This window comes from Bradyrhizobium sp. 141 (assembly GCF_023074055.1).
GTDB lineage: Bacteria > Pseudomonadota > Alphaproteobacteria > Rhizobiales > Xanthobacteraceae > Bradyrhizobium.
Window position 1 is genome coordinate 56,412 of record NZ_JADPKR010000039.1, and the last position, 55,273, is coordinate 111,684.

Annotated in this window: 58 protein-coding genes (2 of these 58 only partly in view); 33 read left to right on the forward strand and 25 right to left on the reverse strand. The window is 64.7% G+C overall.

What is annotated here, in order from left to right:
- The 4 genes from mdh to IVA81_RS11735 form a co-directional block, all read right to left on the reverse strand.
- On the reverse strand, positions 1-261 hold the 5' end (the start) of the coding sequence (mdh, locus tag IVA81_RS11720; RefSeq protein WP_151646186.1) for a malate dehydrogenase. The gene continues 708 nt to the left of window position 1, outside the view; only the first 261 of its 969 coding nucleotides appear in the window; its start codon is at positions 259-261; its stop codon lies off the left edge, out of view.
- A 169-nt stretch (positions 262-430) separates the two neighbouring features.
- Positions 431-1,615: a cell division protein ZapE gene (gene zapE / locus IVA81_RS11725; protein WP_247316558.1), complete on the reverse strand. Its 1,185-nt coding sequence runs from the start codon at positions 1,613-1,615 to the stop codon at positions 431-433.
- 209 nt (positions 1,616-1,824) lie between these two features.
- The gene (thpR, locus tag IVA81_RS11730) at positions 1,825-2,361 is read right to left on the reverse strand and encodes an RNA 2',3'-cyclic phosphodiesterase (protein ID WP_247316559.1); all 537 of its coding nucleotides are present in this window, start codon (positions 2,359-2,361) and stop codon (positions 1,825-1,827) included.
- Positions 2,362-2,534: 173 nt separating this feature from the next.
- Entirely contained in the window at positions 2,535-3,179 is a 645-nt protein-coding gene (locus IVA81_RS11735) for an arylesterase (protein WP_247316560.1), read from the reverse strand.
- A gap of 55 nt (positions 3,180-3,234) precedes the next feature.
- Here IVA81_RS11735 and IVA81_RS11740 point away from each other — a divergent pair, with 55 nt between their 5' ends.
- From IVA81_RS11740 to IVA81_RS11755, 4 genes are all read left to right on the forward strand, one after another.
- On the forward strand, positions 3,235-3,954 hold the full coding sequence (locus tag IVA81_RS11740; protein ID WP_247316561.1) for an ABC transporter ATP-binding protein: 720 nt from the start codon (positions 3,235-3,237) through the stop codon (positions 3,952-3,954).
- A complete protein-coding gene (locus IVA81_RS11745; RefSeq protein WP_247316562.1) occupies positions 3,951-6,521 on the forward strand; it encodes an FtsX-like permease family protein in 2,571 nt (856 codons plus the stop codon). Before IVA81_RS11740 ends, IVA81_RS11745 begins: the two co-directional genes overlap by 4 nt.
- Positions 6,522-6,801: 280 nt before the next feature.
- A complete protein-coding gene (locus IVA81_RS11750; RefSeq protein ID WP_247316563.1) occupies positions 6,802-7,593 on the forward strand; it encodes a Bax inhibitor-1/YccA family protein in 792 nt (263 codons plus the stop codon).
- Between the two features lie 200 nt (positions 7,594-7,793).
- Positions 7,794-8,324 carry a GNAT family N-acetyltransferase gene (locus IVA81_RS11755; RefSeq protein WP_247316564.1) on the forward strand — a complete coding sequence of 177 codons (531 nt, stop codon included), beginning with the start codon at positions 7,794-7,796 and terminating at the stop codon, positions 8,322-8,324.
- Between the two features lie 217 nt (positions 8,325-8,541).
- Here IVA81_RS11755 and IVA81_RS11760 read toward each other — a convergent pair whose 3' ends face one another.
- The 3 genes from IVA81_RS11760 to acnA all read right to left on the reverse strand — a co-directional run bounded on the left by IVA81_RS11760 (position 8,542) and on the right by acnA (position 13,237).
- A complete protein-coding gene (locus IVA81_RS11760; RefSeq protein WP_247316565.1) occupies positions 8,542-8,910 on the reverse strand; it encodes a DUF2794 domain-containing protein in 369 nt (122 codons plus the stop codon).
- Between the two features lie 595 nt (positions 8,911-9,505).
- On the reverse strand, positions 9,506-10,282 hold the full coding sequence (locus tag IVA81_RS11765; RefSeq protein ID WP_247316566.1) for a DUF1223 domain-containing protein: 777 nt from the start codon (positions 10,280-10,282) through the stop codon (positions 9,506-9,508).
- Between the two features lie 234 nt (positions 10,283-10,516).
- Entirely contained in the window at positions 10,517-13,237 is a 2,721-nt protein-coding gene (gene acnA, locus IVA81_RS11770) for an aconitate hydratase AcnA (RefSeq protein WP_247316567.1), read from the reverse strand.
- Between the two features lie 240 nt (positions 13,238-13,477).
- Between acnA and ccmA the strand changes: the two genes are divergently transcribed.
- The 5 genes from ccmA (at position 13,478) to IVA81_RS11795 (ending at position 16,678) form a co-directional block, all read left to right on the forward strand.
- Positions 13,478-14,080: a heme ABC exporter ATP-binding protein CcmA gene (ccmA, locus tag IVA81_RS11775; RefSeq protein WP_247316568.1), complete on the forward strand. Its 603-nt coding sequence runs from the start codon at positions 13,478-13,480 to the stop codon at positions 14,078-14,080.
- Between the two features lie 259 nt (positions 14,081-14,339).
- Complete coding sequence (gene ccmB, locus IVA81_RS11780; RefSeq protein WP_247316569.1) at positions 14,340-15,008, forward strand: heme exporter protein CcmB; 669 nt, start codon at positions 14,340-14,342, stop codon at positions 15,006-15,008.
- 106 nt (positions 15,009-15,114) lie between these two features.
- Positions 15,115-15,909, forward strand: a complete 795-nt coding sequence (locus IVA81_RS11785; RefSeq protein WP_247316570.1) for a heme ABC transporter permease — start codon at positions 15,115-15,117, stop codon at positions 15,907-15,909.
- Positions 15,906-16,088, forward strand: coding sequence for a heme exporter protein CcmD (gene ccmD, locus IVA81_RS11790; protein ID WP_246930561.1), 183 nt, complete (start codon positions 15,906-15,908; stop codon positions 16,086-16,088). The genes IVA81_RS11785 and ccmD overlap by 4 nt, the downstream gene beginning before the upstream one ends.
- Positions 16,085-16,678 (forward strand): DsbE family thiol:disulfide interchange protein, encoded by a 594-nt coding sequence (locus IVA81_RS11795; RefSeq protein ID WP_247316571.1) that lies wholly within the window; start codon positions 16,085-16,087, stop codon positions 16,676-16,678. Before ccmD ends, IVA81_RS11795 begins: the two co-directional genes overlap by 4 nt.
- A gap of 134 nt (positions 16,679-16,812) precedes the next feature.
- On the opposite strand, the gene IVA81_RS11800 is transcribed toward IVA81_RS11795, so the two are convergent.
- Together IVA81_RS11800 and ftsY are read right to left on the reverse strand one after the other, a co-directional pair.
- Positions 16,813-17,415: a septation protein A gene (locus IVA81_RS11800; protein ID WP_247316572.1), complete on the reverse strand. Its 603-nt coding sequence runs from the start codon at positions 17,413-17,415 to the stop codon at positions 16,813-16,815.
- 3 nt (positions 17,416-17,418) lie between these two features.
- Entirely contained in the window at positions 17,419-18,366 is a 948-nt protein-coding gene (gene ftsY, locus IVA81_RS11805) for a signal recognition particle-docking protein FtsY (RefSeq protein WP_247316573.1), read from the reverse strand.
- Positions 18,367-18,426: 60 nt separating this feature from the next.
- On the opposite strand from ftsY, the gene IVA81_RS11810 reads away from it, so the two are divergent.
- Both IVA81_RS11810 and IVA81_RS11815 read left to right on the forward strand, forming a co-directional pair.
- The gene (locus IVA81_RS11810; RefSeq protein ID WP_247316574.1) at positions 18,427-19,128 is read left to right on the forward strand and encodes an RNA pseudouridine synthase; all 702 of its coding nucleotides are present in this window, start codon (positions 18,427-18,429) and stop codon (positions 19,126-19,128) included.
- Positions 19,129-19,398: 270 nt separating this feature from the next.
- Positions 19,399-20,508 (forward strand): DUF2336 domain-containing protein, encoded by a 1,110-nt coding sequence (locus IVA81_RS11815; protein WP_247316575.1) that lies wholly within the window; start codon positions 19,399-19,401, stop codon positions 20,506-20,508.
- 169 nt (positions 20,509-20,677) lie between these two features.
- Here IVA81_RS11815 and mtaB read toward each other — a convergent pair whose 3' ends face one another.
- Positions 20,678-21,931 carry a tRNA (N(6)-L-threonylcarbamoyladenosine(37)-C(2))-methylthiotransferase MtaB gene (mtaB, locus tag IVA81_RS11820; protein ID WP_247316576.1) on the reverse strand — a complete coding sequence of 418 codons (1,254 nt, stop codon included), beginning with the start codon at positions 21,929-21,931 and terminating at the stop codon, positions 20,678-20,680.
- Positions 21,931-22,806 carry a diaminopimelate epimerase gene (gene dapF, locus IVA81_RS11825; RefSeq protein ID WP_247316577.1) on the reverse strand — a complete coding sequence of 292 codons (876 nt, stop codon included), beginning with the start codon at positions 22,804-22,806 and terminating at the stop codon, positions 21,931-21,933. The genes mtaB and dapF overlap by 1 nt, the downstream gene beginning before the upstream one ends.
- A 213-nt stretch (positions 22,807-23,019) precedes the next feature.
- Here dapF and IVA81_RS11830 point away from each other — a divergent pair, with 213 nt between their 5' ends.
- Both IVA81_RS11830 and IVA81_RS11835 read left to right on the forward strand, forming a co-directional pair.
- On the forward strand, positions 23,020-23,799 hold the full coding sequence (locus IVA81_RS11830) for a GyrI-like domain-containing protein (protein ID WP_247316578.1): 780 nt from the start codon (positions 23,020-23,022) through the stop codon (positions 23,797-23,799).
- A gap of 5 nt (positions 23,800-23,804) precedes the next feature.
- Positions 23,805-24,518 carry an SIMPL domain-containing protein gene (locus IVA81_RS11835; protein ID WP_247316618.1) on the forward strand — a complete coding sequence of 238 codons (714 nt, stop codon included), beginning with the start codon at positions 23,805-23,807 and terminating at the stop codon, positions 24,516-24,518.
- Between the two features lie 188 nt (positions 24,519-24,706).
- Here IVA81_RS11835 and IVA81_RS11840 read toward each other — a convergent pair whose 3' ends face one another.
- The gene (locus IVA81_RS11840) at positions 24,707-25,771 is read right to left on the reverse strand and encodes an MBL fold metallo-hydrolase (protein ID WP_247316579.1); all 1,065 of its coding nucleotides are present in this window, start codon (positions 25,769-25,771) and stop codon (positions 24,707-24,709) included.
- A 437-nt stretch (positions 25,772-26,208) separates the two neighbouring features.
- On the opposite strand from IVA81_RS11840, the gene ffh reads away from it, so the two are divergent.
- The 7 genes from ffh to IVA81_RS11875 all read left to right on the forward strand — a co-directional run bounded on the left by ffh (position 26,209) and on the right by IVA81_RS11875 (position 32,132).
- Complete coding sequence (gene ffh, locus IVA81_RS11845) at positions 26,209-27,756, forward strand: signal recognition particle protein (protein ID WP_247316580.1); 1,548 nt, start codon at positions 26,209-26,211, stop codon at positions 27,754-27,756.
- Positions 27,757-27,842: 86 nt separating this feature from the next.
- The gene (gene rpsP, locus IVA81_RS11850; protein WP_212082134.1) at positions 27,843-28,175 is read left to right on the forward strand and encodes a 30S ribosomal protein S16; all 333 of its coding nucleotides are present in this window, start codon (positions 27,843-27,845) and stop codon (positions 28,173-28,175) included.
- Positions 28,176-28,184: 9 nt separating this feature from the next.
- Positions 28,185-28,736 (forward strand): ribosome maturation factor RimM, encoded by a 552-nt coding sequence (gene rimM / locus IVA81_RS11855; RefSeq protein WP_247316581.1) that lies wholly within the window; start codon positions 28,185-28,187, stop codon positions 28,734-28,736.
- A 116-nt stretch (positions 28,737-28,852) separates the two neighbouring features.
- Positions 28,853-29,608 (forward strand): tRNA (guanosine(37)-N1)-methyltransferase TrmD, encoded by a 756-nt coding sequence (gene trmD / locus IVA81_RS11860; RefSeq protein ID WP_247316582.1) that lies wholly within the window; start codon positions 28,853-28,855, stop codon positions 29,606-29,608.
- 110 nt (positions 29,609-29,718) lie between these two features.
- Positions 29,719-30,099 (forward strand): 50S ribosomal protein L19, encoded by a 381-nt coding sequence (gene rplS / locus IVA81_RS11865; protein WP_246931323.1) that lies wholly within the window; start codon positions 29,719-29,721, stop codon positions 30,097-30,099.
- A 324-nt stretch (positions 30,100-30,423) separates the two neighbouring features.
- Positions 30,424-31,830, forward strand: coding sequence for a 3-isopropylmalate dehydratase large subunit (gene leuC / locus IVA81_RS11870; RefSeq protein ID WP_247316583.1), 1,407 nt, complete (start codon positions 30,424-30,426; stop codon positions 31,828-31,830).
- Between the two features lie 92 nt (positions 31,831-31,922).
- Complete coding sequence (locus IVA81_RS11875) at positions 31,923-32,132, forward strand: hypothetical protein (RefSeq protein ID WP_247316584.1); 210 nt, start codon at positions 31,923-31,925, stop codon at positions 32,130-32,132.
- Positions 32,133-32,278: 146 nt separating this feature from the next.
- Here the strand turns inward: IVA81_RS11875 and IVA81_RS11880 are convergent, their stop codons facing one another.
- The 3 genes from IVA81_RS11880 to IVA81_RS11890 all read right to left on the reverse strand — a co-directional run bounded on the left by IVA81_RS11880 (position 32,279) and on the right by IVA81_RS11890 (position 33,562).
- Complete coding sequence (locus tag IVA81_RS11880; protein ID WP_247316585.1) at positions 32,279-32,821, reverse strand: hypothetical protein; 543 nt, start codon at positions 32,819-32,821, stop codon at positions 32,279-32,281.
- Positions 32,822-32,972: 151 nt separating this feature from the next.
- On the reverse strand, positions 32,973-33,233 hold the full coding sequence (locus IVA81_RS11885) for a hypothetical protein (RefSeq protein WP_247316586.1): 261 nt from the start codon (positions 33,231-33,233) through the stop codon (positions 32,973-32,975).
- A gap of 47 nt (positions 33,234-33,280) precedes the next feature.
- On the reverse strand, positions 33,281-33,562 hold the full coding sequence (locus IVA81_RS11890; protein ID WP_247316619.1) for a hypothetical protein: 282 nt from the start codon (positions 33,560-33,562) through the stop codon (positions 33,281-33,283).
- Between the two features lie 156 nt (positions 33,563-33,718).
- Here IVA81_RS11890 and IVA81_RS11895 point away from each other — a divergent pair, with 156 nt between their 5' ends.
- The 4 genes from IVA81_RS11895 (at position 33,719) to IVA81_RS11910 (ending at position 36,314) form a co-directional block, all read left to right on the forward strand.
- A complete protein-coding gene (locus IVA81_RS11895; RefSeq protein WP_247316587.1) occupies positions 33,719-34,117 on the forward strand; it encodes a metallopeptidase family protein in 399 nt (132 codons plus the stop codon).
- An 80-nt stretch (positions 34,118-34,197) separates the two neighbouring features.
- Positions 34,198-34,803 (forward strand): 3-isopropylmalate dehydratase small subunit, encoded by a 606-nt coding sequence (leuD, locus tag IVA81_RS11900; RefSeq protein WP_018318912.1) that lies wholly within the window; start codon positions 34,198-34,200, stop codon positions 34,801-34,803.
- Positions 34,804-34,884: 81 nt separating this feature from the next.
- Positions 34,885-35,670 (forward strand): hypothetical protein, encoded by a 786-nt coding sequence (locus tag IVA81_RS11905; protein ID WP_247316588.1) that lies wholly within the window; start codon positions 34,885-34,887, stop codon positions 35,668-35,670.
- Between the two features lie 224 nt (positions 35,671-35,894).
- Complete coding sequence (locus IVA81_RS11910) at positions 35,895-36,314, forward strand: hypothetical protein (protein WP_247316590.1); 420 nt, start codon at positions 35,895-35,897, stop codon at positions 36,312-36,314.
- A 32-nt stretch (positions 36,315-36,346) separates the two neighbouring features.
- On the opposite strand, the gene IVA81_RS11915 is transcribed toward IVA81_RS11910, so the two are convergent.
- Positions 36,347-38,047 (reverse strand): caspase family protein, encoded by a 1,701-nt coding sequence (locus IVA81_RS11915; protein WP_247316591.1) that lies wholly within the window; start codon positions 38,045-38,047, stop codon positions 36,347-36,349.
- Positions 38,048-38,206: 159 nt separating this feature from the next.
- A complete protein-coding gene (locus IVA81_RS11920; protein ID WP_247316594.1) occupies positions 38,207-39,088 on the reverse strand; it encodes a CoA ester lyase in 882 nt (293 codons plus the stop codon).
- Between the two features lie 111 nt (positions 39,089-39,199).
- Here IVA81_RS11920 and IVA81_RS11925 point away from each other — a divergent pair, with 111 nt between their 5' ends.
- Positions 39,200-39,844: a carbonic anhydrase gene (locus tag IVA81_RS11925; protein WP_247316595.1), complete on the forward strand. Its 645-nt coding sequence runs from the start codon at positions 39,200-39,202 to the stop codon at positions 39,842-39,844.
- Between the two features lie 126 nt (positions 39,845-39,970).
- Here the strand turns inward: IVA81_RS11925 and IVA81_RS11930 are convergent, their stop codons facing one another.
- Positions 39,971-41,005, reverse strand: coding sequence for an aspartate-semialdehyde dehydrogenase (locus tag IVA81_RS11930; protein ID WP_247316597.1), 1,035 nt, complete (start codon positions 41,003-41,005; stop codon positions 39,971-39,973).
- Between the two features lie 116 nt (positions 41,006-41,121).
- Between IVA81_RS11930 and IVA81_RS11935 the strand changes: the two genes are divergently transcribed.
- Together IVA81_RS11935 and IVA81_RS11940 are read left to right on the forward strand one after the other, a co-directional pair.
- Complete coding sequence (locus IVA81_RS11935) at positions 41,122-41,910, forward strand: hypothetical protein (protein WP_247316598.1); 789 nt, start codon at positions 41,122-41,124, stop codon at positions 41,908-41,910.
- 168 nt (positions 41,911-42,078) lie between these two features.
- A complete protein-coding gene (locus IVA81_RS11940) occupies positions 42,079-42,468 on the forward strand; it encodes a hypothetical protein (RefSeq protein ID WP_247316600.1) in 390 nt (129 codons plus the stop codon).
- A 182-nt stretch (positions 42,469-42,650) separates the two neighbouring features.
- On the opposite strand, the gene IVA81_RS11945 is transcribed toward IVA81_RS11940, so the two are convergent.
- Both IVA81_RS11945 and leuB read right to left on the reverse strand, forming a co-directional pair.
- Positions 42,651-43,289 carry a DapH/DapD/GlmU-related protein gene (locus IVA81_RS11945; RefSeq protein ID WP_247316601.1) on the reverse strand — a complete coding sequence of 213 codons (639 nt, stop codon included), beginning with the start codon at positions 43,287-43,289 and terminating at the stop codon, positions 42,651-42,653.
- Between the two features lie 133 nt (positions 43,290-43,422).
- Positions 43,423-44,535 (reverse strand): 3-isopropylmalate dehydrogenase, encoded by a 1,113-nt coding sequence (gene leuB, locus IVA81_RS11950; protein ID WP_247316602.1) that lies wholly within the window; start codon positions 44,533-44,535, stop codon positions 43,423-43,425.
- 229 nt (positions 44,536-44,764) lie between these two features.
- On the opposite strand from leuB, the gene IVA81_RS11955 reads away from it, so the two are divergent.
- On the forward strand, positions 44,765-45,967 hold the full coding sequence (locus IVA81_RS11955; RefSeq protein WP_247316603.1) for a YbfB/YjiJ family MFS transporter: 1,203 nt from the start codon (positions 44,765-44,767) through the stop codon (positions 45,965-45,967).
- A gap of 99 nt (positions 45,968-46,066) precedes the next feature.
- Here the strand turns inward: IVA81_RS11955 and IVA81_RS11960 are convergent, their stop codons facing one another.
- The 4 genes from IVA81_RS11960 to IVA81_RS11975 form a co-directional block, all read right to left on the reverse strand.
- The gene (locus IVA81_RS11960; RefSeq protein WP_247316604.1) at positions 46,067-46,849 is read right to left on the reverse strand and encodes a molybdopterin-binding protein; all 783 of its coding nucleotides are present in this window, start codon (positions 46,847-46,849) and stop codon (positions 46,067-46,069) included.
- Positions 46,850-46,859: 10 nt separating this feature from the next.
- Positions 46,860-47,489 (reverse strand): cytochrome b/b6 domain-containing protein, encoded by a 630-nt coding sequence (locus IVA81_RS11965; protein ID WP_247316605.1) that lies wholly within the window; start codon positions 47,487-47,489, stop codon positions 46,860-46,862.
- Between the two features lie 179 nt (positions 47,490-47,668).
- A complete protein-coding gene (locus IVA81_RS11970; RefSeq protein WP_247316606.1) occupies positions 47,669-48,223 on the reverse strand; it encodes a fasciclin domain-containing protein in 555 nt (184 codons plus the stop codon).
- A gap of 324 nt (positions 48,224-48,547) precedes the next feature.
- Complete coding sequence (locus IVA81_RS11975; RefSeq protein ID WP_247316607.1) at positions 48,548-49,309, reverse strand: SDR family NAD(P)-dependent oxidoreductase; 762 nt, start codon at positions 49,307-49,309, stop codon at positions 48,548-48,550.
- Positions 49,310-49,424: 115 nt separating this feature from the next.
- On the opposite strand from IVA81_RS11975, the gene IVA81_RS11980 reads away from it, so the two are divergent.
- On the forward strand, positions 49,425-50,954 hold the full coding sequence (locus IVA81_RS11980; RefSeq protein WP_247316608.1) for a malonyl-CoA synthase: 1,530 nt from the start codon (positions 49,425-49,427) through the stop codon (positions 50,952-50,954).
- Positions 50,955-51,072: 118 nt separating this feature from the next.
- Here IVA81_RS11980 and IVA81_RS11985 read toward each other — a convergent pair whose 3' ends face one another.
- Positions 51,073-51,933: a sulfite exporter TauE/SafE family protein gene (locus tag IVA81_RS11985; RefSeq protein ID WP_247316620.1), complete on the reverse strand. Its 861-nt coding sequence runs from the start codon at positions 51,931-51,933 to the stop codon at positions 51,073-51,075.
- 501 nt (positions 51,934-52,434) lie between these two features.
- Here IVA81_RS11985 and sdhC point away from each other — a divergent pair.
- The 4 genes in view from sdhC to IVA81_RS12005 are tightly spaced (at most 24 nt apart) and all read left to right on the forward strand, a layout consistent with a single transcriptional unit that may run on beyond the window.
- Positions 52,435-52,833 (forward strand): succinate dehydrogenase, cytochrome b556 subunit, encoded by a 399-nt coding sequence (sdhC, locus tag IVA81_RS11990; RefSeq protein WP_247006393.1) that lies wholly within the window; start codon positions 52,435-52,437, stop codon positions 52,831-52,833.
- Complete coding sequence (gene sdhD / locus IVA81_RS11995) at positions 52,830-53,234, forward strand: succinate dehydrogenase, hydrophobic membrane anchor protein (RefSeq protein WP_247316609.1); 405 nt, start codon at positions 52,830-52,832, stop codon at positions 53,232-53,234. The genes sdhC and sdhD overlap by 4 nt, the downstream gene beginning before the upstream one ends.
- A gap of 3 nt (positions 53,235-53,237) precedes the next feature.
- Positions 53,238-55,073, forward strand: coding sequence for a succinate dehydrogenase flavoprotein subunit (gene sdhA, locus IVA81_RS12000; protein WP_247316610.1), 1,836 nt, complete (start codon positions 53,238-53,240; stop codon positions 55,071-55,073).
- 24 nt (positions 55,074-55,097) lie between these two features.
- A protein-coding gene (locus tag IVA81_RS12005) for a succinate dehydrogenase iron-sulfur subunit (RefSeq protein ID WP_247316611.1) crosses the window boundary here: on the forward strand, positions 55,098-55,273 show its beginning. 607 nt of this gene lie beyond the right edge of the window; the window shows 176 of its 783 coding nt (coding positions 1-176); its start codon is at positions 55,098-55,100; its stop codon lies beyond the right edge, outside the window.

The following is a 55,273-nucleotide window of genomic DNA, read 5'->3' on the forward strand; positions in this document are numbered from 1 at the left end:
CATGCCGGGCTTGCGCGGCACGCCGGCGGTGACGATGCAGACCTTGGCGTTGTCGAGCGCCTCGTAGGAGTTGGCGCCGGTGTAATGCGCGTCAAATCCGTCGACCGGGGAGGACTGCGCGATGTCGAGCGCCTTGCCCTGCGGCACGCCCTCGGCGATGTCGAACATCACGACGTCGCCCAGTTCTTTCAGGCCGATGAGGTGAGCCAGCGTTCCGCCGATCTGACCGGAGCCAATCAAAGCAATCTTGTCGCGCGCCATGTGAGCCTGTCCTTTAGACACGTAAGGAGGGGAAAACTGAGAGGGTGGTTATCCCTTTCGCCTCCCCCGTTCAAGTCGCCGGATGCCCATTTGTCGGGCTTGCCGAGGCCTCGGGCACACAGCCCTGTCATTCCGGGGCGCGCGGAATGACAGCGCTGGCAAATAGGACTTAAGTCTCCACCAGACCTTTGGTGGAGCCGCTCGCGGTGGAATCCTTGCGGCCGTGGGGCAGCGCCAGATAGGATTCCGAGCTCATTTCGATCAGGCGCGAGGCGGTCCGCTTGAATTCGTTGGCCTCGTTGCCCTCATGGGCGAGGTAGAGCGAGATCGGGTTGGCGTCGGCCGACGCCATCAGCTTCACGGCATTGTCATAGAGCGCGTCGATCAGCGTGATGAAGCGCTTGGCGGCGTTGCGCTGGGAGAGATCCATCACTGGAATATGGTCGACCAGGATGGTGTGATAGTCATGCGCCAGCCTGAGGTAATCGGATGCGCCGAGCGGCCTCTCGCAGAGGTCGGCGAACGAAAACCGCGCCACGCCGTGAGCCGAGCACGGCACGTGCAGGATGCGACCCTTGATCGAAATGTCGCGCGACTTGCATTTGGCGCCGCCCGACATTTTCGACCAGGCGCGGTCGAGCGCTGCGTCCGCATCAGCGTCCGCCGGCGTTAGCCACATCGGCACGCCCTGCAGCTTCTCCAGCCGGAAATCGGTGCGCGCATCGAGCCGCGCGACGTCCATGTGGTCGGTGATCTGCTTGATGAAGGGCAGGAACAGCGAACGGTTGAGGCCGCCTTTGTAGAGATCGTCGGGGGCGACGTTGGAGGTCGCGACCACGACGGTGCCGAGTTCGAACAATTTGGCGAACAAGCGTCCCAGGATCATCGCGTCCGCGATGTCGGTGACGTGGAATTCGTCGAAGCAGAGCAGCCAGCTCTCCTCGAAGATCGCATTCGCGGTCAGCGCGATGACGTCGCCGTCGGCGATCTCGCCGCGCGCGATGCCCTGGCGATAGTCGTAGATGCGCTCGTGCACGTCGGCCATGAATTCGTGGAAATGCGCCCGCCGCTTGTGCTCGACCGAGGCGTGCTGGAAGAACAGATCCATCAGCATGGTCTTGCCGCGGCCGACCTCGCCATGGATGTAGAGCCCGCGCGGCGCCTCGTCCTTGTCGCTGCTGAACAGGCGGCTGAGCAAGCCCTGCTTGCGCGCGGGCTTGTAGCTTGCGAGCCGCTGGTCGAGCGCCGCATAGGCCTCGACGACTTCGGCCTGCGCGGCGTCCGGCTCGATCGCGCCGGAGGCGATCTCGGCCTGATAGGCTTCGCTGAATGGGGAACTGGGGGTCGAGAGCATGGCCCCTTACCGCCAGAGACGGGCGGAAATTGCAAGCCGTCAATTGGGGGACGGGGTATGCGCTTTCGTGTCCCGGACGCGCTGCAGCGCGCTTGCGCTGCTGCGCAGAGCCGGGACCCACTGTTTCGTGCACCGATCGTGGAGCGATGGGCCCCGGCTCTGCAGCGCACCGCTTCGCGCTGCGCCGCGTCCGGGGCACGAGAGCAGCGCTACTCACACAGCTCGTACGCATCCTCGACCACATACGGGCCGCCGCCCGTCGAGGCCCGCGATGAGAACAGCACAAAACGTTCGGCCATGAACGCCTTGCTCGGGAAGTAGCCGCGCAGCGAGAGATAATCGGCGACGTCGCGGTCGGAGGCATCGTGCAGCCGTGCCAGCGTGACATGCGGGATGAATTTGCGCCCCTCTGGGTTGAGACCGATCCGCTGCATCATGCGCTCGAGCTCGGCCTGCAATTCCATCAGCGGCTTGCTCGGCGCGATGGTCGCAACGACTGCTCTCGGTTTGCGGCCGCCAAAACTTGTCAGCCCCTGCACCTTCACCTCGAACGGCTTGCGGTCGACGCGAAACAGCAGCGAGGCGATCTCGTTGGCCGAGACGCCGTCGATGTCGCCGATGAAGCGCAAGGTGACGTGATAATTTTCGGGATCGATCCACCGGGCGCCAGGAAGGCCACCCCTCAAGTTGGAAAGCGAATGGCCGATCTCGGCCGGAATTTCCAGACCTGTGAACAAACGCGGCATCGTTTCGCACTCCCGATGCTTGGCTACAATCCCTGGGCAGGATCATATCCAAATTAGAGCCGGCGACGAATCACCGGTACCCTGATTCCTATCGCAGTTGTGTGACTCTGCGAAGCATCGCACGCCTTACCCCGGTAAAACCCTGGGTATGAAGGTTTGGCGCTGCCTGCATTTCAACTTCGTTGCCCAGCGATCGTGCCAATGAATGCCTCCACGGTGGGCATGATGTTGCCGACGATGATGTCGACGCCGGCCGCGGTCGGATGAATGCCGTCGGGCTGGTTGAGCTTGGCGTCGGCGGCGACGCCGTCGAGGAAGAACGGGTAGAGGGGCACGTCGAATTTTTTCGCAAGCTCCGGATAAATCGAATTGAAGCGCGCGGCATAATCGGCGCCGTAGTTCGGTGGCGCCAGCATGCCGCAGAGCATAACTGGAATCTTGCGCGCCTTGAGCCGCTGGATGATGTCGGTGAGCGCGGTGCGCGCCAAATCGGGATCGATGCCGCGCAGCGCGTCGTTGGCGCCGAGCTCGACGATGACGCCTTCGGTTCCGTCAGGCACCGACCAGTCGAGCCGGTCGCGGCCGCCGGAGGTGGTGTCGCCGGACACCCCGGCATTGGTCATGTCGACCGCTATGCCTTTGGCCTGCAAGGCTTTTTGAAGTTTTTGGGGAAACGCATCCTGGGCCGGGAGGCCGAGACCGGCACTTAAGGAATCGCCGAGAACCACCAGCTTGATCGGCTTGGCCGTTGGCTGTGCCTGTGCCGACGCGTTTGTCGCAATCGTCATCAAAGCGAGCATCAACACGGCTATGTGCATGAACAATCCGTAACGCCTCTCGACCGCGCTATCGGAGTTGCCATATGACCGGACCATGGACACTCGCATCGAAACCTCTTCGCTCGCCGCTGCCGCGGACACCATCGCCATCTCCAACGTCAATCTCTCATTGGGTTCGGGCGCGGCACGGGTTCACATCCTCAAGGATATCAGCTTGCGGGTCGCCTCGGGCGAGACGATCGGCCTGATCGGCCCGTCAGGCTCGGGCAAATCCACGCTGCTGATGGTGATGGCGGGGCTGGAGCATCCTGATAGCGGAGAGGTGGTGGTCTCAGGCACGCCTTTCAATGCTCTCGACGAGGACGCCCTGGCCCGCTTCCGCGGCCGCCAGGTCGGCATCGTCTTCCAGTCCTTCCATTTGATCCCGACCATGACGGCGCTGGAGAACGTTGCGGTGCCGCTCGAGCTCGCCGGCAATCCGGACGCCGCAAAGCGCGCGGCGCAGGAGCTGCAATCGGTCGGGCTCGGCGACCGCCTGCATCACTATCCGACGCAGCTCTCGGGCGGCGAGCAGCAGCGCGTGGCGCTGGCCCGCGCGCTGGCGCCCGATCCCACTATCCTCGTCGCGGACGAGCCGACCGGCAATCTGGATGAGGCGACGGGAAAGCAGATCGTCGACCTCCTGTTCAGCAAGCATGCCGAGCGTGGCATGACGCTGGTGCTGGTCACGCATGATTCCTCGCTCGCGCATCGCTGCGATCGCGTGATCCGGCTGCGCTCGGGCCGCATCGACACGCAGTCTGCGCCGGCATGAGCACGGCGGCCGAACCCTTCGCGAAACCCGGCGGCGTCGCGCTGTCGCTGCGTTATGCGCTGCGCGAATTGCGCGGGGGCCTGCGCGGCTTCTACGTCTTCATCGCCTGCATCGCGCTCGGCGTGATGGCAATCGCCGGCGTCGGCTCGGTGTCGGCGAGCCTCTCCGACGGCCTTGCCCGCGAGGGCCGCACGCTGCTCGGCGGCGACGTCTCCTTCGTGCTGTTCCAGCGCGAAGCGAAACCTGAAGAGGTCGCCTTCCTGCGCTCGCGCGGCACCGTGTCGACCGCTGCCACCTTGCGCGGCATGGCGCGCGCGCCCGATGGCCAGCTCGCTTTGGTCGAGATGAAAGCGGTCGACGACACCTATCCCATGCTGGGTCAGCTGACGCTGGCGCCGCAGCTGGCGATGCCCGATCTGCTTGCGGAACGCGACGGCGCGTTCGGCGCCGCCGCCGATCCGACGCTGCTGGCGCGGCTGTCGCTGAAGACCGGCGATCGCGTCACCATCGGCGCGGCGACCTTCCAGATCCGCGGCACCGTCGAGGCCGAGCCCGACAAGCTCGCCGGTGGCATCGGCTTCGGCCCGCGCTTCCTGATCAGCGAGGCGGGCCTGCGGGCCACCGGCCTGATCCAGCCCGGCAGCCTGGTGCGCTGGGTCTACCGGGTGAAGCTGCCCGATGCCGCGAACAACGAGCGCGCCACCGAAGCCTTCATCGCGGATGCGCGCAGCGCGGCGCCGCAGGCCGGCTGGGAAATCCGCAGCCGCTCCAACGCCTCGCCGCAGCTCGAGCGCAACATCAACCGATTCACCCAATTCCTGACCCTGGTCGGCCTCGCCGCGCTGCTGGTCGGCGGTGTCGGCGTGGCCAATGCCGTGAAGAGCCATATCGACCGCCGGCTCGAAGTGATCGCGGCCCTCAAGGCCGTCGGCGCCACGGGGCGCGACGTGTTCGGCATCTATCTCGCGCAGGTTCTCCTGCTGGCAGGCATCGGCTCGGTGATCGGGCTTGCGCTCGGCGCCGCCATGCCCTTCGCGATCGTCGGCCTGTTCGGCAAGCTGCTGCCGCTCCCGGTGGTGCCAGCCGTGCATGCCGACGAACTGGCGCTGTCCTTTGTCTATGGCCTCCTGACCGCGCTCGCCTTCGGCCTGTGGCCGCTCGGACGTGTCCACGACGTGCCGGTGGCCGCCCTATTCCGCGACACCATCAGCTCGGAATGGCACCGGCCGCGCGTGGGCTATCTCGTGTTCATGGGCGTCGTGATTGCGCTGCTCGTCGCGGTCGTGATCGGGCTCTCGTTCGACAAGCGCATCGCGGCGGTGTTCGTGGCGTCCTCCGTGGTCGTGTTCGCCCTGCTGCGCGGCATCGCCGTCCTGCTGATGGCGATCGCACGGCGGCTGCCGCGGACCCGGCTGCCGATGCTGCGGCTTGCGATCGCCAACATCCACCGGCCGGGCGCGCTGACGCCCTCGGTGGTGCTGTCGCTGGGGCTCGGGCTCGCGGTGCTCGTCACCATCACCCAGATCGACGGCAATCTGCGCCGGCAGTTCCTGGCAGCCCTCCCCGATCAGGCGCCGTCGTTCTTCTTCATCGACATCCCGAGCACGCAGGCCGAGCAGTTCGACCTCTATCTGCGCCAGATCGCGCCGGGTGCGAAGGTCGAGGACGTGCCGATGCTGCGCGGACGCATCGTCGCCGCGCGCGGGCTGCGCGCCGAGGAGCTCAAGCCGACCACCGATTCCGAGTGGGTGCTGCAGAGCGACCGCGGCCTGACCTATACCGGCGAGCTGCCGAAGGGTTCCAAGGTGGTCGATGGCGAATGGTGGAGCGCGGACTATTCCGGCCCGCCGCTGGTCTCGATGGAGAAGAAGATCGCCGACGGATTGGGCCTCAATCTCGGCGACGAGGTCGTGGTCAACGTGCTCGGCCGCGACATTCCGGCCAAGATCGGCAATCTGCGCACCATCGACTGGCAGGGACTCGGCATCAACTTCGTTCTCGTGTTCTCGCCGAACGCCTTCAAGGGCGCGCCGCACACCCACATCGCGACGCTGACGGAAACGGGCGGAAATGCGGCAGGCGACGGCAAGATCATCAAACAGGTCGCCGACGCCTATCCGATGGTGACGAGCGTGCGCGTGCGCGAGGTGATGGAGACGGTCGGCTCGGTGGTGACCAATCTGGCGCTGGCAATTCGCGGCGCCAGCGCCATCACCCTGATCTCGGCGATCCTGGTGCTCGGCGGGGCGCTCGCCGCCGGCCATCGCCACCGGGTCTATGATGCGGTGATCCTGAAGACGCTGGGCGCGACGCGGCTGCGGCTGCTGGGCGCCTATGCGCTCGAATATCTCCTGATCGGGCTCGCCACCGCATTGTTCGGCGTGATCGCCGGCAGCATCGCGGCCTGGATGATCGTGACGCGGCTGATGACGCTGAGCTTCGTCTGGCAGGCCGGTAGCGCGGCGGGCGTGGTGGTGGCCGCCCTGGTCGTCACGGTCGGGCTCGGGCTCGCCGGCACGCTGCTGGCGTTGAACAAAAAGCCCGCGACGGTGTTGCGGAATTTGTGACAAATGGTAGCGGAGGATCAAGCCGGGCGAAATCCCCCCGGTTTCCGCGATTAACCACGCCGCTCGTCAGGTTCGCGTCAGGATCGCCGCCAAGGGCGACATTCAGCCGCGCGTGGAAGGTTGCAGCGAATGTGTTAGTTTCCCACATATCGAATGGGTTCGGAGCCCCGATTGTTAGCCAAAATTTAGTCGGTTGGCGTCGGTATCCGAGATAGAATTTGACGAACCGGCGGCGTGGCGACCCTCATGCCGGACCGGACCAACCAACGGGAATTCGACCATGTCGGACCTAGACCGTAACTACGCTTCTCCTTTCGGCAGGGCCGCCGGGCGTGTTGACGCCGCGACGGTCGATGCCGGCCTGCGCGCCTATATGCTGCGCATCTACAACTACATGAGCGTTGGCCTGGCCATCACCGGCCTTGCCGCGCTCGGCGTCTACATGGCTGCCGTGACGGACGTGCCGACCGCGGACGCCGTCCGCGTCGGCAAGCTGTTCCTGACGCCGTTCGGCTACGCGATGTTCGTCAGCCCGCTGAAGTGGCTGTTCATGCTCGCGCCGCTCGCCATGGTGTTCGTGATCTCGGCGGGCATCAACCGTCTCGCGCCCTCGACCGCCCAGATCCTGTTCTGGGTATTCGCGGCGCTGATGGGCATCTCGCTGTCGTCGATCTTCCTGGTGTTCACGCACACCTCGATCGTTCGGGTGTTCTTCATCACCGCGGCGACCTTCGGCGCGCTCAGCCTCTACGGCTACACCACCAAGCGTGACCTGACCGGGATGGGCTCGTTCCTGTTCATGGGCCTGATCGGCATCATCATCGCGAGCCTGGTGAACCTGTTCCTGGCCAGCTCGATGCTGCAGTTCATCGTGTCGGTGGTCGGCGTGCTGGTGTTCGCGGGCCTCACCGCCTGGGACACCCAGCGGCTGAAGAACGACTACATCTACGGCTACGCCTCGGCCGGCGGTGACATCGCGGAGCGTGCGGCCATCACCGGCGCACTGTCGCTCTACCTGAACTTCATCAACCTGTTCACGCTGCTGCTGCAGCTCCTCGGCCAGCGCGACTAAGCGATCAACCGAGTGAACGACATGAACCCCGGCCGAAAGGCCGGGGTTTTTGTTTGCGCAACACTCCGTCATGCCCGGGCTTGTCCCGGGCATCCACGTGCTTCGTTCCGCGGAAAAGGCGTGGATGGCCGGGACAAGCCCGGCCATGACGCATGCGGAAACGGCGTTGCTCGTGGCGACACCCCTGCTATCTTCCCTCCATGTCCACACCTGAAATCAGGCCCACCACCGAGGCCGATCTTCCCGCCATCACCGCCATCTACCAGCAGGCCGTCCGCGAGGGCACCGCGACGTTCGAGCTGGAGCCGCCGGAACTCTCGGAGATGACGCGCCGCTATCGCGTGCTGGTCGACGGCGGCTATCCCTATTTCGTCGCCATCCTCGACGGCCGCGTCGCCGGCTATGCCTATGCCGGCGCCTACCGGCCGCGGCCGGCCTATCGCTTCACGGTCGAGAACTCGATCTATCTCGACCCGTCCTTCCACCGTCGCGGCGTCGGCTCGTTGCTGCTGGAGCGGCTGATCACCGAATGCGAGGCGCGCGGCTTCCGCCAGATGATTGCGGTGATCGGCGATTCCGCCAATGCAGGCTCGATCGGCGTGCACACCAAAGGCGGCTTCAAGATGATCGGCATCCATCCCAATGTCGGGCTGAAATTCGGCCGCTGGCTCGACACGGTGATGATGCAGCGCGACCTCGGCGAGGGCGCAAGCACGGTGCCGGGGAAGTAGGGTCAGCGCCTGTAGCCCGGGTGAGCGAAGCGATACCCGGGAACTGTGCAAGAAGAGTCCCGGATGTCGCTTCGCTCATCCGGGCTACGAAACGCCTCTCCACGTACACTGCCGTAGGGTAGGCAAAGCGGAGCGTGCCCACGATTTGCGGCGATCGAGAAAGGACGTGGGCACGGCGTTGCGCGCCTTTGCCCACCCTACGGCACCGGCCGTGCGGCTACACCACCGCCAGTTTCCGATCGATCACCAGCAGCACGCGCTCCAGCTCGTGGCCGCGGCGCAGGATCAAGCCCGTCGCCGAGATCACGCTGTACATGCCCTGCTTGCGCGCGAGCCGCGGATCCTTCTCGATGCGATAGATCGGCACTTCCGAGGCACGGCGATAGACCGAGAACACGGCGCGATCCCTGAGGAAGTCGATGGCATAGTCGCGCCACTCGCCATCGGCGACCATGCGGCCGTAGAGATTGAGAATACGGTGCAGCTCGAGGCGGTTGAACGTCACCCGGCTCGGTTGCGCATTCGCAGCGGCGGGGCGCGCCGCCGCGCGCTGCTCGCCCGGATCGGCATCCTCCGACAGACTCATGGAGCGCTTCCTCATCGCACGGCATGACCACGCGTCCGCGAAGACCGTCCCCGGAACCGCAGATCATGACAGTGATATGATTGCGCCAACCGTTCCCCGCCGCAAGGCCTCTTGATGGAACTCGCCCGCTCAACTTATCGGAAGCAGGGCACACGCAGGGGTGGAACTTCCTCGCGGCAAACCGTCACGGGATCGTTAGCAGGAATCATACTCTCGCCGCTTTTCCGCCCAGCGACTGCCGCCCTGCATTGCGAAAAGACTCACGTGCGTTGACCCGGTCCTTTCGGTTCCGGATTCCTCAGCCCCCAGCCCCCCGGGGTCGAACAGGATCGGGTCTGTACGCGCAGCAAGGAGGACCAACGCAAGTTGGTCCTTTTTTGTTTGTGTCGGAATGTTTCCGGCCGCGACCGACCTTCCCTCCAAACATCCGCGCGAAGACTCTCTCTCCTCATCCTGCGGAGCGCGCTCTTGCGCGCGTCTCGAAGGATGAAAGGCGACGCTGCATCAGCGCGGGCCTTTCATGGTTCGAGACGGCGCCAACGCGCCTCCTCACCATGAGGAGTTAGAACGGCGTAGCGCTAGAGAGAAATTCGAATCAGTGCAGCGACGTGTACGCCGCACCCAGCATCGGGCCGGGCTTCTCACGGCTGCCGTCCTGGACATAGACCACCGCGCCGTCGACGCCGTCGCGCGTGAGGTTCTCGATCGGCACCGTCCAGCTTTCCGAACGCCCGGTCCAGTCACCGACCTTGAGCACGTTGCGCACCACATTGTGATAGGTGACCTGCTGCCCGCGATTCTCGCCGCGGGTGATCGCGATCGGCACCGACTTGGCGATCGAGCAGATCCAGACCTCGCCATGCGAGACTGCCGGCTCGTTGCTCGCGGCCACCGACACGTTGATCTGCTTGCCCGCGAGCGACATCGTCACCGGCACGCTCATCACGCCGATGCCCTTGTCGGTCTTGCCGATGGCATTCTCGATGCCGGTACGGTCGCTGCCGATGACGTGAGTCGAGCCGTTGACCACGACCTGCGGCGTGTAGACCTCGCGGTCGCCGCGCATGCGCGAATAGGCACGCTGGCGTGCAGAGAAGCGCGAATCCGCAAGCGTGTCCTTCCAACCAAGATAGTCCCAATAATCGATCGGCATGCTCAGCGCGATGATCGACGGGTCTTTGGAAAGATCGCCGATGATCTGGTCGGCGGGCGGACAGGATGAGCAGCCCTGCGAGGTAAACAATTCGACAACGGCGCGGGGATCAGCCTCCGCAGGACGGATGACAGCGACGATCGCACAGATGCCGAGTGCTCCCGACCAGAGGGCACCGGACCAACGTGAAACCAGATGAGAAGCCGTCATTGTTGTCATGTCGAACGCCGCACACCATTGCTCGTGAAAGGGAGATCTTATCGCCGGATGGTCACCGTAGTCTTACGGGGCGCGGCACACTCAACCGTCCAGGCAAACCGTCCAAAGGGAGGTTTTCCGCCGGGCGGGCCCATCTAGAACATGCCGCAAACGCACGAAGGCGGCCTTGTGATAGGCCGCCTTCGTTTAACCTTCTACTCACTTCGCAGTGAGCCACCGTTCACAAATCCGCGCTTAGGCCGCGAGCTTGCGCAGCACGTAGTGCAGAATACCGCCGTTGCGGTAGTAGTCGAGCTCGTCCAGCGTATCGATGCGGCAGAGCAGCGAAACGCGCTGCAACGAACCGTCTCCGGAGACGATCTCCGCGGTCAGCTTCTGGCGCGGCTTGAGGTCGCCGACGAGGCCGCGCAGAGTGACCTTCTCGTCGCCCTTGAGACCGAGCGACGACCAGGAGGTGCCTTCCTCGAAGGTCAGCGGCAGCACGCCCATGCCGACCAGGTTGGAGCGATGGATGCGCTCGAAGCTCTGGCAGATCACGGCGCGCACGCCGAGCAGACGCGTGCCCTTGGCAGCCCAGTCGCGCGAGGAGCCGTTGCCGTATTCGGCGCCGGCGAACACCACCAGCGGCACCTGCTCCTGCTGGTACTTCATCGCGGCGTCGTAGATCGACATCTGCTCGCCGTCGGGCCAGTGCTTGGTGAGACCACCTTCCGGAATGTTGCCGTCCGCGCCCTTGAGCATGAAGTTCTTGATGCGGATGTTGGCGAAGGTGCCACGCATCATCACTTCATGGTTGCCGCGGCGCGTGCCGTACTGGTTGAAGTCGGCGGGACGCACCTGGTGCTCGCTGAGATATTTGCCCGCGGGCGAGGTGAGCTTGATCGAGCCGGCCGGCGAGATGTGGTCGGTGGTGATCTTGTCGCCGAACATGGCGAGGATGCGCGCCTCGACGATATCGGTGACGGGCTCCGGCTCCTTCTTCATGCCGTCGAAATAGGGCGGGTTCTGCACGTAGGTCGAAGACATGTTCCAGCGATAGGTCTCGCTCTCGACGGTCTTGATCTTGCGCCAGTTGGTATCGCCCTTGAACACGTCGGCATACTTCTTCTTGAAGATCGACGCGGTCACGAACTTCTTCATGAAGGCGTTGATCTCCTTCGTCGTCGGCCAGATGTCCTTCAGGTACACCGGTTTGCCATCCTTGCCCTCGCCGAGCGGCTCGACGGCGAGGTTCTTGGTGACGCTGCCCGCGAGCGCGTGGGCGACGACCAGCGGCGGCGAGGCCAGATAGTTCGCCTGCACGTCCGGCGAGACACGGCCTTCGAAGTTGCGGTTGCCTGAGAGCACGGCAGCCGCGACGATGCCGTTGTCGTTGATCGACTTCGAGATCTCCTCAGGCAGCGGACCGGAATTGCCGATGCAGGTGGTGCAGCCGAAGCCGACCAGGTTGAATCCGACCTTGTCGAGATCGGCCTGGAGACCGGAATCGGACAGATATCCCGCAACCACCTGGCTGCCCGGGGCGAGCGAGGTCTTCACCCACGGCTTGGCCTTGAGGCCCTTCGCCGCGGCGTTGCGCGCCAAGAGGCCGGCGCCGATCAGCACGCTCGGGTTCGAGGTGTTGGTGCAGGACGTGATGGCGGCGATCACGACGTCGCCGTGGCCGATGTCGAATTTCTTGCCTTCGACGGGGAAGCGCTTCGCCGGCTCCTCGGCCTTCTTGTACTCGGTGCCGAGCGCGAGGGAGAAGCCTTCGGCGACCGACGGCAGCGCGATGCGGCCTTCGGGGCGCTTCGGACCGGCCATCGAGGGAACGACGTCGGCGAGATCGAGCGTCAACGTCTCCGTGAACACCGGATCGGCGGACTTGGCGGTGCGGAACAGCCCTTGTGCCTTGGCATAGGCCTGCACCAGCGCGACGCGCGCCGGGGCGCGGCCGGAGGTCTTGAGATAATCGATCGCGGCGGCGTCAACCGGGAAGAAGCCGCAGGTCGCGCCGTATTCGGGCGCCATGTTGGCGATCGTCGCCTTGTCGGCGACGGAGAGATTGTCGAGGCCGGGGCCGAAGAACTCGACGAACTTGCCGACCACGCCGAGCTTGCGCAGCATCTGCGTCACGGTGAGCACGAGGTCCGTTGCGGTGACGCCTTCCTTCATCGCGCCCTTCAGCTTGAAGCCGACGACGTTGGGCAGCAGCATCGACAGCGGCTGGCCGAGCATGCAGGCTTCCGCCTCGATGCCGCCGACGCCCCAGCCGAGCACGGCGAGACCGTTGACCATGGTGGTGTGGGAGTCGGTGCCGACCAGCGAGTCAGGGTATGCGACCTCGAAGGTGCCGGTCTTCTTGCCGACCGTCATCTTCTCCTTCTTGGTCCAGACCGTCTGGGAGAGATATTCGAGATTGACCTGGTGGCAGATGCCGGTGCCGGGCGGCACGACGGAGAAGTTCGTGAACGCCTTCTGGCCCCACTTCAGGAACTCGTAGCGTTCCTGGTTCTGCTTGTATTCCTCGGCGACGTTCTTGCCGAAGGCCTTGTTGTCGCCGAAGAAGTTCACGATCACGGAGTGGTCGATGACGAGATCGACCGGCACCAGCGGATTGATCTTCTCGGCATCGCCGCCGAGCTTCTGCATCGCGTTGCGCATCGCGGCAAGGTCCACCACCGCGGGCACGCCGGTGAAGTCCTGCATCAGCACGCGCGCCGGGCGGAAGGCGATCTCATGCTCCAGCGATTTCTTGCGCAGCCATTTCGAGACGGCGACGATGTCCTCTTTCTTGACCGAACGTCCGTCCTCGTTGCGCAGCAGATTCTCGAGCAGGACCTTCATCGAATAGGGAAGTTTGGAAATTCCCTTCAGACCATTCTTCTCGGCCGTGGGCAGGCTGTAATAGACATAGGTCTTGGCGCCGACCTTGAGGGTCTTTTTGCATTTGAAGCTGTCGAGCGAGGTCATGTAGGAAATCCCAATGGTTCGTTATACCCGGCAGGGTATCTTAACACCGTCAGCGTATCAGGCTGGGCCGCTTGCAGGGGCAGGTTGAGTTGCTGCATCAAGTAGTTCCGGGCTTATAGAAGCTTTCTAACCGCGCCGCCACAGCCACAATCGTGCCGCAGCAATCGCGAGCCAAAAATTCCCATGCGCTACCCCAAGTTTTCCTGAGGCCCGGCTTTGAGTGACTTGAAACGAGGCGAGATGCAGCTCTCCGGACGCGGAGTCGCCTGCGTGCGCGGCGGCCGCGAGGTGTTTGCCGGGCTCGATTTCGCGGCTGTCGCGGGCGAAGCCGTGGCCGTCGTCGGCCGCAACGGCTCGGGCAAGACCTCACTGCTGCGGCTGATCGCGGGCCTGCTCGTGCCGGCGGGAGGCAGGATCGCGCTGGAGGGCGGCGATGGCGAGCTGACGCTGCCCGAGCAGTGCCACTATCTCGGCCATCGCGATACCCTGAAGCCGGCCCTCAGCGTGGCGGAAAATCTGACATTCTGGGCCGACTTTCTCGGCGGCGAGCGCCTTGGCGCGGCCGAAAGTCTCGCCACCGTCGGGCTCGACCATGCCACCCATCTGCCCGCCGGCTTCCTGTCCGCCGGCCAGCGCCGCCGGCTGTCGCTGGCCCGCCTGTTGACCGTCCGCCGCCCGGTCTGGCTGCTGGACGAGCCGACCAACGCGCTCGACACCGCCGGCCAGGACATGTTCGGCGGCCTGATGCGCCAGCATTTGGCGCGCGGCGGCCTGATTATCGCGGCGACCCACGCCCCGCTGGGGATCGACTCGCGGGAGCTGCGGATCGGGGGAGCGGCATGACGCGGCCCGACCCTCAGCTTTCCAAGCGGCCGGGCACAGCTCTCTCCGCTCTCTCGCCTCTCCCGCTTGCGGGAGAGGTCGGCATAGGCGGCCGTCGGCCGCCGTTCCTAGAGAACGCCGATGCTTTGCATCGGCTATGGCGCCGGGTGAGGGCTCTCTCCACTTGGGGAGTCTTCTTTGTCGAGACACCCTCTCCCCACCCCTCCCCCGCAAGCGGGGGAGGGAGCGCACCGCCCTGGGGGCACGATGGGAGCACCCCATGACCGCCCTCTCCGCCCTCGTTCGCCGGGACATCCGGATCGCGCTCCGCGTTGGCGGCGGGGCACTGATCGGCGTGCTGTTCTTCCTGACCGTGGTGGTGCTGATGCCGTTCGCGGTCGGGCCGGACCTGGCGCTGCTGTCGCGGCTGGGGCCGGCCATTCTCTGGCTCGGCGCGCTGCTGGCGAGCCTGCTCACCCTCGACCGGCTGTTCATGGCCGACCACGAGGACGGCTCGCTCGACCTGATCACGATGAGCCGGACGCCGCTGGAACTCGCCTGCGCCGCCAAGGCGTTGGCGCATTGGCTGGCCGCCGGCCTGCCGCTGATTGTCGCAACCCCCGTGCTCGGCCTCTTGCTCAATCTCGACATGGTCGCGACCGGCGCGGTGGCGCTGACGCTGCTGGCGGGCACGCCGGCGCTGACGTTTACCGGCATGATCGGGGCGGCGTTGGCGGTGACACTGCACCGCGGCGGGCTGCTGATGGCGGTGCTGGTGCTGCCGCTATCGATTCCCGTCCTGATTTTCGGCGTGGCAGCCTCACAGGCCGTGATCGTCGGTCCCATGACGTTCGGCGCGCCGTTCTCGATCCTGTGCGCGCTGTCCCTGGTCAGCTTCGTGGTCGGCCCCTTCGCAGCCGCAGCGAGCCTGCGGCATGGACTTGACTAAGATGGGCTTGATTGAGATGGGCTCGACTGACCTTGACCCCGATCAACTTTCGTCCCTCGCTTTCGTGCTGATTGCCTGAGCGGCCACCGATGATTATCACGGTACCATGTCACTGATCGACCTCGCCAACCCGACCCGGTTCCTCGCGCTGACAGCGCGGGTCTTGCCGTGGCTCGCGGCCGCGACAATCATCCTGCTCGCGATCGGCCTGTACCAATCCGCCTACGCGCCGGACGACTATCAGCAGGGCGCGACCGTCAAAATCATGTTCATCCACGTGCCCAATGCCTGGCTGTCGATGTTCGTCTGGGGCGTGATGAGCATCGCCTCGCTGGGCACGCTGGTGTGGCGGCATCCGCTCGCCGACGTCGCCGCCAAGGCCGCAGCGCCGATCGGCGCCGCCTTCACCTTCCTCGCGCTGCTCACGGGCTCGCTATGGGGCCGGCCGATGTGGGGCACCTATTGGGAATGGGATGCGCGGCTCACCTCGGTGCTGATCCTGTTCCTGATGTATCTCGGCCTGATGGCGCTGTGGCGCGCGGTCGACGATCCCTCGCGCGCGGCGCGCGCCGCAGCGGTGCTGACCCTGGTCGGGGCAATCAACCTGCCGATCATCAAGTTCTCGGTCGACTGGTGGAACACGCTGCACCAGCCGGCCTCGGTGATGCGCATGGGCGGATCGGCCCTCGACAAATCGTTCCTGATTCCGCTGCTGGTGATGGCGATCGCATTCACGCTGCTGTTCGTCACGCTGCACCTGGCGGCGATGCGCAACGAGATCCTGCGCCGCCGGGTCCGCTCCCTGCAAATGATGCAGGCGAGCCGCGTGGCGTTCTCAAGCGAAGCGGGCGCCGGTTCGCGCGGACAGAACGCGTCGAAAGAAGTTGGGGCCGCAGGATGATGTCGCTCGGTCCTTATGCATCCTTCATCGTGACGTCCTATGCCGCAGCGGCCGTCGTGGTCGCAATCCTAATCGGCTGGATCGTGCTCGACCATCGCAACCAGACGCAGCGCCTGCGCGAGCTCGACCGCAGCGGCATCACCCGCCGCTCCGGCCGCAGCGCCATGGACGCGTCATGAGTGATCAATCGACCTCCGCATCGCCGCAGCGCCGCACCTTCCTGATGGTGCTGCCGCTGATCGCCTTCATTGGCCTTGCGCTGCTGTTCTGGTTCCGGCTCGGCAGCGGCGATCCCTCGCGGATTCCTTCCGCTCTAATCGGCCGCCCCGCGCCGCAGACCGTGCTGCCGCCGCTCGAGGGATTGCAGGCTGACAATGCGCCGGTGCCGGGGCTCGATCCCGCCGCCTTCAAGGGCAAGGTCAGTCTCGTCAATGTCTGGGCATCCTGGTGCGTGCCTTGTCATGACGAAGCACCACTCCTGACCGAACTGGCAAAAGACAAGCGCTTCCAGCTGGTCGGCATCAATTACAAGGACGCCGCCGACAATGCGCGCCGCTTCCTTGGCCGCTACGGCAACCCGTTCGGCCGCGTTGGCGTGGACGCCAACGGCCGTGCCTCGATCGAATGGGGCGTCTACGGCGTGCCCGAAACCTTCGTCGTCGGGCGCGAAGGCACCATCGTCTACAAGCTGGTCGGCCCGGTCACGCCGGACAATCTGCAGAAGGTGTTGTTGCCGCAGATGGAGAAGGCGTTGAAGGCGGGGTCTTAGAACGGTCTCCTGTCCCGGACGTAGCGCAGCACGAAGTGATGCGCTGCAGAGCCGGGGCCCATGTCACCAAGACGGCACTTTCGGACAGAGCCTGTGTCCCGGCTCGCGCTTCGCGCGTCCGGGACACGAGACCGCTACCCCTTCCTGACATCGCCCGCTTCGGCCTCGCTCGCCTCCAGCGACACCGGCTCGAGATGGTAGCGCTTGGTCAGCGGCATCTGGGCGATGGCGAAGATCATCGTGATCGGCGTCACGCCGAACACCTTGAAGTTGACCCAGAAGTCCGTGCTTTGCGTGCGCCAGACGATCTCGTTCAGCACCGCCATGCCGGCGAAGAACAGCGCCCAGCGCAGCGTGAGGATGCGCCAGCCCTGCGGCGTCAAATTGAACATCTGGTCGAACATCACGGCGATGAAGGAGCGGCCGAACAAAAGGCCGCCGCCGAGGATCGCGGCGAACAGGCCGTAGATGATGGTCGGCTTGACCTTGATGAAGGTCTCATCGTGCAGCACCAGCGTCAGCGTGCCGAACACTAGCACGATCACGCCTGTGACGATCGCCATGATCGGAATGTGGCGCGTCACCACATAGGACGCGACCATCGCCGCGACGATCGCGACCATGAAGGCGCCGGTCGCGGCGAACAGATTGAACTTCGCGTTGACGAAGAAGAACACGAGCAGCGGACCGAGCTCGGTCGCCAGCTTGAACAGCGGATGCGGCTGGGTCTTGTCCATTCTTCAGCTTTCGATTCCGGCAATGGCACGGGCGAAATCGCGCGCGGTGAACGGCGCGAGATCGTCGACGCCTTCGCCGACGCCGATGAAATGCACCGGCAGTTTGAATTTTTCCGCGAGCGCCACCAGAATGCCGCCGCGCGCAGTGCCGTCGAGCTTGGTCATCACGAGGCCGGTGACCCCGGCGGTGCGATGGAAGGCCTCGACCTGCGACAGCGCATTCTGGCCGACGGTGGCGTCGAGCACCAGCAGCACGGCATGCGGCGCAGTGTCATCCACCTTGCGGATCACGCGCACGACCTTTTCGAGCTCGTTCATGAGCTCGGCCTTGTTCTGCAAGCGGCCGGCGGTGTCGATCAGGAGCACGTCGACGTTTTGCTCCTTCGCCGCCGTCAGCGCGTTGAAGGCAAGGCTCGCTGAGTCCGAACCTTGGGCGCCTGATATCACCGGCGTCTTCGTACGTTCGCCCCAGATCTTGAGCTGCTCGATCGCGGCCGCGCGAAACGTGTCGCCGGCGGCCAGCATCACCTTGCGGCCTTCGGACGCGAATTTTTGCGAGAGCTTGCCGATCGTGGTGGTCTTGCCGGAGCCGTTGACCCCGACCACCAGAATCACGAACGGCTTCCTCGCCGTATCGATCTCGAGCGGCTTCGCCACCGGCGCCAGCACCTTCTCGACCTCGGTCGCGACGACGTCTTTCACCTCGTCCGCCGAGATCGCCTTGTCGTAGCGGCCGGTGCCGACCGCATCTGCGATCCGGACCGCGACCTGGGTGCCGAGATCGGCGCGCAGCAGCACGTCCTCGATGTCATCGAGCATGGCGCGGTCGAGCTTGCGCTTGGTGACGAGGTCGGCGACCGCGGTCCCGAGCGAGGACGAGGTGCGCTTCAGCCCGTTGGACAGGCGGCGCCACCAGCTCAGCTTGGGGGGATCTGACGTGGTATCGTTCATGGTGGCGGTGTGTTAGCCGTTCCGGCGATCAAACGAAAGTCTTGACCGAAAGTCCTGCAATTGCTCGATGTTCCCCAATTGACGGCCGATGAAATCCTGGCCCGCGTGCTCCATCGCGACGGGCTGATGCTGGTCATCGACAAGCCGTCCGGGCTGCCGGTGCATCGCGGCCCCAAGGGCGGCGCCAATCTGGAGGCCTCGTTCGACGCACTGTGTTTCGGCCTGCCGCGGCCGCCGGTGCTGGCCCACCGGCTGGACAAGGACACCTCCGGCTGCCTCGTGCTCGGCCGCCATCGCAAGGCGACCGCTTCGCTCGGCCTGCTCTTCAAGCACGGCAAGATCGGCAAGACATACTGGACCGTGGTCGAGGGCGGCCCGGCCGAGGACGAAGGCACCATCGACATGCCGCTCGGCCGGCTCAATGCCGAGCGCGGCTGGTGGCAGAAGCCCGATCCCGAAGGCCAGAAGGCGATCACGAACTGGAAGGTGATGGGCCGCGGCGACGGCCTGACCTGGCTCGCCATGGAACCGGTGACCGGGCGGACCCATCAATTGCGGGTGCATTCGGCCGCGACCGGCTGGCCGATCTTCGGCGATAACATTTACGGCAACGGCCCGCGCTTCGGGGAGCCGAAGCTGCACCTGCATTCCCGCGAGATCGTGGTGCCGATCTCCCGGAACAAGGAGCCCGTCCGCGTCGTGGCGCCGGCCCCGCCCCACATGCACGAAAAGCTCCGCGCCTGCGGGTGGAACGGGGAATAGCCGCCGTCAAGTTCGGTGCACCTCTCCCGCTTGCGGGAGAGGTCGGATGCGAAGCGATCCGGGTGAGGGCTCTCTCCTCTGGGGGACAGTCTTGTTGCGGAGACACCCTCTCCCCGACCCTCCCCCGCAAGCGGGGGAGGGAGCGCAGCTCCGCCGCGGCCGCGCCTTGCTCCCAATGCCCCATAGTTTACCAAACCTTCAGTGCTCGCCTCTAATGATAGCGGTTGCTTAGAACAAGCTTCCGTAACCGCTCAGGACGAGCAAGGCGTGATGTCCAAGGCCGAGCTATCGATCATCGACGAGGTCGAATCCGCGATTCGAGCAGGCTCGGCGGAAAAGGGCCTGGAGACCGCCCGGCGCGTCACCGATCTGTTCCTCTCCTCCGCCGGCAGTTTCGACGACGAGCAGATCGCGCTGTTCGACGAGGTGCTCGAGCGCCTGATCGGCACCATCGAGCTGCGGGCGCTTGCAGACATGGGCGCACGCATTGCGCTCGCCGAGATCAGCGCACAACTGGCGCCGATCGCGCAGGCGCCGCCCTCGGTGATCCGCCGCCTCGCCAGCAATGACGAGATCCGCATCGCCGGTCCCGTGCTGCAGGAATCCGCCCGCCTCGACGACGGCGAGCTGGTGAAGATCGCATCATCCAAGGGCGAACCGCATCTGCTCGCGATCGCCGGCCGCTGGTGGCTGAAGGAGATGGTCACCGACGCTTTGCTGGCGCGCCGCTATCCCAGCGTCAACCGGCGGCTCGCCGCCAATCCCGGCGCGCGCGTTTCCGGAAACGGATTCGCCGTCATGGTCGGGCAGGCCGAGGCGGACCCCGAACTTGCCGTCAACATCGGCGTCCGCGTGGATCTGCCGTCGGAGCTGCGCCGCCGATTGCTGCACTCGGCGACCGATGCCGTGCGCGCCCGCCTGTTGTCGCGCGCGCCGCCGCATCTGTTCGAGGAAATCCAGAGTGCGATCGCGGCCATCGCCGTCGGCGTCGATCGCGAGATGTCGAGCGTCCGCGATTTCGAAGGTGCCAAACGCGCGATTGCAATGCTCAAGGCAACCGGCCAGCTCAATGAGGCGACGTTGCTCGGCTTCGCCAGGCAGCGGCGTTATGAGGAGACCGCCGCTGCCCTGGCAGCGCTGTCCGGATCGACCGTCGAAGTCATTCGCCCGCTGATGCAAAGCCTGCGCGACGACGGCCTGCTGGTGCCGTGCAAGGCGGCGCAGCTCAGCTGGGAAACCACCACCGCCGTGCTCGAAAGCCGCTTTGCGACCGGCGCGATGAAGCCGGTGGATCTCTCGCGCGCGCAAGGTCACTATGCGCACATGACGCCAGAGAATGCGCGGCGCACGCTGCGGTTCTGGCAGGTGCGAGCGTCTTAACTTCTTCCCCTCTCCCCTTGCGGGAGAGGGTGGCTCGCCGCGCAGCGGCGAGACGGGTGAGGGGTATCTCTCTCCGCGAATGCGTCACTTGCAATAGAGTTGGCTGAAGCAACCCCTCATCCGGCGCTTCGCACCTTCTCCCGCAAGGAGAGAAGGAAGAGGACAGCGATTACGTCGTCAGCCGCTCGCCATCACTACCACCAATCACAAGCGGCACGACAGTGCCCACCCGCTCGCCCGCAACCGCGACCGGCAGATAGTGCTCCGTGCGGCCTAACCCCTCGCTCTCGATCAGCACATCACGCGTCGCGCCGATCTCGGCTTGCAGCCGTTTGCGCAATGCCACTTCACCAGCCGCACGCAGCCGCTTCGCGCGTTCCTTGATCAGCGCCCCCGCAACCTGCGGCATCTTTGCAGCCGGCGTGCCGGGGCGCGGGGAATAGGGGAAGACGTGCAGGAACGTCAGGCCGCATTGTTCGACGAGATCGAGCGAGCGCGAGAACATCTCCTCGCTCTCGGTCGGGAAGCCCGCGATGATGTCGGCGCCGAAGGCGATGTCCGGGCGCAGCCGGCGCACCTGGTCGCAGAAAGCGATCGCATCCTGCCGCGAATGCCGCCGCTTCATGCGCTTCAGAATCATGTCGTCGCCCGACTGCAGCGAAAGATGCAGATGCGGCATCAGCCGCGCATCATCAGCGACGGCATCGAGCAGATCGTCATCCGCCTCGATCGAATCGATCGAGGAGATGCGCAGGCGCTTCAGCTCCGGCACATGCCGCAAAATCTGCTTCGTCAGCATGCCGAGTTTCGGCGCACCGGGCAGGTCGGCACCGTAGCTGGTGAGATCGACGCCGGTCAGCACGATCTCGGCATGACCGCGCGCGGCCAGCGTCCGCACCTGCTCGACCACCGCGCCCATCGGCACCGAGCGCGAATTGCCGCGGCCGTAGGGAATGATGCAGAAGGTGCAGCGATGGTCGCAGCCGTTCTGCACCTGCACGAACACGCGCGGCAGGCCGCTCGCATAGCCGTCGATGAGATGCGGCGCCATCTCCCTGATCGCCATGATGTCGCTGACGGCGATCTTCTCGCCGGCGCCGAGATCGAACGCGCTGCGCGTCTCCTGCCACGCAGACGCGCGCATCTTGTCGTCATTGCCGAGGACGCGATCGACTTCGGCCATGTCAGCGAACATGCCGCTTTGCGTCTGCGCTGCGCAGCCGGTGACGACGATGCGCGCGCCGGGACGCTCGCGCTTCAGTTTGCGGATCGACTGCCGCGCCTGCGCCACCGCTTCGTTGGTGACGGCGCAGCTGTTGATGACGATGGTGTCGGAAAGGCCCGCGCCCTCGGCCTCACGGCGGATCACCTCGGCCTCGAAGGCATTGAGGCGGCAGCCGAAGGTGACGATGTCGACGGCCATCAGACAACCGGCGCGAACAGCGCCGGATCGAAGGTGTCCTCATATTCGAAGGTCGCGGTGCCCGTCATCAGCACGTGGTCGTCGCGCTCGCGCCATTCGATGCCGAGCTTGCCGCCGGGCAGCGTGATCTCGACATTGCGCTCGACCCGCTTCAGGCGGGCCGCGGCGACCGCCGTGGCGCAGGCCGCCGAGCCGCAGGCCTTGGTCAGGCCGGCACCGCGTTCCCAGGTGCGGATCGTGATGTGGTCGCGATCCACGATATGGGCGAGCGTGATGTTGGCGCGCTTCGGGAAGATCGGATGGTTTTCGAGCAGTGGACCGAAACGCTCGAGATCGTAGGCGTTGACGTCATCGACCCAGAAGATCGCATGCGGATTGCCCATGCTCACCACGGACGGCGAATGCAGGATCGGATTGTCGATCGGCCCGATCTGCAATTCGATATAGCGGGTGTCGCGGAACTCTTCCGCCAGCGGAATGTCCTGCCAGCCGAACTTCGGCGCACCCATGTCCACGGTGTAGAGATCCGGCGCGGGACCCTGCCAGGCATTGAGCAGCCCAGCTGCCGTCTCAAACGTCGCATTGGTCTGGCCGGTCTTTTCGAAGATGCGACGCACCACACAGCGCATGCCGTTGCCGCAGGCGCCGGCTTCGGAGCCGTCATTGTTGTAGATGCGAATGAAGGCCTCGGTACCGTCCAGCCGCGGCTTCTGCAGCACCATGAGCTGGTCGTAGGCCACGCCGCCGTTCGCGGACGCCACCGCGCGCGCGTCATCCGGCGTCACCTTTGCCGTGGACGCGCGCATGTCGACAACGACGATCTCGTTGCCGATGCCGTTCATCTTGGCAAATGCGTGGTTGGCCAGCGCGCTCATGAAAATTCCCGAATTTCGCCTGCCTTATATGGCGATCCTTGCCGGCTTGGCCAGCGGTTTGCTTGGGAGCGCCGAGGAGGCCTGCCATGACGCATCTGTCATGGGACGAATTCGGCGCTCGCGTGTTAGAACGGCGCGTTCGCGCGGACAGGGGCGCGGCCGGGCGCAAAGACGGATTTAGGCCTTGTTGGTTAAGGCCTTGGGGAGAATAAAATGTTCAGGTTTCGTCGTCTCGCTCTGGCCGCGCTGATCCCGGCAGCGGCCTTGTCGTTTGGCCTGCCCGAGGCTCTGGCGCAAACCCCGAGCCCGGCACCGGCCGCCTCGGCAAGTCCCTCGCCGGCCCCATCGGCTTCCCCCTCTCCGGCCGCGAGCGCCTCGCCTGCGCCTGCGGCAACGCCCTCACCCGCGCCATCGCCTGCGGCCAGCGCTTCGCCTGCCCCGACAGCATCGCCCTCGCCCGCAGCCAGCGCCTCCCCCGGCCCGGCGACACCGCCGCCTGCCGCGGCCGCAACGCCCGCTCCGGTGCAGACCGCCGATCCCTTTGGCCTCGAGACCACGCTGGAGTCCAGGAAGGTCGTGATGGTCAAGGGCACTGCCAATTGGGATTCAGCCTTCGACACGCTGGTCGACGCCTTCAAGGCGCTGAACACGCTCCTGGACAAGCAGGGCATCAAGCACGCCGGCAATTCCATGATCGTCTACACCTCGACCGACGACACCGGCTTCACCTTCCTCGCCGAGATCCCGGTCGATCAGGATCCCAAGAGCTTGCCGAAGGACATGAGCATCGGCAAATCGCCGGAAGGCAAGGCACTGAAATTCGTCCATCGCGGTTCCTACGACAACATGGACAACACCTATGAGGCGATCACCAATCACCTCGACGACAAGAGACTCGAAGCCAAGGACACCTTCATCGAGGAATACCTCACCGATCCCCTGAAGACCGCTGAGGACAAGCTCGTGATCAACGTTTTCGTGCCGCTGAAGTGAGAATGATGAAAAAGCCTGCCGTACTCGTTACTTCCCTCGCCACCGTTTTCGCCACGCTGCTGGCAACGCCTGCGCTCGCCGATGATTTCCCGTCCGCCATTTCGGTGAGCGGCGAGGCCAATGTTTCCGTGGCGCCGGATCTCGCGCTGATCGATGCCGGCGTTGCCAATGACGCCAAGACGGCCAAGGAAGCCTCCGACGCCAACAACGCGGCCATGGGCAAGGTGCTGCTGGCGCTGAAGGGCGCCGGCCTTGCCGAGAAGGACTACCAGACCTCGCGCCTGTCGCTGCAGCCGCAATACGGCCAGAACAAATCCACCGGCGCATCCCCCGTGGTCGGCTTCCGCGCCTCCAACCGCGTCACCGTAAAAATTCGCGACGTGACCAAGGTCGCCGGCATCATCGACACGCTGGTCAGCGCCGGCGCCAACGACATCGGCAATATTTCGTTCGAAGTGACGCAGGCGTCAAAGCTGCTCGACGATGCGCGTGAGCAGGCCGTGACCGATGCGCGGCGCAAGGCCGAAGTTTACGCCAGGGCCACCGGCGTCACGCTGGGTGCGCCGCTCAGTGTCACGGAAGGCGGTGGCCCGGTGCCGCTGTTCAAGAGCCGCATGGCCCCGATGGCGGCAGCCCCGCAGGCCGCCGTCGCGCCGGGCGAGGAAACGCTGTCGGTGACGGTGAATGTGAGCTGGGCGATCAAGCCGAAAGAGCAATAGGTCTCGCGTCCCGGGCGCGCCGCGGCACGCAGTGACGCTGCCCAGAGCCGGGACCCAGAAAGCGGCACGGTACAATCCAGCGACATGGGCCCCGGCTCAGCAGCGCATCACACCGGACGATGCTTCGCATCGCCGGGAGTGTTGCGCTGCGTCCGGGGCACGAGCGGTGTGTGTGGAGAGTGCGAGACCTAAATCTCCACCACCTGCCCCGGCTGCATCGCCACGAACCGCTCCTGCGGAATTTTCGCCGCATCCAGCGCCTCGACCAGCGCCTTCGCCGGCGCATCGATCGCTTCGTCCGTCAGCTGGAACGTGCCGTGGTGATGCCCAAGCGCGGCCTGCGCGCCGCAATCAGCCAGCGCCTTCACCGCATCTTCCGGATTCATGTGCTGATCGCGCATGAACCAGCGCGGCTCGTAGGCACCGATCGGGAGGATCGCCAGACGCAGCGGTCCGTGCTTCTCGGCGACGCGACGAAAATGCGTGCCATCGCCATAGCCGGAATCGCAGACGACGTAGATTTTCCCGGCCGGCGTCTCCAACACAAAGCTCGCCCACAGCGCCTTGTTGCGATCGAACATGCCGCGCGCCGTCCAGTGCCGGGTCGGCACCAGATGCACCGCGATGCCGCCGCCGAGCTCGACGCGGTCGTGCCAGTCGAAGGCTTCCACCTTGATCGTGGAATCCCAGCTGCGCATCGTCACGTCGTTGCCGAGCGGGGTGATCACGCGCGGGGCGAAATTCTTCGTGAGCCGCGACAGCGTCGCAATGTCCAGATGATCGTAATGCCCGTGCGAGACCAGCACGACATCGATCTTCGGCAGCTTCTCGAACGCGATGCCGGGATCGTTGTGCCGCTTCGGCCCGGCCCAGGCGACCGGCGACACCCGCGTCGACCAGACGGGATCGACCAAAATATTGAGACCGCCTGTCTGGATCAGCCAGCTGGCATGGCCGACGAAGGAGAGCCGCACGTTTTCGCCGTCGACACGCGCCGGCGGGGTATCGGCATGGGGGCTGGGGGCCCAGTCCGGCCATGTGGCGCGCTGTCCCCGGCCCCCTAATTGCCAACGTAGCACCTCGCCGAGCGATCTCGGCGGCGCCCCGTCGGGATCGAAGAAGGTCAGGCCGTCAAAGTGGTCGGAGACCGGGCCGTCATAGGTTTTCATGCGAGATATCCAGAGGGAGGGCACGCCGACCAGCGCGCCGGCTCCGGCGAGCACCCCAAGAACGCGGCGGCGGGTGATCGGCACAGGGCGGGCTTTAGGATTGGTGGCGGAGGTAAGTCATCACCCTTCTATATGGGCAGGGCCAAAGGAAAAGGAACCGACCGCCAAAAATGTCGTGTTTTCAGGATCTTATCTTGGCATAGGCATTGCGACGCCCTAACTTTCCTTGACTTTTGGACGTGAGCGGCGTTTAACCCCGCCACTTTCTCGGAAAGGCTTTCTTTTCGACCCGCCGACTGGCCCTGGAGGCCGGAGGTCAACGCCCGACAGCGCTGTGCGCCCTCGGGCGTAAAGCTGTTTGGACTTTCTCTCCCTCGCCCCGCTCTTGCGGGGAGAGGGTCGGGGTGAGGGGCTCTCTCCGCGCATGGTGCGCGTAGATGGTCCCGTACCCCCTCACCCGGATCGCAAGGGCGATCCGACCTCTCCCCGCAGGCGGGGAGAGGTAAAACAGGACAATTGCATTGTTCGACAATCTGTCGGAACGGCTTGGCGGAATTCTCGATCGTCTGACGGGGCGCGGTGCGCTGACCGAAAAGGACGTCGACGCCGCGATGCGCGAGGTGCGCCGTGCGCTGCTGGAGGCCGACGTCGCGCTGGAAGTGGTGCGCAGCTTCACCGAGCGCGTCCGCGAGCAGGCGATCGGCGCCACCGTCGTCAAGTCGGTGACCCCCGGCCAGATGGTGGTCAAGATCGTCCATGACGAGCTGATCAACACGCTCGGCGCCGAAAGCCAGACCATCGACGTCAATTCCGTGCCACCGGTGCCGATCATGATGGTCGGCCTGCAAGGCTCCGGTAAAACCACCACCACCGCGAAGCTCGCCCGCCGCCTGGTCCAGCGCGACAAGCGCAAGGTGCTGATGGCCTCGCTCGACGTCTATCGTCCGGCGGCGATGGAGCAGCTGGCCGTGCTCGGCCGCGATCTCGATATTCCCACCTTGCCGATCGTCGCGGGCCAGCAGCCGCCGCAGATTGCGAAGCGCGCGCTGGAAGCCGGCAAGCTCGGCGGCTACGACATCGTGCTGCTCGACACCGCCGGTCGCACCACGCTCGACGAAGAGATGATGGCGGAAGCCGCCGCGATCAAAGCTGCCGCCAATCCGCATGAAGTGCTGCTGGTCGCCGACAGCCTCACCGGCCAGGACGCCGTCAACCTCGCCCGCGCGTTCGATCAGCGCGTCGGCCTCACCGGCATCGTTCTCACACGTGTGGACGGCGATGGCCGCGGCGGCGCCGCGCTATCGATGCGCGCCGTCACCGGCAAGCCGATCAAGCTGATCGGCACCGGCGAAAAGACCGATGCGCTGGAAGATTTCCATCCCGATCGTATCGCCGGCCGCATCCTCGGCATGGGCGACGTGGTGTCGCTGGTCGAACGTGCCGCCGCCAACATCGACGCCGAAAAGGCCGCGCGCACTGCCGAGCGCATGCGCAAGGGTCAGTTCGACCTCAACGACATGCGCGAGCAGCTGTCGCAGATGGCCAACATGGGCGGCATCAGCGGGCTGATGGGCATGATGCCCGGCATCTCCAAGATGAAGAACCAGATCGCCGCCGCCGGCATCGACGACAAGATCCTGAAGCGCCAGGTCGCGGTGATCGATTCCATGACGCGCGACGAGCGCCGTCATCCCGACCTGCTCAAGGCCAGCCGCAAGAAGCGTATCGCCGCCGGCTCCGGCCAGAGCGTCGAGCAGGTCAACAAGCTGCTCAAGATGCACCGGAACATGGCCGACATGATGAAGGCCATGGGCTCGGGCAAACGCGGCCCGCTCGCCGGCATCGCCCAGGCGATGGGCTTTGGCGGCGGCATGAAGCCTCCTTCGCCGGAAGAGATGAAGGCGATGCAGGAGAAGATGCAGGCCGGCGGTGGACAAGGTCTGCCCAGCCTGCCGAAGGATCTGCCGCCCGGTCTTCGCTCGGGCCTACCGAATTTGCCGGGGCTTACGGGCCTCAGCGGCAAGCCGACCCTTCCGGGGCTCGGCGGTTTTCCCGGCAAGAAGAAATGAGGAATTCGTCGCGTTGGATCGTAGGGATCTCGCGCGGCGCGAAAATACCAATCAACCGAACAAACTGTACTTTGAAGGAGAACTGAATGTCCGTCGTTATCCGCCTCGCCCGCGCAGGCACCAAGAAGCGCCCCGTCTATCACGTCGTCGTCGCCGACTCGCGCTTTCCGCGCGATGGCCGCTTCATCGAGCGTCTCGGCCATTTCAACCCGCTGCTGCCGAAGGACAACGAGACCCGCCTCAAGCTCGACATGGACAAGGTGAAGGCCTGGCTCGCCAAGGGCGCGCAGCCGTCGGATCGCGTCGCCCGCTTCCTCGACGCCGCCGGCGTCAAGAAGCGCGAAGCGCGCAACAACCCCGAGAAGGCCGTGCCGCGCAAGGAGCGCAAGGCGCAGGCCGAAGCCGCCGCGAAGGGCTAAGGCTAGATCATGTCGGCGCTGGTCTGCGTCGCGCGGATCGGCGCCGCGCATGGTGTGCGCGGTGCGGTCAAACTGTGGACCTTCACCGAAGATCCCTTTGCCGTCAGGCGCTACGGTCCGCTGCTGTCCAAGGACGGCAAGCGCCAGTTCGAGGTCGCAACGGCGCGCGAGGCCAAAGATCATCTGGTCGCGACGTTCAAGGGCGTCACGACCCGCGATGAGGCCGAGCGCCTCAACGGCATCGAGCTCTATGTCGCGCGCGACAAGCTGCCTGCGACGGACGCGGACGAATATTACCACACCGATTTGATCGGGCTCGCCGCCGTCACCACCGACGGCGACGCACTCGGCCGCGTGCTCGCGATCCATAATTTCGGTGCTGGCGACATCATCGAGATCGCGCCTTTGAATGGCACGACCATGCTGCTGCCGTTCACGAACGCGGTGGTGCCGGAGGTCGATCTCAAAGGCGGCCGCGTGGTGATCGCGCTGCCGCAGGAGGTTGAGGGCGAGGACGAAACTCTCTCTCCGGGTCGTCCCCGCGAACGCGGGGACCCATAACCACAGACCGTGGTTTTTGGCTAAGCTGGTAGCCCCGATCATCACAAAGCAAAGTGTGGTGGTTATGGGTCCCCGGCTCGCGCTTTGCGGGCCGGGACGACAACAACTGAGATCGAATGACCAATCCCTCACCCTGGCGCGCGACGGTGCTGACGCTGTTTCCGGAGATGTTTCCGGGACCGCTCGGCGTGAGCCTCGCCGGGCGGGCGCTCGCCTCGGGACTCTGGGAGATCGAGGCGCGGGACATCCGGGCTTCCGCCACCGACCGCCACCGCAGCGTCGACGACACCCCGGCCGGCGGCGGCCCCGGCATGGTGCTGCGGGCGGATGTTCTGGCGGCCGCCATCGACGCCGCTGAGATCGGCCCGGACCGGGCTCGCCTTCTGATGAGCCCGCGCGGTCGGCCATTGACCCAGGCCCGGGTTGTGGAACTGGCCCAGGGCCCCGGCCCCCTGATCGTCTGCGGACGGTTCGAGGGGATCGACCAGCGGGTCATCGACGGGCGGGGCCTGGAGGAGGTCTCGATCGGCGATTACGTGCTGTCCGGAGGTGAAATCGCGGCTCTAGCCCTGATCGATGCCTGCGTCCGGCTGCTGCCGGGGGTGATGGGCAAGGAGGCCTCGGGAACCGAGGAAAGCTTCTCCGATGGCCTGCTGGAGTACCCTCAATACACCCGTCCGCAGCTGTTCGAGGGGGCTCCGATCCCTGACATCCTAACCTCCGGCGACCACGCCAAGGTCGCTCGCTGGCGGCGGGCGCAATCCGAGGCCCTGACGGCGGCCCGGCGGCCCGATTTGTGGGCTCAAATCCCGAGCAAGCCCCCGAATCGAGCCGGTCGCCAAAAAACGCCAAAAAACAAGACAGACGGGTGACAAACGCTCCGGCTTGCCTTATAGGAGCGGCCAAATCCGCAATGGCTGGATAGACGAATTTTGCGCAGCCCCCCGTTTCCAGGGCTGGGCGCGCCGATGGAGATTTACCCATGAACCTGATCAAGCAGCTCGAGCAAGAGCAATTCGACAAGCTGTCCGCCGGCAAGGACATTCCGGAATTCGGTCCCGGCGACACCGTGATCGTCAACGTGAAGGTCGTCGAAGGCGACCGCACCCGCGTGCAGGCTTATGAAGGCGTCTGCATCGGCCGTTCCGGCGGTGGCCTCAACGAGAGCTTCACCGTTCGCAAGATCTCCTACGGCGAGGGCGTGGAGCGCGTGTTCCCGGTGATGTCGCCGATGATCGACTCGATCAAGGTGGTGCGCCGCGGCAAGGTGCGTCGCGCCAAGCTCTATTACCTGCGTCAGCTGCGCGGCAAGTCGGCTCGCATCGTCGAGAAGACCGAGCACGCCAAGGCCGTCAACGAGTAAGCTCCGCTTACAGTCGAGTTTCCAAAAGCGCGGGGCAAAACCCCGCGCTTTTTTGTTGCGTCAGCCGTGCGCGTCAAAGCCCTCGCGATTCCGGTTCGGCCTGCTATATATTCGTAGAATGTTTCCAGATCGGACCAGCATGGAGCCCATCAAGCGCATCGTCATCGACGATCGCTCGCGGCTGCCTGGACGGTTCTTCGGACGCTTCGCGACTTCGGCAACGTCAGAGCTTACGCGCGCAGCCTAAAAGCTGCGCTGACGATTTTGTTGCCCGGCGCGCCACCCGCGCTCTTCGCTGACACACATTCTTCGGAGCTCAAGCTCATGTCCAAGCCGACCACATTGTACGACAAGATCTGGAACGACCATCTGGTGCACGAAGCCGAGGACGGCACCTGCCTGCTCTACATCGACCGTCATTTGGTGCACGAGGTGACCTCGCCGCAGGCGTTCGAGGGGCTGCGCGCCACCGGCCGCAAGGTTCACGCGCCGGAGAAGACGCTCGCCGTCGTCGACCACAACGTGCCGACGACCGATCGCACCAAGCCGAACCCCGATCCTGAGAGCATCGAGCAGATCAAGGCGCTGGCAGAGAACGCCAAGGAATTCGGCATCGAATATTACAACGAGTTCGACAAGCGCCAGGGCGTCGTCCACGTCATCGGCCCCGAGCAGGGCTTCACCCTGCCCGGCACCACCATCGTCTGCGGTGACAGCCACACCTCGACGCATGGCGCCTTCGGCGCGCTCGCGCACGGCATCGGCACGAGCGAGGTCGAGCATGTGCTGGCGACGCAGACGCTGATCCAGAAGAAGGCGAAGAACATGCGCGTCACCGTCGACGGCAAATTGCCTGACGGCGTGACCGGCAAGGACATTATTTTGGCCATCATCGGCGAGATCGGCACCGCGGGCGGCACCGGCTACGTGCTGGAATACGCCGGCGATGCGATCAGGGCGCTCAGCATGGAAGGCCGCATGACGGTCTGCAACATGTCGATCGAAGGCGGCGCCCGCGCCGGTCTCGTTGCGCCCGATCAGAAGGCGTTCGACTTCCTGCGCGGCCGGCCGAAGGCGCCGAAGGGCGCGGACTGGGATGCGGCCATGCGCTACTGGGAGAAACTGCGCTCCGACGACGGCGCGCATTTCGACAACGAGCTGCGCCTCGATGCGGCCAAGCTGCCGCCGATCGTGACCTGGGGCACGAGCCCGGAGGACGTCATCTCGGTGACCGGCATCGTGCCCGATCCCGACAAGATCGCGGACGAGGCCAAGCGTCTCTCCAAGCATCGCGCCCTGAAATACATGGGCCTGACGGCGGGAACGAAGATCACCGACATCAAGGTCGACCGCATCTTCATCGGCTCCTGCACCAACGGCCGCATCGAGGATCTCCGCGCGGCGGCAAAGATTGCTGAAGGCAAGACCGTTTCAGCGCATGTCAACGCCATGGTCGTGCCGGGCTCCGGCATCGTGAAGGAGCAGGCCGAAGCCGAAGGTCTGGACAAGATCTTCCTCAAGGCCGGCTTCGAATGGCGCGAGCCGGGCTGCTCGATGTGCCTCGCAATGAACCCGGACAAGCTGGCCCCGGAAGAGCGCTGCGCCTCGACCTCGAACCGCAATTTCGAGGGCCGCCAGGGTTTCAAGGGCCGCACGCATCTGGTGTCGCCGGCAATGGCGGCAGCCGCCGCGATCGCCGGTCACTTCGTCGACGTCAGGGACTGGCGCTAAGCCGCTCCCTGCAATTGTAGCGATCGCGGCAAACCGCCGTTAATCGATCGCCTGACACTCTCGTCCTCGCGATGATTTCGCGAGGACGCCTCATGGCCAACAAGCCGGAATATGTCGACCTGATCGGCGAGGCCACGCGCCAGCACCGCCGGCGCGCTGCACGTTTGCGCATCGTCGCCAAGCCCGAGGTCGAGGAGACCTCGAAGCTCAGCCGCTGGCCGCCGGCGATGTTCAAGCAGTGGAAGCTCGAGAACCTGACGCGATGGAAATCGTCGTCGTGGAAGCTGAAGGATTGGCTTTAGGCCAAATTCTCCGTCATGGCCGGGCATAGCAGTCCGTAGGACGGCGTCGCTTCCGCTCGCCTTGTCCCGGCCATCCACGTTTTTAGGCGCAGACGGAAAGATCGTGGATGCCCGGGACAAGCCCGGGCATGACGACACAACTCACATTACCAATAGCGGTACGGATGGTGCCAGCGATGCCAGCGGCAGATGCGGCGCGGGCCGTAATAGGTCCAGATGACCCGGCAACGGCGGGGATGGTGGTAGTAGGGATAGTAGCCGCCGACATAATAGCGCCGGTGGAAGTGGCGATGGCCGTAGTGAGGCCGATAGATCCCGTAGCGATGAAACCCGCCATAGCGATGAACGCCACCATAACGATAGCCACCGCCATGGAAGGCCGGCCCGGCGCGGAAGCCGCCGATATGGCCGCCGCGAAATCCACCGCCGCGGAAACCGCCGATATGTCCTCCGCCGCCGCGGAAACCACCGCCGCCGTGAAAATGTCCGCCGCCATGTCCGCCGCCGCCGTGGCGAACCTGCGTGACGAGGTCGTCGGCCGCAGCCTTCGTCGCAGGTGACGTCGCCGGATTGATCAAGGTCAGCGCTTCAGCACGACGCGCGGTCCCGGCCGACAGCATCAGCGTCGCGGCGGCCGCAATCCCGAGCAGGCGCATCGGGCTTACCCTGAGACCCAAACTCCTCAGCATGGAATCCTCCCTGAATCTGGACAGCGGAGTTGCGATGCGCGTTACCGGCCCGCGTCATCCCTGTTCATTGCAGTCGCTCCCGAGGCCAAGCTAGGGACAGCGACGTGAATGCGTCATGAATGAACGGCGTTGCCGGCGGCGCGCTGTGACGTCACCAAAACGGCCCGTAGCCGAACACGAATGGTGCGGGTACGCCGTAGGGATAAGGGCGGTAGTAGACCGGCCGCGCGTAATAGCGCGGATCATGGCGCACGACAGGCCGCGCAATGTCATGGGTTCGCGCCGGTCGCCGCACATCGAAAACCGCGATCCCCGCCGACGCTTCTGGCACCGTCACCCTCGGCGCCGCGGACGCGCGAGGCAGGCCGGCGGCAAGCGTGACGGCAACAGCCAGTGCGACCCATCTCGCCATGACGACCCCACGAGGCTTCCGCACTGCGCGCGGGCGTTGAACCGGCATCAGCCGCGGCGCCAGTAGCAGCTCACACGCGGCACGATCACCGTGCCGCTCGGCCGGAATTCCTGCACATAGGTGGCATTGCACACGCGGACCGCATCGGGACCGGGATTGTAGCGCGGATAGACGCCGTCCGGGCTGTAATAGGGCGTGACGCGCAAGCGCGCCGGGGGCCGCTTGCGTGGCCGGGGAACGTCGTCCGATGAGGCCGCCTGGGCGAGGCGGATCTCGGGGCCCGCCGTCTGGGCCTCGGCGCCAACGCAAAACTGCGAAAACAACCCCATGCACAGTAGCGTCAGCGCTGTTTTCGCTCGCATTTTTCCGCCCACCTGAAACGTCCCCTTCGAGACCCCACGCTCCCCGTTTTGGAAGCGCCCGTCAACCTCGCCGCGTTTATAAAGCCGGATGCATCGCCGAGGAACCCGCGCTAAGAGGGAGGCATGTGGACGGAATTGAAAGCGCCCTCGCTGGCCGAGATGGAAGCGACGGCTCACGACATCTTCGAGCGCCTGCCGGCGGAGTTTCGCAAGCTCTGCGAGGGCGTGATCATCCGTGTCGACGACTTCCCGACCGAGGAGGTTCTCGACGAGATGGAATGCGAGAGCGAGTTCGACCTGCTCGGCCTGTTCCAGGGCGTCGGCCTGCCGCAGCAGAGCCTTGGCGACGTGGCGCGGCTGCCCAACATGGTCTGGCTCTACCGCCGTCCGATCCTGGATTACTGGGCCGAGCACGACGAGAGCCTCGGCCATATCGTCCGCCACGTCCTGATCCACGAGATCGGCCACCATTTTGGTCTGTCGGACGACGATATGGCCGCGATTGAGGCCAAGACAGAGTAGATCTGCCGAATTCGGCCTATGATTTGGGCTGCAATCGCGATAAATACCGGTTCCCTGATCCACCCCCGGAAAGCGCAACCATGGACAAGTTCACCACGCTGGAAGGCGTCGCGGCGCCGCTGAAGATCATCAATGTCGACACCGACATGATCATTCCGAAGCAGTACCTCAAGACCATCAAGCGCACCGGCCTTGGCAAGGGACTCTTCTCCGAGCAGCGCTACAAGGACGACGGCAGCGAGAATCCGGATTTCGTCCTCAACCAGCCCGCCTATCGCAATGCGAAGGTGCTGGTCGCCGGCGATAATTTCGGCTGCGGCTCGAGCCGCGAGCACGCGCCCTGGGCGCTGCTCGACTTCGGCATCCGCTGCGTGATCTCGACCTCGTTCGGCGACATCTTTTACAACAACTGCTTCAAGAACGGCATCCTGCCGATCCGCGTCAGTCAGGAAGACCTCGACAAGCTGTTCGACGACGCCGAGCGCGGCGCCAACGCGACGCTGACGATCGACCTGCCGAACCAGGAGATCCGCGGTCCCGACGGCGGTAAGGTCAAGTTCGAGATCGACCCGTTCCGCAAGCACTGCCTGATCAACGGCCTCGACGACATCGGCCTCACGATGGAGAAGAAGTCCTCGATCGACACCTATGAGGACAAGCTCAAGCGCGAACGCGCCTGGGCCTGATCTCGCGTTTTCGTTCGAGCCCCGGTGCTAACAGCGCCGGGGCTTTTTGTTTGCTCTGATTATCCCCTAGTGTGTTCGAGCATGCTGCCCGAAATCATCACCTTCTGGCATGGCCCGATGGACGCATTGCGCCAGACCTGTCTGCGCTCGCAGCTGGCGGCCGGCCACAAGGTCACGGTTTACAGCTTCGACACCATTCCCGGCCTTCCCGCCGGCGTCGCAAACGCGGATGCCGAGGCGATCCTGCCGCACGCATTCTCCGAACGCTTGCGGCCACCGCAGCCGGACGGAAGCTGGCGCGACTGGACCACGCTTCAGTTCAGCGACTTCTTCCGCATGAAGCTGATGGCGAAGGGCCTTGGCCTCTGGCTCGACGCCGACGTGCTGCTCTTGAAGCCCGTCGAGATCGATCCGGCAAAGCCCTATTTCGCCTGGGAGCGGCCGCGCCAGCTCGGCAATTCCGTGATCTATCTGCCGCCCGAGCACGGCATCGTCGCCGCCTTCGAGGAGCTGATGGAGCAGGAGGAACTGACGCCGAACTGGCTGTCGGTGCGCCACCGCATCACTTTCATGATGCGCCGCCTGCGCGGCGGCTCGAGCCGCCTCTCCGACATCCGCGTTGCGATCTATGGCCCCGCCGCGCTCACCGCGCTGGCGCGCCGCACCGGCGAGCTGGCTTGCGCGCTGCCGAAGCAGTCGTTTTATGCCGTGCATGCCGAGCCAAAACTGTTCTTCGATCCCTCGAGCTATCTCGGCCTCGTCACCAACCCCGAGATCATCGGCCTGCACATCTCTCCCAAGGGCCGCGGCGGTGAGAAGCCGATCCCGGGCAGCCTGTATGCGTGGGCGGCGGAGCGGTTCGCGTAGCTCTCGCGCCCCGGACGCAGCGCAGCGCCCCTTGGTGATGCGCTGCTGAGCCGGGGCCCAGCCATCCGGTGAGATGGGTCCCGGCTCTGCGCAGCAGCGTTGCACGCTGCAGCGCGTCCGGGACACGAGAGCAATTTCCTTCCTTCCCAGTTTGATCCAGCGCAACGCGCTCCTGCATCATTGTGCTTATTTCGCTCCAATTCCGCTGTCCGAAGGAGCTTTCCATGAGCACCGCAAGCAGGCCGTATCCCCTCCTTCAGGACGTCATCGACTCCTTTGCGAGCTGGCTGAAGCATCGCCGCGAGATGAACGAGATGCGGCAGCTCGATCGCGCCGATTTCGACCGGATCGCCAGCGACCTCAGGATCGCACCCGACGATCTGGAGGAACTGGTTCGCCACGGCAAGCACTCAGCCGACGAATTGCCGAAGATGCTGGAACAGCTCGGCATCAACGCCGAAGGCCTCGGCCGCGCGCAACCGCTGCTGCTGCGTGATCTGGAGCGGGTCTGCTCGCTCTGCAATCACAAGGGCCAATGCGATCGCGAGCTGGCCGACGGCACCGCCGCGGAGAACTACCACGGCTTCTGCGCGAATGCCTCGACATTGGAGTCGCTCGACCGCGCCGACCTCGCGCCACGCTGAGGCGGCGTCAGCCGATCGAACGTCGTCCGGCGCTAGATCGTACCATTCCGCGCGCATGCATCGCGCTGGGCAAATCCCTTCACGCGCTTTTTGCAAGCGCGATAGCGCTCTTCCATGCTGGCTCCGCCAACACTAGCCGGAGCGGGTGGCTCGGCGGCTCTTTCCTTTTTGGCGGCACGCGGTTGCGAGACTTTCTCGCGTTTGGTTGAAGGCTCAGCCTCCTCTGGCGCCGGCACAAGCTGCCAAACCGGGCGAAGCTCGATGTTCGCTGTCTCCGACGGATTTTCTTTCTTGAAGGACGACAGGGCAAGAACGTTCTTGTCCAGCTTGACGGTGACGGGCGTTCCGTTGATGGAGAATTTGTTGTCCGTGACATACTCTGCAAACGATTTGTATCCCGCCTCATCTTTCACCCACGAAGCCTTTGTCGGCGGCCCCCACAGGTAGTATCCCTTGGCCAACCCGGTAGCAGAGACCTCAGTGACGATCAGCATGGCGTAGCGTCCCTTGCCATTCGTCCATCCACGCTTGTTGGACCACACGCCGACAAATCTGGAGTTGGCATTGAGCGGATCATTCTGATCAGGCGAGATGGCGAAGCTCGGCAGTTTGAGTTGCTGAGCTGACGCGATCGCAGCGACTTTCTGGTTATCCTCGGGCGCAAATAGATTTCGGACGACGGTTTTTACGTCAGACGCTGGGCGCTCGATCGCGTCGGACTTCGGAGGGGCAGCCGGAGATGCGAGCGCCGCAACTTCGTTGGCCTTGAAGTTCTTGATCCGCTGGCGCGCTTCTTCGACATGGCTGCTGCGGGGATATCTGGCCAGAAACTCTTCATAGAGACCGGCCACCGTCGACGTCTGGATCGCCAGCCAGAACTTCTCGTCTTCTGCAGGATTTGCAGGCGCCGGGCTCGACGCGGCTGGCGCCGGGGCGGACGCGACCGATGCCGGAGCGCTCGCGGCAGGCGCTCTCAGATAAATCTCTTCCTTCGACAAGGAGCCGTACACGAAAGGCTGCTGTTCGCGCTTGGTCGCCGCCATCACGTCGTCACGGACACGGCGAAACAGAAACGATATCTCCAGGCCCGGCGTGTCGATGTGGCGAAGAAGCGACGCCGTAAAGGGGCTGTTCCGGCCCTCGCCATCGCTCGCCGTGGTGCCATCGCGGGCGGCATACGCGATCAGGACATTGTCGGAAGGTTCCGTCGGCGCGAGCCCGCGAGGCAGCGCCCGGGTGCCGATCGAGCGCTTCATCTTCGCGGCAAAGGGATTGTTGCGGCACGCGTCGAGTATGACCAGGCCCAGCTTCCGTGCCTTCGACACCTGAAGGCTCACCGAGCGCAGGCTGATGGCTTCGCTCTCGATGTCAGTGTCGCTGCGCAGCTCTGCGCTGATTGGGATCAGCCAGTTCTCGCCGCCAACCTCCATGCCGTGCCCGGCGTAAAACACGACAGCGAGGTCGGCTCCTTCGGCAGAGCGGCCGAACTCGACGACGGCCTTCCTCATCTCTTGCGCAGTCGCGTTCTTGACCTGGGTGACCTTGAAGTCGAGCCGCTCCAGCGCGCGGCCGATGTCGGCCGCATCGCGCGTCGGGTTCGGCAACTCGGGCACCTTCTCATAGGCGCCGTTGCCGATGACAAGTGCAACCCGGGCCTGCTGCGCAAGCGCCGGCGGGGCGAATGAGAGCGAAAGTGACGTGGCGAGAAGGACTGCTACCCAAAGAATGCGCATCAAATGCTTGCCCGGATCGAATATCAAGCATGAGGGTAGCACTGTCTTTCACCACCGCAACGGGAAAAACCGGGATCGCGGGCGTGCAGGAAATCGCCGCAGTCCGGGCACACCGCAACTGGCGCGATATTCGCTCAGCTCAAGCGCGACTGCACGTCCTCAGCCCTTGCTCATCGCCGCGATCGCGTCCGCGATTGCGATCGTGCGCCGCGCCATGTCGGCGTGCAGCCGTTCGACCATCGCACCGTCGAGCCGGATCGCGCCGCGCGAGGCGTTTTCCGGCAGTTCGAACGCGGCGATGATCTTTCGCGCGCGCGCGACTTCTTCTTCGGGAGGCGTGAAGATCGCGTTGCAGGCGTCGATCTGCGAGGGGTGGATCAGCGTCTTGCCGTCGAAACCGAGATCGCGGCCTTGCGCGCATTCGGTGGCAAAGCCGTCGGAATTGGCGATGTCGCTGTAGGGGCCATCGAGAATTTCGAGGCCATAAGCGCGCGTCGCCAGAATGCAATGGGTGATCATCGGGATCATCGCGGCGCGGCCGGGCAGCATCCGGATCCGCGTCTCGCGCGAGATGTCGTTCGGGCCGAACACGAAGCCTGAGAGGCGCCTCGATGGATCGCGCCCGGCGGCGGCCAGTTCCTCCGCATGCAGCACGGCGCGCGCGGTCTCGATCATGGCCCAGACCTTCACGGTCGGCGCCGCGCCAAGCTCGGCGAGGCGCCGGCCGATGACGTCGAGATCTTCGATGCTTGAAACTTTCGGAACCAGGATGCCGTCCGGCGAGGCCTTGGCGGCCATCGCGACGTCATCGGCCCACCACGGCGTGTCGAGGCCGTTGGTCCGGATCAAAATCTCGCGCCTGCCAAAACCCTTGGCCGCAATCGCAGCGGCGATACCATCGCGCGCCACCGCCTTGGCCTCAGGGGCGACGGAGTCCTCGAGATCGAGGATCAAGCCGTCGGCGGCAAGATTGCGCGCCTTTTCCAGCGCGCGGGGGTTGGAGCCGGGCATGAACAGATGGCTACGGCGCGGGCGGGTCATGCAAGCGTTCCTTCCGGTTTTTCTAGGCGGTTCTTGACCGGAGGCGATAGCACTTGGCCTGCCTATTCGAAAGGCTTGTTCGCCCCGACGGTATATGTTTAGGCATAGGCCATGATCGTATTCCCAGAGCATTTGCTGGAAGGCTACAGGGCCTTCGCCACCCAGCGGCTGCCGACCGAGCAGAACCGCTACCGCGAACTCTCGGTGAAGGGGCAGTCGCCCCCGGTGATGGTGATCGGCTGCTGCGACAGCCGTGTCTCACCCGAGGTGATTTTCGACGTCGGTCCGGGCGAACTCTTCGTGGTCCGCAACATCGCCAATCTGGTGCCGACCTATCAGCCCGACGAGAACGCACATGGCGTCTCGGCGGCGCTGGAATATGCCGTGACGGTGCTGAAGGTGAAGCACATCGTGGTGCTCGGCCACGCGCAGTGCGGCGGCATCCGCGCCTTCGTCGACAAGATCGAGCCGCTTACGCCGGGCGACTTCATCGGCAAATGGATGCAGATGTTCATCAAGCCGGGCGAGGTGGTCGAGCAACGCGACCACGAAACCATGGCGCAGTTCGTCGAGCGCATCGAGAAGGCCGCGGTGTTCCGTAGCCTGGAAAACCTGATGACCTTCCCGTTCGTGCGCAAGGCCGTGGAGAGCGGCCAGATGCAGACCCACGGCGCCTATTTCGGCGTCGCGGAGGGATCGCTGTTCGTGCTGGACAAGGTCGCGAAGGAATTTCGGAACGCGCGCAGCGTGGCTTAGGCCACCGCTCTCGTAGGGTGGGCAAAGGCGCAACGCGCCGTGCCCACCACTTCTATCGCAATCGCGGAACGATGGTGGGCACGGCGCGCGAAGAGCGCGCCTTTGCCCACCCTACGGCAGCTCGTGTTACGCCGCCTGCTTCTTTGCGCTGATCAGCTTGCGGTTGATCAGCACTTCCGCGATCTGGATCGCGTTCAGCGCGGCGCCCTTGCGCAGATTGTCGGACACGCACCACAGCACGAGACCGTTCTCCACCGTCGCGTCCTCGCGGATGCGGCTGATATAGGTGGCGTCCTCGCCGGCGGCTTCATACGGCGTGGCGTAGCCGCCGGGCTCCTGCTTGTCGATGACGAGACAGCCGGGCGCCTTGCGCAGGATGTCGCGCGCTTCATCCGCGCTGAGCGGATTTTCGAACTCGATGTTGACGGCCTCGGAGTGACCGACGAAGACGGGCACGCGCACGCAGGTGGCGGAGAGCTTGATCTTGGGATCAAGGATCTTCTTGGTCTCCGCCATCATCTTCCACTCTTCCTTGGTGTAGCCGTCCTCCATGAAGACGTCGATGTGGGGGATGACGTTGAAGGCGATGCGCTTCGGGAATTTTTTGTTGACCAGCTCCTGGTTGGTGTAGACGGCCTTGGTCTGCGAGAACAGCTCGTCCATGCCGTCCTTGCCGGCGCCCGACACCGATTGATAGGTCGAGACCACGACGCGCTTGATCGTCGCCTTCTCGTGCAGCGGCTTCAGCGCGACCACGAGCTGCGCGGTAGAGCAGTTCGGGTTGGCGATGATGTTCTTCTTCTTGAAGCCTTCGGTCGCGCCTGCGTTCACTTCCGGCACGATCAGCGGCACGTCCGGATCCATGCGCCAGGCCGAGGAATTGTCGATCACGACGGCGCCGGCGGCGCCGATCTTCGGCGACCATTCCTTCGACACCTCGCCGCCCGCCGACATCAGGCAGATGTCGACGTCGGAGAAATCATAGTGCTCGAGCGCCTTGCACTTCAGGGTACGGTCGCCATAGGAGACCTCGACGCCGACGCTGCGGCGTGACGCCAGGGCCACGACCTCGTCCGCGGGGAATTTGCGCTCATCCAGAATGTTGAGCATTTCCCGTCCGACATTGCCGGTCGCGCCGACGACTGCGACTTTGTAACCCATCGTTCACTCTCCGATGAAAAAGCCCGTTCCTGAAGCTGACGCTTAAACAGGAAGAGCAGCGCTTCTATGCGAGAACCGGCCTCAAGACAACGTTGGACCATGCCTTAGGGACGTGGATGCAGTCGCCTGAGGCCAGCACGGCCGTTAGCCCCACCCAGATCCATCTGGCGCTTGCAGCCTTCGCCGACGAGGTCGTCGGCACGCTGGCACGCCTGTTCGCTTATGTGGGGGCGCTCGCCCTGCTTTCCATCCTCGGCCTTGCCGCGCTCGGCCAGCTGCCTGATCTGCGCGACGATGAGCCGACGCCGAAACCGGGCTGGAGCGTCGCCGACCGCTCACGTCCGGCCTTCGCCCTCAGCAAGCTCGATTCGTCAGAGAAAACAGCCTCTTACAATATCCTCAGGCATCCCGAAGGCGGCCGCAGGGACGTCATGCGCTGGACCGGCGCCGCCGACCAGGTGCTGGCCGAACTCGAGATTTACCGGGAAGGCGGCGAATTCGACGTCACACGTCCGGCAACCGCGGACCTCGCCGCCCAGATGGGTCTGGGCGCGGCCACCCCGCTCGAGCAAGCCGGGCTGATCGAGACCAAATTCGGCCCCGTCGCCCTGTTCCGGCCGGTCGCCGCAGCGGAGGGCGCGCGGGCATGCCTCGGCTACCTCAAGCGCAGCGAGGAGCCCGCCTTGCAGATCTCCGGCTTCTCCTGCCAGGGCGACACCCTGCCCGCCCAGCGCGCCGCCGTCGCCTGCACGCTGAACCGGCTGACGCTGCTGACCTCGGGCAACGAGCCGAAGCTGGCGGACCTGTTCGCCCACGCCGAGATGAAGCGCCGCGGCTGTGATCTTGCGGGCTCTCCGGACTGGCTGCTGGGCGCCGCGAACGCGCAATTGCGCGGGACGCTCTGACCGGCATCAAGCCCAGTAAGCTGAGCAAGTGGCTGGTATTGATGCAACTTTTGCCGGCACGCCCGATTATTCCGAGCTGGTGTGACCCAATAGACCTAGTTGCGCTCACCCCGGCCGGGCTAGTATGGGGTGAAATCGACTGGCGGTGCGCCGCTTGAAGGGGACGTGATGAGCTCGAAATTCTCTGCCAAATTGGCGACCTTGTTTGCAGCGGGCGCCGTGATTGCCATGTCCTCTGTCATTGGTTTGGCGACGCCGGCCTCGGCCGACAACAAGACCAGGCGCTATGACGAGCGCGGCCGGCACTATTACGGCCCGAGCGGCCCCAACGCCGTGTACCAGCAGGGCCGCACCCGCATCTATGTCAGCAAGCGCTCCTGGCTCGACGGCGGCACCGAGGTCAATCCGGGCGACCGCAAGTTCTCCGACTACGCCTTCCCGCCGGCCGTGGGCTACCCGTCCTTCGCCCGCGAGAACCTCAACCGCCCGATCGACCGCCAGCCACTCTCGCCGCCGCAGGATGTCGGGGGCTATCCGCAGAACTTCCCGCTGTACTGAAGCGGACGTATCTTCGAATCAAAAGGCCGGGCTCGCGCCCGGCCTTTTTGTTTCGGGAGGTGCCGTAGGGTGGGCAAAGGCGCCCTTGCGCCGTGCCCACCATCTCTCTCGATCGCGAAAAATGCGTGGGCACGCTTCGCTTTGCCCACCCTACGATACTGTTTGTTTGTGCGAGATCCGTTTTACGCATTCGCCGCCGGATCATAGCGCCTGCAAAATTCGTCGATCGCCTCGGAGCGGAAATCCCCGAGGCGCTCGAAGATCAGCTGATCCGGCCAATCCCACCAGGCGATGCGCCGCAGGCTTGCCGCAACGGAATCGTCAAAGCGCTTGCGGATGGGGCGTGCCGGAACGCCGCCGACGATGGTGTAGGGCGCGACATCACGGCTGACGACTGCGCCTGCGGCGATCACCGCGCCGTCGCCGACCTTCACGCCCGGCAGCAGGATGGCGGCGTGCCCGATCCAAACGTCGTTGCCGACGATCACGCGGTCGCCGCGGCGGTCCGCGAAGAAGTCGCGGTCGCGCGTCACGCCCGCCTGGTAATATTCAGGGACATAGGTGAAGCGATGTTGCGACGGCCGGCCCATCGGATGGTTCGGCGCGCCGATCCGCACCGAATTGGCGATCGCCGTGAACTTGCCGATCACCGCGTCGGCGACGTCGCAATTCTCTCCGAGATAGGAGTAGTCGCCGAGCGCGGCATATTCGATGCGCGTGTTGGCGAGCACCTCGCAACGGCGCCCGATCTGCGCCTCGCGCAGGCGCACCGTTTCATGGATGATGGTGTCCGCGATCTTGGGGCGGGGTGAGGTATCCATGAAAGTAACTCCGAGAGCAGGCGCCGTAGGGTGGGCAAAGGCGCGAAGCGCCGTGCCCACCATCTCTCCGCAATCGCGATAGAAGTGGTGGGCACGCTTGCGCTTTGCCCACCCTACGATTTCGGTGCAAGCCTTACGCGTGCAGCTTCTGCAATTCCTTCAGGATCGCCTCGCCCATCTGCGTGGTCGAGACGGCCGTGGTGCCCTCCGACTTGATGTCGGCGGTGCGCAGGCCGCTGGCGAGCACCGCGGCGATCGCGGCGTCGACCTTGTCGGCCAGCGCGCCCATGTCGAAGGAATAGCGCAGCGCCATGCCGAAGGACGAGATCATCGCGATGGGATTGGCAAGGCCTTGGCCTGCGATATCAGGCGCCGAGCCGTGCACGGGCTCATACAGCGCCTTGCGCTTCTTGCTCTTGACGTCGACCTCGCCGAGCGAGGCCGAGGGCAGCATGCCGAGCGATCCCGTCAGCATCGCCGCGATGTCGGACAGCATGTCGCCGAACAGATTGTCGGTGACGATGACGTCGAACTGCTTCGGCCATTTCACCAGCATCATGCCGCCGGAATCGGCGAGCTGGTGTTCGAGCGTGACATCAGGATATTCGCGCTTGTGGACCTGGGTCATGACCTCGTTCCAGAGCACGCCCGACTTCATGACGTTGCGCTTCTCCATCGACGTCACCTTGTTCTTGCGCTTCCTGGCAAGCTCGAAGGCGACGCGGCCGATGCGCTCGATCTCGTAGGTGTCGTAGACCTGGGTATCAACGGCGCGCTTCTGGCCGTTGCCGAGATCGGTGATGGTCTTGGGCTCGCCGAAATAGACGCCGCCGGTGAGCTCGCGCACGATCATGATATCGAGGCCCTCGACCGCCTCGCGCTTCAGGCTCGAGGCCTCGGCCAGCGCTGGGTAGCACATTGCGGGACGCAGGTTCGCGAACAAAGCGAGATCCTTGCGCAGGCGCAGCAGGCCGGCTTCGGGGCGCACCTCGTAAGGAACCGCATCCCACTTCGGGCCGCCGACCGCGCCGAAGATGATGGCGTCGGCGGCCAGCGCCTTGGCCATGTCGCCCTCGGAGATCGACACCTTGTGCGCGTCATAGGCGGAGCCGCCGACAAGGCCGGTATCCGTCTCGAACTTGGCGATCCCGGCCGAATTGAGCCAGTCGATCAGCCGCTTCACCTCGCCCATCACCTCGGGGCCGATACCGTCGCCGGGAAGCAGCAGCAGTTTGTGGGTCGCCATGGTCGTCCTTCCTCCGTTTCGTCATGGCCGGGCTTGTCCCGGCCATCCACGTCCTTGCTTGCTGCGCGAAGAACGTGGATGCCCGGCACCAGGCCGGGCATGACGGCATCTCGTGAATTTCGGCCGGAGTGCTAGAGCGGCGTTGCGCGCTTGGCAAGACACCATTGCCGCCGCGCGGCTGTGCAAGGCGGGCGGGGCCTGCCACACTGCGATACGCCGGAGTAACCCCTTGCACGCCCCTGACCGCCCCCCGCTACAGGCGCATCCCGCGCGGCTGATCCTGACCCTGTCGCTGGCGGCGACGGTCGGGCTCGGCATCGGCCGCTTTGCCTATGCCTTGGTGCTACCGGACATGCGGGAGGACCTCGGCTGGTCCTACTCGGCGGCCGGATTTATGAACACCATCAATGCCGTCGGCTATCTCGTGGGCGCGCTCGTGGCGTCCCGCCTGATCCAGCGCGTCGGCTGGGCGGCGGCCATCCGCTTGGGAACTGTGGCCTGCGTCGCCGCACTCGCCACCTGCGCGCTGACGGGGAATTTCGTCGCGCTGAGCCTGGCACGCCTGGTGCTGGGTCTCGGCGCGGCAGCCGGCTTCGTCGCCGGCGGCGCGCTGGCTGCGACCATCGCGCAGTCGCAGCCCACACGGGCCAATTTCCTGCTCAGCCTGTTCTATGCCGGACCCGGCATCGGGATTCTGTCCTCGGGGCTGATCGCCCCGTTCACGCTGCAATATTTCGGGCCGGGCTCGTGGTGGATCGTCTGGTGGGCGCTGACGCTGCTGTCCGTCGCGATGACGATCCCGCTGTTCCTGATCCGCATCGAGAGCAGCGTCCGCTTCTCCGAAGGCAGCCACGCCGCGTTCGCGATTGCCCCCGTGCTGATCTATCTCGCCGGCTACTTCCTGTTCGGCGCCGGCTACATCGCCTACATGACCTTCATGATCGCCTATGTCCGCGACGGCGGTGGCGGGGCCGCTGCGCAGGCGGCGTTCTGGAGCCTGATCGGACTTTCCGCCTTCGTGACGCCCTGGGCCTGGCGCGGCGTTCTGGCGCTCGACCGCGGCGGGCTTGCCACCGCGATCATCCTCGGCACCAACGCGCTGGGTGCGGCCCTGCCGATGCTCGGACATTCGCCGGCGTGGCTCGCTGTCTCGGCCATCGTGTTCGGTGTCGCCTTCTTCGCCGTGGTCGGCTCGACCACCGCCTTCGTGCGCTTCAACTATCCGCCGGAGGTGTGGCCGACCGCGATCGCGGCGATGACGATCTCGTTCGGCGTCGGCCAGACCCTCGGCCCGATCGTGGTCGGCGCGATCACAGATGCGCTGGGGAGCTTGAGCTACGCGCTGAATGTGTCGGCGGCGCTGCTGGCGCTGGGAGCGGTGGCGGCGCTGTGTCAGCGCAAGGTGGGGCCGGCCAAGCAATCGGTGCCGTAGGATGGGCAAAGCCGCGTAGCGCCGTGCCCACCATCACCGCCGCGGCGGATACAGTGTTGGTGGGCACGCTTCGCTTTGCCCACCCTACGGCAGCGTGCATCAGCTCCCGCTGAACGAATTATACCCCTGGTCTTCCCAATAGCCGCCCTTGTAGTCGTTGGTGACTTCCATCGAGATCACGTATTTCGGGTTCTTGAAGCCGAGCTTGGTCGGCACGCGGATCTTCATCGGGAAGCCGTAGGCACGCGGCAGGATTTCGTTCGCGTATTTGAACGTCATCTGGGTCTGCGGATGCAGCGCGCTGCGCATGTCCAAAGGCGAGTTGTAGCCGTCCTTGTCGGCGCACTGGAACCAGACGTATTTCGCGCGCGTGTCGGCGCCGATCAGTTTTAGGAAATCGCGCAAGGGCGCGCCGGTCCAGCTGCCGATCGCGCTCCAGCCTTCGACGCAGATATGACGCGTGATTTGCGTGACCTGCGGCAACTTGTAGAGCTCGTCCAGCGTCCACGACTTCTTGTTGTCGACGAGACCGCGGACCTCGAGCTTCCAGTCGGCGCCGTCGACATCGGGCGCGTCGTCGAGATCGTAATAGGCGTTGAACGGGAACGGTTTTGTGATCGCGCTTTCGGGGAAGGTCGGCGCCAGCGCGTCGGGATTGAAGATGAAGGCCTGCACCGCGTCGTTGAATTTCGAGACCTGTTTCAGCATCTCCTCGGCCGAGGAGGAGTCGACGACGTCGCAGCCGGTGAGCAGGGACAGCGCACCCAGACTGGCGCCGCCCGCGATGAAGCGGCGGCGGGTGACGTCAGGCATCGTCTTGATGGAGTCCTTGATCAGGAGCCGCTTGTCGACGCCGGGGATCAGGAATGAACGCTTCGCCATGGTGTCCTCCTCAGCGACCGATGATCATGGCGCGCAGGCTCTTCGGCACGAGCAGCGCGAGCAGGACGTGGACGACGAGGAATGCGCAGATCGCAGCCATGCAGAAGAAGTGCACATAGCGCGCGGTCGGATAATCGCCGAACAGTGCGACCAGGTAATAGAGCTGCACCGGCTTCCACATGCCGAGCCCCGTGAGCACGATCAGCACGCCGACCACGATGATGCCGGCATAGAGCAGGCGCTGCACGTAGTTGTAAACGGTGAGATCGTCATGGCCGAGCTTGAACGTCAGCGCCGCCCTGACGTCGTGGAGCACGCCTGCCGGGGTGATCGGGAACAGCTTCTTAGCGAAGCGGCCGGTGGCGAAACCAGTGATGAGATAGGCGAGGCCGTTGATCATCAAGAGCCACATCGCCGCGAAATGCCAGAGCAGGCCGCCGCCGAGCCAGCCACCCAGCGTGTACTCGCGCGGAAAACTGAAGCCGAACAGCGGCGAAGCGTTGTAGATCTGCCAGCCCGACAGGATCATCAGGATCATGGCAAGCGCGTTGACCCAGTGCATGATCCGCACCCATACCGGCTGGATCACTTTGGCCGGATTGGCCCTGACCTGCTCGTCGGAGACTGTGAGGCTCGCCATGCTGGTTCCGTCCTGAACGTCGTTGATAACAATTATACGCCGATGCTCCGGCTTTCGTTACGCCCTGTCCGGCATCGAATCGATACCGCGAGGCTATCGTGGTCACAAAAAAGCGAGCCGGGCACCCCCGGCTCGCCGTCTCGAAGCATCCTGTCGGGATGAAACAGGATCGCGTGGTGTTACGTCGCCGGCATCAGCACGGTGTCGATCACGTGGATGACGCCGTTCGACTGGTTGACGTTGGAGATCGTCACCATCGAGGTGCCGCCCTTGGCATCGACGATCCAGGTCTTGCCGTCCATCTTCTTGACCGTCAGTTCCTCGCCCTCGGCGGTCTTCAGCTTCTTGCCCTCGGTGAGGTCGGAGGCTTCGAGCTTACCGGGCACGACATGGTAGGTGAGGATCTTGGTCAGCGTAGCCTTGTTCTCGGGCTTGACCAGATTGTCGACGGTGCCGGCCGGCAGCTTGCCGAAGGCGGCGTTGGTCGGCGCGAACACCGTGAACGGACCCTTGCTTTCCAGCGTCGGGACCAGGCCCGCCGCCTTCACCGCCGCGACCAGCGTGGTGTGGTCCTTCGAATTGACCGCGTTCTGGACGATGTTCTTGGACGGGAACATCGCGGCGCCGCCGACCATGACGGTCTTTTCCTCGGCGCGAACGGGCGCGACGACGGTCGCGGTGATGGCCAGGGCGCTGAAGGCGGCGGCGGCAAGATAGGCAATGCGCTTCGACATGGAGAGTCTCCCGATTGAATGTAACCGGCGATGGCCGGTGTTGAGTTGGGCAACAACGGCGGCTGCGACAGTTGAAGGTGATGCAGCAGTGCCGTCGTTGGACCGAACTACGAGAGGGTTCGCCGTGCGGTTTCGGGGAAAAATTCTTTGTGATGCGTGAAACTATGGGGCGCCGTGTCCGTGTGATGCGGGCGAGCGCGCGCGACACACTCCGCTGTCGTAGGGTGGGCAAAGGCACGAAGCGCCGTGCCCACCGTCTTTCCGTGATTGAGGATGCGTGGTGGGCACGCTTCGCTTTGCCCACCCTACGGCAGTGTGCCCGCACTAATCCCTGTTGTGCGGCGTCTGAATAAACCCGCGATTGTGCGTCGGGCTGATCAGCACTTCGTTGATGCAGACGCGCGCCGGCATGCTCGCAATGAACGCGATGGTGCGTCCCAAATCTTCGGATTGCAGCATCCTGGCCTGCTCCTCATCGCTCGGCACCACCGGGCGCAGCTTCAGGATCGGCGTCGCCACCTCGCCCGGCATCAGGCAGCAGGCGCGCAGGCCGTTGACGCATTCGTCCATGTTGAAGGAATGGGTCAGCGCCAGCACTGCATGCTTGGTCGTGGTGTAGGCCGGGCCCGGCATCTTCGAAACGTGGCGGCCGGCCCAGGACGAGACGTTGATGATCGCGCCGTCCTGCTGCTGGCGCATCGTCGGCAGCACCGCGCGCATGCAATAGAGCACGCCGTTGAGATTGACCTGGACCAACTTGTCCCAGCCTTCCAGTTCCATGTCCTTCCAGCTGCGCTTGGGGACATTGATGCCGGCATTGTTGACCAGCAGGTCGATACGGCCGTGCTTTGCGACGATCTGATCGGCGGCCTTCTGGGCTGCGATGGCGTTGGATACATCCAGCGCAATGGCCTCGGCGGCCCCACCGGCCTTGGTGATCTTCGCAACCACGGTATCCAGGGCATCCTTCCGCCGGCCGGACACCACCACCGTCCAGCCGTCGGCCGCAAGCGCCTCCGCGCCGGCCTCCCCGATCCCGCTGCCGCCGCCCGTGACCCAGGCCACGCGTTTCCCGTTTTTGGTCATGCAAACTGTCTCCGTTGCTTCATCGGGGCGGTTTTTGCTAATCCAGCCCTCGGTTTTGACCAGCCTTGTCTAACAAGCCTTGTTGTACAAGCCCCTGCGGTCGAGGAAATCTTGCATGAACCCAGCTGCCAACGCCAACCTGTTTTCCCGCCTGTTCGACGGCCTGGACGATCCCAAACGCGTCGCGATCGAGGCGCATGACGGCGCCCATATCAGCTATGGCGATTTGATCGCGCGGGCGGGGCAAACGGCGAATGTGCTGGTCGCGCGCGGCGTGAAGCCGGGCGACCGGGTCGCGGTGCAGGTCGAAAAGTCGGTCGCCAACATCGTGTTGTATCTCGCCACGGTGCGGGCCGGCGCGGTCTATTTGCCGCTCAACACGGCCTACACGCTGAACGAGCTCGATTACTTCATCGGCGATGCCGAGCCGTCGCTTGTGGTCTGCGATCCCTCGAAGGCGGAAGGGCTCGCCCCGATCGCTGCCAAGGTAAAGGCCAAGGTCGAGACGCTTGGGCCTGACGGCAAAGGCTCGCTGACGGACGCCGCCGAAAAGGCCAGCAGCGAGTTCGCGACCGTGGCGCGGGCGAACGACGATCTCGCCGCGATCCTCTATACGTCCGGCACCACAGGCCGTTCCAAGGGCGCGATGCTGACCCACGACAATCTCGCGTCGAACTCGCTCTCGCTCGTCGGCTACTGGCGCTTCACCGACAAGGACGTCTTGATCCACGCGCTGCCGATCTATCATACGCATGGCCTGTTCGTTGCGACCAACGTGACGTTGTTCGCACGTGCCTCGATGATTTTCCTGCCGAAGCTCGATCCGGACCTGATCATCAAGCTGATGGCGCGCGCCACCGTGCTGATGGGCGTGCCGACCTTCTACACGCGGCTTCTGCAAAATTCCGCACTGTCGCGCGACACCACAAAACACATGCGGCTGTTCATCTCGGGCTCGGCGCCGCTGCTGGCCGAGACCCACCGCGAATGGTCGGCGCGCACGGGGCACGCGGTGCTCGAGCGCTACGGCATGACCGAAACCAACATGAACACGTCGAACCCCTATGACGGCGAGCGCGTGCCCGGTGCGGTCGGCTTTCCGCTGCCCGGCGTCGCCGTGCGCGTGACCGAGCCCGAGACGGGCAAAGAGCTGCCGCGCGACGACATCGGCATGATCGAGGTGAAGGGGCCGAACGTCTTCAAGGGCTACTGGCGCATGCCGGAGAAGACCAAGGCCGAATTCCGCGACGACGGCTTCTTCATCACCGGCGATCTCGGCAAGATCGACGCCAAGGGCTACGTCCACATCCTCGGCCGCGGCAAGGATCTCGTCATCTCCGGCGGCTTCAACGTCTATCCCAAGGAGATCGAGAGCGAGATCGACGCCATGCCAGGCGTGATCGAATCCGCCGTGATCGGCGTGCCCCATGCCGATTTCGGCGAGGGCGTCACCGCCGTCCTGGTCTGCAACAAGGGCGCGGACGTCACCGAAACCGCGGTGCTGAAGGCGCTCGACGGCCGTCTCGCGAAATTCAAGATGCCCAAGCGGGTCTTCGTCGTCGACGAGCTGCCGCGCAACACCATGGGCAAGGTGCAGAAGAACGTGCTGCGGGATATGTACAAGGATATTTACGCGAAGAAGTGAGGGGCCCCGTTCTCTCGCCGTCATTGCGAGGAGCCCTTGCGACGAAGCAATCCAGAATCTTTCCGCGGAGGCAGCCTGGATTGCTTCGCTGCGCTCGCAATGACGGAGCTTGCGGCGACTACTGCCCGCCCACCAAACTCATCACGAACCTGCTGCCGACAATAAACAGATAGCACCCGAACGCCATTTCCAGCGTCCGCTTCGACATCGCATGCGCGGCTTTCACCCCCAGCGGCGCCGTCACGAGGCTCATCGGCATCACCAGCACGGCGCCGATCAGCGAGACGTAGCCGAGCGCGAACGGGATTTGCAGCGCTGCGACCGCCGGGTAAGTCGCCGCCGCCGGCCAGCCGGCATAGATGTAGCCGAGCGCGCCGGGGATCGAGATCAGCACCGCCAGCGCCGACGAAGTCGCGACCGCCTGGTGAATCGGGCGGCCGTAGAACGTCATCAGCAGGTTCGAGAACAGGCCGCCGCCGATGCCCATCAAGGTCGAGAGGATGCCGACGCAGAAGCCGTAGGCGCGCATCAACAATCCCTTCGGCATGTCGCCACCGAGCTTCCAGGTCTCGCGCGCGAAGATCAGCCGGGCCGCAGCGGCGTAGGCGACACAGACGAAGACGATCTTGAACAGCCGCTCCGGCGCGTAGCGTGCCACCACGCTGCCGGCGATGACGCCAATGACGATCGGCAGCCACCATAGCCGGAGGATCGCCATGTCGACCGCGCCGCGCCGGTAATGCGCCTGAAACGAGCGAAGCGAGGTCGGGATGATGATGGCAAGCGAGGTGCCGATGCAGAGCGGCATCCGCACCTCCAGGGGCACGCCAACGATGCGGAAACATTCGTAGAGCACCGGCACCAGAATCGCGCCGCCGCCGATGCCGAACACGCCGGCCAGAAATCCCGAAAGCGCGCCCGTTGCGATCAGCAACAGCGCGAGCTCGATGATCTCCTTGATTTCAAGACCTGCAATCACCCGGCCTGCCCCGGCAGCACCTCCGTAAGGTCCGATTCGGCTGCAGGTCCAGCTGTAGGAGATCTGCCTTGCCGGGTCGACACGCCGCGCCGACCGTCTTGGGTGGGATGCAGGCTGCGCATATCCGCCGCCACACGGAAAATCGGTGCGCATGGTGGAATTGGCTATGGCATTGGGGTTGGCCCAGACCGTTTCCGACGTCATGAACCCACTGGCTCGAACGACGTATGAGCGCGCTCGATTGGAGGCGTTCCAATAGTAATTTCAATGTGCCTCGATGATCCCGAAGAGATGAACACATATTCAATTATTGGCTGGCGGACCGAGGCTCTGGTATACCAAGCCCCTGATTGGCCTTGTTTCATCAAGGCTCTAGAGCTGAACCCGCGTTCGGTTTATGGCGAATTGGTGATTGCGCCGGCGAAATCGACTCCGTAAATAGAGCCGACCTTTCCGATCCCCGCGCGCCCCCTGCTGGGCCGCCATACAACATCAAAGCCCATGACCGCACGGATCGAACGACCGCTCTCGCCACACATGCAAGTGTACCGCTGGACGCTGACGATGGCCCTGTCCATCGTCCATCGCGCCACCGGTATCGCCCTTTATGTCGGAACCCTGCTGCTGGTCTGGTGGCTGGTTGCCGCGGCCTCCGGCCCGGCCGCCTATGCCCACGTCCAGGCCTTTGCCGGCAGCATCATCGGCCGGCTGATCGTGTTCGGCTACACCTGGGCGCTGATGCACCATATGCTGAGCGGCATCCGGCATTTCATCTGGGATCTCGGCTACGGCTTCAAGGCCAATGAGCGGGAAGCACTGACCTGGGGCGCGCTGATCGGCGGCATCGCGTTGACGGTGCTGGTCTGGATCATCGCCTATGCGATCGGAGGCGGACGATGAGCGGGACCGATACGCCCAAGCGCAGCATGCGCACCCCGCTCGGCCGCGTCCGCAATCTCGGCGCGGCGCATTCCGGCACGTCCGATTTCTGGCGCCAGCGCATCACCGGCGTCGCCATGACGCTGCTGATGATCCCGGGGCTGGTGATCATCATGATGCTGCTCGGTCGCAACCAAGTCTACGCTGCGCAGACCCTGAGCTCCATTCCCGTCGCGGTGATCCTGCTCCTCTTCATCTTCGCCAGCGCCTGGCACATGAAGATCGGCATGCAGGTCGTGATCGAGGACTACGTCCATAACGAGAAGCTGAAGCTCACCGCGGTCATGCTCAACAACTTCTTCTCGATCGCCGTGGCACTCGCCTCGACCTACGCGATCCTCAAACTTTCATCCGGAGTGTAACCCATGGCCAACGAGACGAATGGCAAGGGCAACGGCGCTCCCGCCACCAACGGCAAGGCCTACCCGATCGAAGACCACACCTATGACGTCGTCGTCGTCGGCGCCGGCGGCGCCGGCCTGCGCGCCGTGGTCGGCTGCGGCGAGGCGGGTCTTCGTACCGCCTGCATCACGAAAGTGTTTCCGACCCGCTCGCACACGGTCGCGGCGCAGGGCGGCATCTCCGCTTCGCTCGGCAACATGCACAAGGACGACTGGCGCTGGCACATGTACGACACCGTGAAGGGGTCGGACTGGCTCGGCGACCAGGACGCGATCGAATACATGGTGCGCAACGCGCCCGAGGCGGTCTACGAGCTCGAGCATTGGGGCGTGCCGTTCTCGCGCACCGAGGACGGCAAGATCTACCAGCGCCCGTTCGGCGGCATGACCATGGATTACGGCAAGGGCCAGGCGCAGCGCACCTGCGCCGCCGCCGACCGCACCGGCCACGCCATGCTGCACACGATGTATGGCCAGTCGCTGCGCCACGCGGCCGAGTTCTTCATCGAGTTCTTCGCCATCGACCTGATCATGGACGACCAGGGCACCTGCCGCGGCGTCATCGCGCTCAAGCTCGATGACGGCACGCTGCACCGCTTCCGCGCCCAGACCGTGATCCTGGCGACCGGCGGCTACGGCCGCGCCTATGCCTCGTGCACCTCGGCGCACACCTGCACCGGCGACGGCGGCGGCATGGTGCTGCGCGCCGGCCTGCCGATGCAGGACATGGAGTTCGTGCAGTTCCACCCGACCGGCATCTACGGCTCGGGCTGTCTCGTCACCGAAGGCGCGCGCGGCGAAGGCGGCTATCTCGTCAACGCCGAAGGCGAGCGCTTCATGGAGCGGTATGCGCCGTCGGCCAAGGACCTCGCCTCGCGCGACGTCGTCTCGCGCGCGATGACCATCGAGATCCGCGAAGGACGCGGCGTCGGCAAGAAGAAGGACCACATCTTCCTGCACCTCGATCATCTCGATCCCGCGGTGCTGGCCGAGCGCCTGCCGGGCATCTCCGAATCCGCAAAAATCTTCGCCAATGTCGACGTGACGCGCGAGCCGATCCCGATCGTGCCGACCGTGCACTATAACATGGGCGGCATCCCCACGAACTATCACGGCGAAGTCCTGACCAAGAAGGACGGCGACGACAACGCGATCATCCCCGGCCTGATGGCGATCGGCGAAGCCGCCTGCGTCTCCGTGCACGGCGCCAACCGCCTCGGCTCCAACTCGCTGATCGACCTCGTCGTGTTCGGCCGCGCCGCGGCGCTCCGCCTCGCCGAGAAGCTCACGCCGAACGCCAAGCAGCCCGAGCTGCCGGCGAACTCGTCCGAGCTCGCGCTCGGCCGCCTCGACCATTACCGCTACGCCTCCGGCGGCACGCCGACCGCAAAACTGCGCGAAGGCATGCAGCACGTGATGCAAAGCAATTGCGCGGTGTTCCGCACCGGCGAAGTCCTGAGCGAAGGCCAGAACCTGATCGAGAAGGTCCACAGCGGCATCACCGACATCGCCGTGTCCGACCGCTCGCTGGTGTGGAATTCCGATCTCGTCGAGACGCTGGAATTCGACAATCTGATCTCGCAGGCGGTGGTGACGATGAACTCGGCCGCCAACCGCACCGAGAGCCGCGGCGCCCATGCGCGCGAGGACTTCTCCGAGCGTGACGACAAGAACTGGATGAAGCACACGCTGGCCTGGCTGGACGACGCCGGCAAGGTCAAGATCGAGTACCGCCCGGTTCACGACTACACCATGACCAACGACGTGCAGTACATCCCGCCCAAAGCGCGCGTGTATTGATCGAACAGCGAAGGCCCTATCGAAATGGTTGAATTCGCACTTCCGAAGAACTCCAAGATTTCCGGCGGCAAGACCTGGCCGAAGCCCGCGGGCGCGGCCGAGGTTCGCGAGTTTCGCGTCTATCGCTGGAATCCGGACGACGGCAAGAATCCGAGTGTCGACACCTATTACGTCGACACCAACGATTGTGGTCCGATGGT

Coding starts and splice junctions, on each gene's coding strand:
- zapE (WP_247316558.1), bottom strand. CDS start 1,615: ATGCTCTCGACCCCCAGTTCCCCATTCAGCGAAGCCTATCAGGCCGAG.
- thpR (WP_247316559.1), bottom strand. CDS start 2,361: ATGCCGCGTTTGTTCACAGGTCTGGAAATTCCGGCCGAGATCGGCCAT.
- IVA81_RS11735 (WP_247316560.1), bottom strand. CDS start 3,179: ATGCACATAGCCGTGTTGATGCTCGCTTTGATGACGATTGCGACAAAC.
- IVA81_RS11740 (WP_247316561.1), top strand. CDS start 3,235: ATGGACACTCGCATCGAAACCTCTTCGCTCGCCGCTGCCGCGGACACC.
- IVA81_RS11745 (WP_247316562.1), top strand. CDS start 3,951: ATGAGCACGGCGGCCGAACCCTTCGCGAAACCCGGCGGCGTCGCGCTG.
- IVA81_RS11750 (WP_247316563.1), top strand. CDS start 6,802: ATGTCGGACCTAGACCGTAACTACGCTTCTCCTTTCGGCAGGGCCGCC.
- IVA81_RS11755 (WP_247316564.1), top strand. CDS start 7,794: ATGTCCACACCTGAAATCAGGCCCACCACCGAGGCCGATCTTCCCGCC.
- IVA81_RS11760 (WP_247316565.1), bottom strand. CDS start 8,910: ATGAGTCTGTCGGAGGATGCCGATCCGGGCGAGCAGCGCGCGGCGGCG.
- IVA81_RS11765 (WP_247316566.1), bottom strand. CDS start 10,282: ATGACAACAATGACGGCTTCTCATCTGGTTTCACGTTGGTCCGGTGCC.
- acnA (WP_247316567.1), bottom strand. CDS start 13,237: ATGACCTCGCTCGACAGCTTCAAATGCAAAAAGACCCTCAAGGTCGGC.
- ccmA (WP_247316568.1), top strand. CDS start 13,478: ATGCAGCTCTCCGGACGCGGAGTCGCCTGCGTGCGCGGCGGCCGCGAG.
- ccmB (WP_247316569.1), top strand. CDS start 14,340: ATGACCGCCCTCTCCGCCCTCGTTCGCCGGGACATCCGGATCGCGCTC.
- IVA81_RS11785 (WP_247316570.1), top strand. CDS start 15,115: ATGTCACTGATCGACCTCGCCAACCCGACCCGGTTCCTCGCGCTGACA.
- ccmD (WP_246930561.1), top strand. CDS start 15,906: ATGATGTCGCTCGGTCCTTATGCATCCTTCATCGTGACGTCCTATGCC.
- IVA81_RS11795 (WP_247316571.1), top strand. CDS start 16,085: ATGAGTGATCAATCGACCTCCGCATCGCCGCAGCGCCGCACCTTCCTG.
- IVA81_RS11800 (WP_247316572.1), bottom strand. CDS start 17,415: ATGGACAAGACCCAGCCGCATCCGCTGTTCAAGCTGGCGACCGAGCTC.
- ftsY (WP_247316573.1), bottom strand. CDS start 18,366: ATGAACGATACCACGTCAGATCCCCCCAAGCTGAGCTGGTGGCGCCGC.
- IVA81_RS11815 (WP_247316575.1), top strand. CDS start 19,399: ATGTCCAAGGCCGAGCTATCGATCATCGACGAGGTCGAATCCGCGATT.
- mtaB (WP_247316576.1), bottom strand. CDS start 21,931: ATGGCCGTCGACATCGTCACCTTCGGCTGCCGCCTCAATGCCTTCGAG.
- dapF (WP_247316577.1), bottom strand. CDS start 22,806: ATGAGCGCGCTGGCCAACCACGCATTTGCCAAGATGAACGGCATCGGC.
- IVA81_RS11830 (WP_247316578.1), top strand. CDS start 23,020: ATGTTCAGGTTTCGTCGTCTCGCTCTGGCCGCGCTGATCCCGGCAGCG.
- IVA81_RS11835 (WP_247316618.1), top strand. CDS start 23,805: ATGAAAAAGCCTGCCGTACTCGTTACTTCCCTCGCCACCGTTTTCGCC.
- rpsP (WP_212082134.1), top strand. CDS start 27,843: ATGTCCGTCGTTATCCGCCTCGCCCGCGCAGGCACCAAGAAGCGCCCC.
- rimM (WP_247316581.1), top strand. CDS start 28,185: ATGTCGGCGCTGGTCTGCGTCGCGCGGATCGGCGCCGCGCATGGTGTG.
- trmD (WP_247316582.1), top strand. CDS start 28,853: ATGACCAATCCCTCACCCTGGCGCGCGACGGTGCTGACGCTGTTTCCG.
- rplS (WP_246931323.1), top strand. CDS start 29,719: ATGAACCTGATCAAGCAGCTCGAGCAAGAGCAATTCGACAAGCTGTCC.
- leuC (WP_247316583.1), top strand. CDS start 30,424: ATGTCCAAGCCGACCACATTGTACGACAAGATCTGGAACGACCATCTG.
- IVA81_RS11875 (WP_247316584.1), top strand. CDS start 31,923: ATGGCCAACAAGCCGGAATATGTCGACCTGATCGGCGAGGCCACGCGC.
- IVA81_RS11880 (WP_247316585.1), bottom strand. CDS start 32,821: ATGCTGAGGAGTTTGGGTCTCAGGGTAAGCCCGATGCGCCTGCTCGGG.
- IVA81_RS11885 (WP_247316586.1), bottom strand. CDS start 33,233: ATGGCGAGATGGGTCGCACTGGCTGTTGCCGTCACGCTTGCCGCCGGC.
- IVA81_RS11890 (WP_247316619.1), bottom strand. CDS start 33,562: ATGGGGTTGTTTTCGCAGTTTTGCGTTGGCGCCGAGGCCCAGACGGCG.
- IVA81_RS11895 (WP_247316587.1), top strand. CDS start 33,719: ATGTGGACGGAATTGAAAGCGCCCTCGCTGGCCGAGATGGAAGCGACG.
- leuD (WP_018318912.1), top strand. CDS start 34,198: ATGGACAAGTTCACCACGCTGGAAGGCGTCGCGGCGCCGCTGAAGATC.
- IVA81_RS11905 (WP_247316588.1), top strand. CDS start 34,885: ATGCTGCCCGAAATCATCACCTTCTGGCATGGCCCGATGGACGCATTG.
- IVA81_RS11910 (WP_247316590.1), top strand. CDS start 35,895: ATGAGCACCGCAAGCAGGCCGTATCCCCTCCTTCAGGACGTCATCGAC.
- IVA81_RS11915 (WP_247316591.1), bottom strand. CDS start 38,047: ATGCGCATTCTTTGGGTAGCAGTCCTTCTCGCCACGTCACTTTCGCTC.
- IVA81_RS11920 (WP_247316594.1), bottom strand. CDS start 39,088: ATGACCCGCCCGCGCCGTAGCCATCTGTTCATGCCCGGCTCCAACCCC.
- IVA81_RS11925 (WP_247316595.1), top strand. CDS start 39,200: ATGATCGTATTCCCAGAGCATTTGCTGGAAGGCTACAGGGCCTTCGCC.
- IVA81_RS11930 (WP_247316597.1), bottom strand. CDS start 41,005: ATGGGTTACAAAGTCGCAGTCGTCGGCGCGACCGGCAATGTCGGACGG.
- IVA81_RS11935 (WP_247316598.1), top strand. CDS start 41,122: ATGCAGTCGCCTGAGGCCAGCACGGCCGTTAGCCCCACCCAGATCCAT.
- IVA81_RS11940 (WP_247316600.1), top strand. CDS start 42,079: ATGAGCTCGAAATTCTCTGCCAAATTGGCGACCTTGTTTGCAGCGGGC.
- IVA81_RS11945 (WP_247316601.1), bottom strand. CDS start 43,289: ATGGATACCTCACCCCGCCCCAAGATCGCGGACACCATCATCCATGAA.
- leuB (WP_247316602.1), bottom strand. CDS start 44,535: ATGGCGACCCACAAACTGCTGCTGCTTCCCGGCGACGGTATCGGCCCC.
- IVA81_RS11960 (WP_247316604.1), bottom strand. CDS start 46,849: ATGGCGAAGCGTTCATTCCTGATCCCCGGCGTCGACAAGCGGCTCCTG.
- IVA81_RS11965 (WP_247316605.1), bottom strand. CDS start 47,489: ATGGCGAGCCTCACAGTCTCCGACGAGCAGGTCAGGGCCAATCCGGCC.
- IVA81_RS11970 (WP_247316606.1), bottom strand. CDS start 48,223: ATGTCGAAGCGCATTGCCTATCTTGCCGCCGCCGCCTTCAGCGCCCTG.
- IVA81_RS11975 (WP_247316607.1), bottom strand. CDS start 49,309: ATGACCAAAAACGGGAAACGCGTGGCCTGGGTCACGGGCGGCGGCAGC.
- IVA81_RS11980 (WP_247316608.1), top strand. CDS start 49,425: ATGAACCCAGCTGCCAACGCCAACCTGTTTTCCCGCCTGTTCGACGGC.
- sdhC (WP_247006393.1), top strand. CDS start 52,435: ATGACCGCACGGATCGAACGACCGCTCTCGCCACACATGCAAGTGTAC.
- sdhD (WP_247316609.1), top strand. CDS start 52,830: ATGAGCGGGACCGATACGCCCAAGCGCAGCATGCGCACCCCGCTCGGC.
- sdhA (WP_247316610.1), top strand. CDS start 53,238: ATGGCCAACGAGACGAATGGCAAGGGCAACGGCGCTCCCGCCACCAAC.